Raw genomic sequence first — 53675 nt, forward strand, 5'->3', positions numbered from 1 at the left:
CGCCGCGCACGACCCCTGGTTTTCATTGCCGCCATTGCCGCTCTCTTTGCCCGCCAGCGTGGTGCAGCAGCGCCCGGATATCCGTGCGGCTTCGCAACGTGTGTTGGCCGCACAAGCGCAGTTGGGTGTGGCGCAAGCCGCGTTCTTCCCATCGTTCAGTTTTGCAGCCAATCTGGGCTATCGCAGCAGCGACTTGGCCAACATCTTCAGTGCATCTTCTTTGCTGTGGTCACTCGGCCCCAGCATGGCTTTGAACTTGGTTGACGGGGGTCAGCGCAAAGCGGTGCAAGCCGAGGCGCGAGCGGCCTTGGATGGGGCTGGTATCAGTTACCGACAAACCGTGTTGCAAGCTTTGCAAGAGGTGGAAGACAACCTGGTGGCGGCGCAACAGTTGCAACAACAAGCGCAGGCGCAAAGCCAAGCAGTGCAGGCCGCACAACGCAACCTCGCCATTGCACAAGCGCAGTACAGCGCTGGTACGGTGAGTTATTTGAATGTGGTTACCGCCCAAGCCAGTGCCTTGTCGGCCGAGCGCAATTTGTTGGATATTCAAAGCCGCCAAGTGTTGGCCAGCACCCAGCTCATGAAAAACCTGGCGGCACCGTGGCCGTTGGATGTCGCCGCACCCGCTGTCAACAAGTAGGTCGTTTTAAACGGCCATGGCCGCTTTGAGGGCCTGCACACGCGCCGCGTCTATATGCTGACCCACTTGCACACCTTTCAAGCCTTGTTGCATGGCGGCGTCTGACAGGGTGGCGGTGTCCACCGACAAGGCCGCTTGCATCAAGGCATGCAAACGTGTGGCTTGCGGATAAGCCCGGTCCTGCAGACCTGTTCTGCCTCGTGCATCGGCTTCACAGGCTTGCAAAGCCAAGGCAAAGCGTTCGGGTCGGCGCAGCGCATCACAGCGCAGCAGCAAGCGCAACACCGCTTCAGCACTCAGGCCCAAACTGCCGTGGATGTGGCCGTGTTCTTGCGCCACCACCTCGGCCAGTTCTTTGCAAGCTTGCGGCACGCGCAAACGTTCACACACAGCCCGCAAAAGTTTCACGCTGCGGCCTTCGTGGCCGATGTGCCGTGGCAAGGCCGTGGGGTGCGTGTTGCCCTTGCCCAGGTCGTGGCAGAGCGCAGCAAAACGCACCTCCAAACCTGCGTTCATGCGAGCGCATTCATCCAGGACCATTTCCACATGAATGCCCGTGTCCACCTCGGGGTGGTGTTCAATCGGTTGCGGCACACCATACAAACGATCCACCTCGGGCAGCAAACGTTGCAAAGCGCCGCAGTCGCGCAGCACCTGCAACATGCGCGATGGTTGCGCAGCCATCAAACCTTTGGCGAGTTCTTGCCACACGCGTTCGCGCACCAAGGCATCCACCTCACCGGCTTGCACCATGTCTTGCATCAAGATTTGGGTTTCAGGCGCCACACGAAACTGCGGAAAGCGGGCGGCCAACCGCGCCACGCGCAAGATGCGCACCGGGTCTTCGCGAAACGCATCGGTCACATGGCGAAAGATTTGCGCTTGCAAGTCCTGTTGGCCGTTGTAGGGGTCGATCAGGTTTTTATCGGCGTCACGCGCGATGGCATTGATCGTCAGGTCCCGCCGCGCCAAGTCTTGTTCCAAGCTCACGTCGGGCGCGGCATGCACCACAAAGCCTTTGTAGCCGGGCGCGGTTTTGCGCTCGGTGCGTGCCAGCGCGTACTCCTCGCGGGTCGTGGGGTGCAAGAACACGGGGAAGTCTTTGCCCACCGGCGTGAAGCCTTTGGCCACCATCTCTTCGGGCGTGCTGCCCACCACCACCCAATCGCGATCTGAGCCGTTGATGCCCAGCAGGGCATCGCGCACGGCACCACCGACCAAAAATAATTGCATGCTCATGGCGCGGGAAAAATGGCGGCCAAGGAGGTGGCGTGTGCCACACCGAGTTCGCGCAAACCGGGCAGGTGGCCACTGGCGACGTTGTCCGATTGCATGGACGCCAGGTTGTCACGGCTCATGAGGGGCGGACCCGGCATCAGTTCCATCAACAAAGCTTGCACATAAGCCACAGGGTGCGGCAAGCCAAACACCCAGCGGCGATGACCAGCCCAAGCACCCGCTTGTTCCACCAGTTGTTGCAGCGTGAACACCTGCGGCCCTACCAATTCATACACCTGTCCGATGCTGTGGCGTTGATTCAAACTCTGCACAATGGCCTGTGCCACGTCTTGCACCCACACCGGTTGAAAGCGCGTGGCCGCACCAGCCAAGGGCACCACCGGCGCGATGGCTTGCAGCTTGGCAAACAAATTCATGAAGGCATCGTCTTCGCCAAAGATGACGCTGGGGCGCAGCACCGTGAGCTGCAGGCCATGCACCACACCGGTTTGCAACGCGGCCTCGCCTTGCGCTTTGCTGCGCTGGTAGATGGAGGGGCCGTGCAAATCCGCACCCAAGGCGCTGACATGCACCAAGCGTTTCACGCCCTCGTCAATGCAGGCCTGCGCCAAGCTGCGGGCCAACACCACATGCACTTGTTCAAACGCGGCACGGTTGCCATGCAAAATGGCCACCAAATTCACCACCGCGTCATGGCCGCGCACCAGCGCAGCCAGCTGTTGCGGGTCGTGCACATCGGCTTGCACCACGCTCACCATGGGCAGCATTTGCACTGAACGCGCAGGCAAGCGCCGTGTCGGCACCGTCACGTTCACACCCGCGCGGTTCAGCGCTTCGCACACATGCCGTCCAACAAAACCAGAGCCACCTAATACAAGAACTGAAGTCATGCATGGACTGTAGCTTGAAAGCCATGTGCTTTGGCGTGGGCTGCCTTGCTTGCGTTGGGCGTCAAGCGCCGCGCAGGCACAGAGATAATGGCTTGATGAACCAACTCGATGCGCTCAAACAATGCACCACCGTCGTGGCCGATACCGGTGATTTCCAACAAATCAGCCAGTACCAGCCGCAAGACGCAACCACGAACCCATCCTTGATTTTGAAAGCCGTGCTCATGCCCGAGTACCGCGCTTTGTTGCAAGAGACCTTGCAACAACACCCGGGCGCAGCGGTGGACGAGCAAATGGACCACCTGCTGGTGCGCTTTGGTTGCAACATCTTGCAACACATCCCCGGGCGTGTGTCCACCGAAGTGGATGCGCGTTTGAGCTTTGACAAGGACGCTACCGTGGCCCGTGCGCGGCGCATCATGTCGCTGTACCAAGCGCAAGGCGTGGGCCCCGAGCGTGTGCTCATCAAAATTGCCGCCACCTGGGAAGGCATTCAAGCCGCTGCGGTGCTGGAACAAGAAGGCATCCACACCAACCTCACTTTGTTGTTCGCGTTCGCCCAAGCGGTGGCTTGCGGCCAAGCAGGCGTCACGCTCATCTCACCGTTTGTGGGCCGCATTTACGATTGGTTCAAAAAAGCCGCCGGCCCGCAGTGGGACGAGGCGGCCAACGCTGGGGCCAACGACCCTGGCGTGAAAAGCGTGCGCCACATTTACAACCACTTCAAAAAACACGGCATTGCCACCGAGGTGATGGGCGCGAGCTTTCGCAACGTGGGGCAGATCGTGGCGCTGGCTGGCTGTGATTTGCTCACCATCAGCCCCGAGTTGTTGGCGCAGTTGCAAGCCAGCAGCAGCCCGGTGCCGCCAGCCTTGAGCGCAGATGCTGCCCGCGCCATGGACTTGCCCAATGTGCATTTGAACGAGGCGCAATTTCGCTTGGCGCTGAATGAAGACGCCATGGCCAGCGACAAACTGGCCGAAGGCATTCGGGCGTTTTGTGCGGATGTGAAAAAGCTGGAAGTGTTGATGCAAGCTTGAAACCAGCGGCGCTTCTGGCTTGGCTGGGGTGGGGGTAGGCGCTGCGGTTCAGGCCAGTTGGTCTACCGCCATGCCTTTGTCAAACCGCACCGGCGGGTGCTTGACCCGGCGCGGTTCCTCGGGCTGGCCACCAAAGTAGGCGTGTGTTGCGCCCATGCGCCGGAAACCCGAAGGCTGCGCCCAGGCGCTGGCGGCTGCGGGCCGCAATTGCACTGGGAATGACCGGATTTCTTGTAACACGATAGAGCGCATTTGAAACACTGTTTAACTTGAAAGTGTTCAAATAATACTCAAAATTCAACCAAAACCACCACTTTATAGTCTTAATTTTGTGTAATTTGGCAAATTAACCACATACAAAGTATTCATTTCCAATAAAAAACCCCCGCAAATCGCTTCGCGGGGGTTTTAAATGTTGTGTTGTGAACTCATCCACAACGACGCAGCATGAGCGTGCAGAGCGAGGCGCAGACGCGCTGACAGTGGCATCGCCACGGCAAGCGTTTGCAACGCTGCTCTGTGCGCTCAGGCAAGGAGCGCTTACATGCCCATGCCGCCCATGCCGCCCATGCCACCCATGTCGCCACCGCCCATGCCACCCATGGGTGAATCATCTTTCGGTGCTTCAGCAATCATGGCTTCGGTGGTCAACATCAAAGAGGCCACAGACGCTGCGTTTTGCAGTGCAGTGCGTGTCACTTTGGTGGGGTCCAAGATGCCCATTTCGATCATGTCGCCATAGGTGTCGTTGGCGGCATTGAAACCGAAGTTGCCTTTGCCAGCCAGGATGGCGTTGACCACCACTGAGGGCTCGCCACCAGCGTTGTAAACGATCTCGCGCAAAGGCGCTTCGATGGCTTTCAACACCAGCTTGATGCCAGCGTCTTGGTCAGGGTTGTCACCTTTGATGGTGCCAGCAGCTTGACGGGCACGCAACAGCGCCACACCACCACCGGCCACGATGCCTTCTTCCACCGCAGCGCGGGTGGCGTGCAATGCATCTTCCACGCGGGCTTTTTTCTCTTTCATTTCCACTTCAGTGGCTGCGCCCACTTTGATGACGGCCACACCGCCAGCCAACTTGGCCACGCGTTCTTGCAACTTCTCGCGGTCGTAGTCGGAGGTGGCTTCTTCGATTTGAATGCGCACTTGTTTGACACGGGCTTCGATGTCGGCAGCGGCACCAGCGCCATCAATGATGGTGGTGTTTTCTTTGCCCACTTCGATGCGCTTGGCAGAACCCAAGTCAGCCAAAGTGACTTTCTCAAGGGTCAGGCCAACTTCTTCAGCGATCACTTTGCCGCCGGTCAGGATGGCGATGTCTTCCAACATGGCTTTGCGACGGTCACCAAAGCCAGGGGCTTTGACGGCAACCACTTTCAAGATGCCACGGATGGTGTTGACCACCAAAGTGGCCAGCGCTTCGCCGTCGACTTCTTCGGCAATGATGAGCAATGGACGACCGGCTTTAGCCACGGCTTCCAAGGTGGGCAGCAGTTCGCGGATGTTGCTGATCTTTTTGTCAAACAACAGCACGAAGGGGTTGTCCAGCAACGCCACTTGTTTGTCGGGGTTGTTGATGAAGTAGGGTGACAAGTAGCCACGGTCAAACTGCATGCCTTCAACCACGTCGAGTTCGTTTTGCAAAGACTTGCCGTCTTCCACAGTGATCACGCCTTCTTTGCCGACTTTGTCCATGGCGTTGGCGATGATTTCGCCGATGCTGTGGTCGCTGTTGGCAGAGATGGAGCCGACTTGGGCGATTTCTTTGCTGGTGGTGGTCGCTTTGGAAGCTTTTTGCAGCTCAACGATCAGGGCGGTGACCGCCTTGTCGATGCCGCGCTTCAGGTCCATGGGGTTCATGCCGGCGGCCACGTATTTCATGCCTTCGTGCACGATGGCTTGGGCCAACACGGTGGCGGTGGTGGTGCCGTCGCCTGCGTTGTCAGAGGTTTTGGAAGCGACTTCCTTGACCATCTGCGCACCCATGTTTTGCAGTTTGTCTTTGAGTTCGATTTCTTTGGCCACGGACACACCGTCTTTGGTCACGGTGGGGGCGCCGAATGAGCGCTCGAGCACCACGTTGCGGCCTTTGGGACCGAGGGTCACTTTGACCGCGTTGGCCAAAATGTTCACGCCTTCAACCATGCGTGCGCGGGCTTCGCCGCCGAAGATTACGTCTTTTGCTGCCATGTTAGGACTCCAGAAAATTCAATTAAATATAGAAACGTGAAGAGAGGAAAGCTTTGCAGAACAGGCGCTGGTAGGCGCCGCCGCTTTATTTCTCTACAACAGCGAACAGGTCTTCTTCTTTCATGACCAGCAATTCGTCGCCGTCCACTTTGACGGTTTGGCCGCTGTACTTGCCGAACAACACGCGGTCGCCGACTTTCACGCCCAAAGGCTTGACGTCGCCTTTGTCATTGGCTTTGCCGGGGCCGACGGCCAGGATTTCACCTTGATCGGGCTTTTCAGCGGCGTTGTCGGGGATGACGATGCCGGAAGCGGTTTTGGTTTCGCTTTCGATGCGTTTGACGATCACGCGATCGTGCAAAGGACGAAGTTTCATGGGTTCTCCTGATGGAAACGTTGAATAAGAAATGCACCAAAGTGCTTTTAACGACACAAGGTTTGGAGCTGTTAGCACTCGCAGACCGTGACTGCTAATGATAAGGGTAAAAGCCGGGGTTTCAAGGACGGGAGGTTAAAAAACCTGTTTGTCGATGCCAGTTGGCTTGTCAAGACTGCCTGTCATAATTTAAACATAAGTTTCTGTAAGTATATGATTTTATTGAATATTTTAAATTGAGCAGTCAATCTGACGATGCACGAACAAGCGGTGACGCCACTTCAACATTAAGCCGAAATCAAAAATTTCAGACGCATGGCTCGCACTGATCTCCCCTGCAACCTGCCAGCCTCAACGCGCTTGACCGCATCGATGACCCGGCTGTCGCTCAATGTTGAACTCTTGATATAGAGCCTCTTCCATTGGAAAAAATGCTGCTTTTCAGACCTTTGGTTCTCAGGGACGATGACCGCCCCCAGCGAGGCCTTGCTGACGCATTCGAGCGCTCGCGCAACCAGTTCAAACTGCTGATGCCCAGCGCTGTCAGCTAAATAGTTCAGCGTGCGTACCGCTGCGCACGAACACAACCAAGCTGGTTTTGCCAGCGTTATCGAGTCTGTAAATCAACAGGAAATCGCCGCCAATATGACATTCGCGGTGCCCAACCCAATCCCCTGTCAAGGGGTGGTCTAGCCATTCAGGCATTAGAGGGCCGTTGTTGGAAATGAGGTGGAGCAGCGCCTCCTTGAGGCGATTCATGTCATACCTGCCGGAGTGCGACAGGCGTTGCCAGTCTTTCAGGAACTCTCGGGTGAAGTCCGAAGCACGTGGCAGGTTTGCCCGCTTACTTGAGGCTGGTTTTTTCGAGGCCATTCAATAACTCGTCAGCGGTTGCGAAGCGGGCGCGGCGGCTTTGAATGATTTGATTGGCTTCAAGGATGGCCAAACGACTGGCGCTGTTGGGGGCCCTGAGTGAGAAGGGTAATTCTTTGTCGGCAACAACTCGCGTGAGAAATACGCGCACAGCTTCTGAGATGCTCAGGCCCATGGCGTTCAGCGTTTCTGTCGCTTGGTCTTTGATGTCTTGATCTATGCGCACGTGAACCATTGTGGTGGTGGCTGCCATGGTGTACTCCTTTTGCTATGAATTGAGATACATTGTATTTCGAAAGGCGTTGGCGTGAAACCATCGCGAATGAGCTTTTTCAAACGACCTGGCAGAGGGGCTGGCATGAGCCAGACTACGGAAAATTCAAGACGTCACTTGAATCGACCGTCGATTCAAATCCACTTGAATGTTGAATGAGAACGGTCAGATTTTAAACATAAGTTTCTGTAAGTGTTTGATTTTATTGAATATTTTCAATTGAGCAGTCAATCTGACGATGCACGAAGAAGCGGCGACGCCACTTCAACAGTCAGCGGAAATCAAGAATTTCAAACGCAGGGCTGGCATGGATCTGCACTTGATTCATCTATTGATCGTGCTTTGCAATTCCAAGCACTGTGTGATGACCTCAGCAAAGCTTGGTTGATGCGTTGAAAGCAGCCCATCTTCAAGCATGGCAACGTAGTCTTTCTCAAGGGCTGCTAAGCCCTGCCAACCGGGACGATCTGAATATCAGTGCTGATGGCGGCCTTGTAGTCAATCGAGTTTTTGTTGACATCTTTTTCTGCAAAGAACATGGACTTATGTTTGGCTACTGCATATGCAAGTTCACGGTTAGCGATCGCAGCTTGGGCATGCCCCGAGTTGGCCATGGCAGCCAGGTCGAACCAATGCCGTGAATATCGCTCACCACGCAATCGACCCTGGCGGCAGTACACATGCGCTGCTGTGGCTTTTTCCCAGAAAGTACGTTCAGCATCCATCACCAAAGGCTGTGCCGTTGGGAACACAATTTCATTGATTGTCGGTGCCATGTCACAGGTGACGGCATGACGCTGGTGAGGCTCACCTGTGGCACGCCCACCAAACTCAAGCTGAATGGTGGATGCCGTATAGCCGGTGCCTACCTTGATGGGCTTGTAGGCCAAGATCAGCTTTTCATTTTCATTGCCAGCAAGTGACAAATTGGCCTGCACCCCATCTCGTTGCAAGGCTGAAAGCAGAATCGGAACCACTTCGCTCTCAATCCATTGCGGCAATCGTTCACGAACCCGGGCGGTGATTTTTTTGGCTTGACTGGTTGAGGCAGGTATCGGATTGCCGTCGCGCAAAAGTTCTGGAACCACCTCGCGGATGTCGTAGGTCAGGTCGATGTCTTCTGAGAAACGGTCGATGATTTTGTAGACCTTGGACAAAGAGGTGCCACCTTTGAAAGTCAATTTTTCCGCAAGCGCTGACTCGTAAATGGCAGACAGTGTCCATACCACCCAGATGTCTTTTTCCAGAAGGTGAGGAGGGCGGCCGGTCTGAGCTGACGCAACTTCGAAAGCTTCAGCTTGATCTTCGCGGCTGAGAGTGAGCCATGAATCAGCCAATCGCCACCTCGCTCACTGCTTTTGCCATCCAACTCGGCAATCTCGCGCGAGCCTGACGCATGGCCTCCCATTCCTGACTGGACAGCTTGCTTCTGAGAACTTCCAGGATCTTGGGGGCTTGTTCAGGACCAAACCAGATGAGCGCACGAATGGCTTGGCCTGCCGGGCGTTTGCCCAGCAGCATCTGCCAGCGGTTGCCGTGCTTGAGCTCGATCTCTCGATTTCCCAGTTTCAGTCGACGAGAAGGACCAGAAGTCAGGTAGACCTCTCTGGTGGGGACCTGCGTGGTCAGCCCCAAAGAATTGGCTTCGGCAGCCCCGCTGGCCACCACCGTCTCTCCACTGGTGGACTCCATCGCCTCCATCACGGATTGGGCGGAGGGAGGGCGAGCGCCAAACCGACCCTGAATGGGCAGGGCATAGGCTCCTCGGCCAACTCTGAGCAACTTTCCTTCGCGAGCCATGCGAGAGAGGGTCTGATCAATCGCAGCACGAGAACCTAGGTGCAAGAACTCCTTGGGCGAAAGCAGTCCTCCCTCGGGAAGGGATTGCGCTTGCGAGAGGATTGAGTGGGCGAGTTGGCTCATGACCGGTCTTTAATTGTCAGAAGTGTACTGCTATTTCTGACAAAAAGGTAGCCTGATTTCAATACAGAACCAAATAAGCGAGGTCATCTGACGCTCAACAGTCAGCGGAAATCAAGAATTTCAAACGCAGGGCTGGCATGGATCTGCACTTGAAATGCAGAAAAATAAAGGACAAAATCACCTTGTAGCAACATAACTACATTTACGAGGAGTCCAGCCATGGCTATTTCCACAATGTCGGGCCGCGAATTCAACCAAGCGGTCAGCGAAGCCAAAAAAGCCGCCAACTTGGGCCCGGTGTTCATCACCGACCGGGGCCGTCCTGCCCATGTCCTGATGAGCATGGCGCATTACCAGCAGCTCACAGGCGGTCAGCCCAAGATCGGTGAATTGCTGTCAATGCCCGGTGTGGCGGCGTTGGCCTTGGACACGCCCAAGCTGAGTGATGTGGCGCAAGCAGCGGATTTTTCCTGATGTACTTGCTCGATACCAACGTTGTTTCAGAACTTCGCAAAGTCGGCGCGGGCCGCGCCGACCCCAAGGTGGCGCAGTGGGCAGAAAGCGTGGAAACGGCAAGTTTGTTTGTGTCTGTCATCACCATCCAAGAACTGGAGATCGGCATTCAACTGGCCATGCGCCGCGACAGCACCCAAGGTGAGCTGCTTCGACAATGGATGAACCAACATGTGCTGCCCGCCTTTGAGGGACGCGTGTTGTCGGTAGATCTGGCGGTGGTGCAGCGAAGCGCAGCCTTGCATGTGCCCAACCCGCGGCCAGTGCGAGACGGGTTGATCGCTGCGACGGCGCTGGTCCATGGACTCACTGTGGTGACGCGAAATCTGGCAGATTTTCAGCCCTGCGGAGTGACGCTGATCAACCCTTGGGGATGAACCCCCAAAGCGAAAACCTTGCAAATACAAAACGAGTGTGGGAAAAGTCAGCCCTTGCATGATGCGAGGCGGCCCCTTTCATGAAGAAGCGGTGACGCCAAATTTCAATCCCGTGGCCTTCAAAACAGCGCTCAGGGTTTTGATGGTCGGGTTGCCACGAGAAGACAGTGTTCGATACAGCGTCTCCCTTGATAAATTGGCCTTGTCTGCCGTCAAAGCCATGCCGCCACGGGCTTCCACAACTTTGCGAAGTGCAGTGAGGTATGTTTTGGCGTCATCATCTTCACTGGCGGCATTCAGATAGTCAGCCGCAAAATCAGCGTTTTTGAGCTGCTCCAACAGCCATTCATCGTGTTTGATGTTTGTATTCATTGTGGATTCCTAGCTTTCCAATCTTTCCATCGACCTATGGCTCTGACTATGTCTGCTTGCTGGTTTCGTTTGTCACCCCCATCGCACAGCAAAATCAATTTTTTGTTGGCGATGGCGTAATAAACCCTGTAACCCGGACCCCAGTCGATACGCTGTTCCCAAACCCCATCTCCAACCGGTTTGCAATCGCCGAAGTTTCCATTGTGAAGTCGAATCAATCTTGCGGCTATGCGTGCTTTGGCTTGACGATCTTGTAAACCGTCAAGCCAATGGACAAAGAGATCTTGTCCAAGGTTGTTTTGAAAATGGAGCAGTTCAAACATTTTAAATTGTAGCTTGAAAGCTACTCTAAATCTGTGGAGACCAATTCCTGTTTGCGCTCAAAGCTATCAATCATGGCTACTAAGGTTTTGGCGGTTTTTTGGCACGGCGGCAGCCTGCGAATGGGCTGGAGTTGGTCGTCTGGCGCCGGGCCTGCGAAGCGGCGCACTTTCTTGCCATTTTTAGTCCAGGTGAGGCGCTTGGCCGAGGTCACCAGCCAGCAATTGCATGGGTCCTCCTGTCGATCGAACCGCATTGGACCGTATCTGGGGCTCAGGTGGTGAGCCTTCAGGCTGCCAAAAAATCCAGCAAGCCGGCCACACATCTTCAAAATCACTCAGCCCGTGGTCCGAGCCTTGAATGATGTGCTGCTGCGCATGGGCATAACGCGCGGCCATTTCCTGCCAATCCAACACCTCATCGCCGGTGGCGATCACGGCCAACAAGCGCTTGGCGTCTGCGCCCTCGGCGGTTGCGTCAAGCCACTTCAACCCCGCACCCACATACAAGGCCTTCAGCTCATCAATGAACGCTGGGTCAAAGTAAATACTGTCTTCGGGGTTGTGCCAACTGGGGTGCTCGCCGATGTGGTTCGCCAAGTCACGCGCGGGATGCACGGCGGGGTTGAGCAGCACGCCCGTGCAGCCCAACTGGGCGGCCAGCCACGTGGCATAAAAACCGCCCAACGATGAGCCCATCACCGCCATGGTGTGGCGCGGCCAGTCGTGGACCCGTTGCATCATCAAGGCGGCACTCTGTTGGGGGGAGGCTGGCAACTGCGGGCAGCACCACACCACCTCGGGATGATGCTGGGCCAACCAAGCGCCGACAAACCGCGCCTTGGCCGATTGCGGGCTGGAGCGAAAGCCATGCAAATACAAAACGTGCGTGGGAAAAGTCATCCCTTGCATGATACGAGCCAACCCCTTGAAACATCAGCAAGTTGCCCTACTTATGAATGATCCAGACGCCTTCGGGGTCTGGGTACTTCATCAACTTCGCTTACTCAAGGAACTCTCAAAATGGCTTATGCATTTGGACGCAATTTACTGTTGAACTCCGTTGGATTCGAACGCCTCATCGATGCGTTTGAAAAAATCGACTCCCCTGACAACGCGGGCCGCGCCCAGGCTTATCCGCCTTACAACATCGTCAAGTTGTCGGATCACCTCTACACCATCGAAGTGGCTGTGGCTGGTTTCAAGCAAGATGAAATTGACATCACCGCCGAGGGCAACAAGCTCAGCATCGTCGGCAAGGTGAAGAATGACAACCCCGGTCAGTTCCTGCACAAAGGGATTGCCACACGCGACTTCACACACCAATTCACCTTGGCTGAAACCGTGGTGGTGCGCGAAGCCGACATGGTGAATGGCATGCTGGTCATCAAACTGGAAAACGTCATTCCCGAAGAAAAGCTGCCACGCAAAATCATGATCGGCGCTACGGCCAAGCTGGTGGTGGACGAACGCCAAGCGGCTTGAACAACGGCTTCGCTGGCACGGCCAAGCCAGTGAACGAACGCCAAGCGGCTTGAACAACTGCTGCTTGACAGCTCAAGGGCTGTCAAGCGCGTACATCTTGGCCAGTTGTTCAACCGCGCGTTGCACACTTTGGCGCAGCGACTTCGGCCCCAACACTTCCACATCCGCACCAAAGCGCAAGATGTCGCCCAACAACTCGCGCTCATCCGAGTAGGGGAACTCCAGGGTGTAGCTGCCATCCTCGTTGGGGGTGCCTTTTTGTTCGGGGTGCCATTCCTCGGCCTGCACCCAGCGGGCGCGTACCGCGCTGAATGTCAGCTTGGCCCAATTGTGGGCCTCGCCACCAAAAATCCCATAGCCCGACTGCATGACGATGCGAATGTCTTTTTGGCTCAACTCTTTGGCGGCCTCGGGCAGGATGTCGCATTGCATGATCGCGTCCACCGAAAAATTCAGCAGCTTGTTGCGCAAGTGGCACCACGCGTCCACATACCAGTTGTCGCGGTAATGCACCAGTTGTTGCGGCGAAATATCGCGCTCGGTGGTTTCACCACGTTGGCGGTTGAAGTGGTGCACATGCACTTTTTTGCGCTCCAGCGTGGCCTGCGCCAGTGCTTGAAAACACTTCAAGCCCAAACGCCGTTTGCCTGCATGCACGGCCCGCACCCGCTTGGTGAGGGACGCGATGTCCAAGCCCTCCGAGGCCAGCAAATCGGCCATGCGCTCTTGCAGCGGTTGCAGCTTGGGGCCCAGCAGACCAGGCTCGAGTTCGGTGATCATGTTTTGAATGGTCAGCAGGGCCAACAGTTCTTTTTGGCTGAACACCAAGCCGGGCAGCTCGTAGGCCGCCTCTTCGTTGTGCAGCTTGTAAACATTTTCGAAACGGTCGTAAATGATGTCGTAGTTGTAGAAGTCGCGCATCTTCTCGAGGTCGCGCTTGAAGGTGGCTTCTGAAATTTCAAGCTCGGCCAAGATGGCCTGCTTGGAGACAGCGCGTTTTCGTTTGAAAAGCGCCTTGTATTGGTAAACGCGGTCAAACTGCGCCATGTTTTTTATTCCCTTTTTTGACAAGTGTAGTCAGCAGCACGAAGGCGCTGGCCCCCGTATTGGTCCCCATTCAGCGTGAGCTTGTGAGGGGTGTGAGGATGAGCTAGCCGAGGCTCATGCTGCGAGCCCTGCACCTGGCAATGCATACAGCAACATGTCAACGAGTTTAGAAATATGGCTTGACTTGAAAAACATCACGAATAGCCTTAAATAAACTACACTGTAATTATGAGCAATATTCGATTCGAATGGGATGCCAACAAAGCCGCAGCGAATCAGCGAAAACATGGCGTGACATTCGATGAGGCGCGTACCGTTTTCTTTGATGAGAACGCTAAATTAATCAATGATCCCGACCACTCTGATGACGAAGGCAGATTTGTGATGCTTGGATTAAGTAGCAATTTCAGGTTCGTCTTGGTGTGCCATTGTTATCGTGAGCAGGGCAACGTGATCAGAATCATTTCAGCTCGTAAAGCCTCAACCCAAGAATCCAAGCAGTACAGATGAAGGAGCAACATGAGAAAAGAATACGACTTCAGCAACGCACGGAAAAATCCCTATGCGTCCCAATTAAAAAAACAGATCACCATTCGCTTGGATGAGGATTCAATTGGCTATTTCAAAGGCATTTCAGAGCAAGTTGGCATTCCGTATCAAAGCCTGATCAACCTTTACTTGCGTGATTGCGCAGCGCACAACCGCAAATTGAATTTGCGTTGGAAATAAGCACTTACCTCTTTTTTCAAATTGCTGAGGAGAACCAAATTGCATCCCTTGGCATTCCTGCCATTGGCACAGGCGTGTTCAAGTTTCCACCTCAGCTGGCTGCCACCATCAATGCCAGGGTCACGCGGCAGGCGTTGGCCCAAACTAACTGCATCAAGTTGGTTCGGTTTTGCGTGGTGAGCGAAGAGTTGAAGCAGTTGTATGAGTCCGCGCTGACCTAGAGGCGCTTATTGAATCAAAGTCATTCCAGCATGTTTGGCTGCACTGACATCAAACGTCAAGGTTTCTGTGCAACCTGCATCAATGGCGCTGCGGTGAATCAAACAATCGGCGAAATCGGCTTTCCCGGCTTTGAATAAGCTCAGGGCACGTGCGATTTGCTCGGGGCGTTCAAGCACAAAGGTCTTTGCACGCATCATGATTTCAATGGCTTGAGTGACTTGTGCGTTGCTGAGGTCATAGCAACTGGTCAGAACCCAGTACAGCTCAACCACGCTGATGTTGGAGACAAAGCCAGGGTTGCTGGCATCCAATGATTCGATGAGTTTGGTGGCTTTGAGGGCTTGCTTGGCGTCATCTTGCATGATGTAGCGAACCAAGACATTGGTGTCCAAGCCTTTCATTTGGCAGATGCCCCGCGTTTGGCGATGGCTTGGTTCATGGCTTTAATTGAAATGGTTTTTTTCGGAATTCCAAACAAACCTTTGAGCTCTGTGACGTCACTGGTGTTGGCTATCAATTCAAACCTGCCTGGTGCAATTTGAACAAACTCCACCCTGTCCCCGGTGTCAAGTTGGAGTTCGTTTCGCACAGCAATCGGTATGGTGATTTGGCCTTTTGAGGTGAGTGTGGCGGTGGACATGGTTTGCTCCTTATTCCTTACTTCATTGTAAGGAGACTTCCGCCGTCAGGCAATAGCAAACCACAAGGTCCGAATGCTGTGGGCTGTTCCCGCAATTTCACCAGCTATGCAAGGTGGATCACCTGGTAACGGAAAATCATAAGCCGCTAAATGTTCTCTGCCAGCAACTCCGCCACCCCGTCACTCAACGCCACCTCAACCCGCAACTGCCCCCGAGTCATCCCCACAAACAACTTCCGCGCATTCGCCGGCTTCAGTTCCTCAAAACCTTCAAGGGCGCTGCACGTTTCAATGAGCCCTTCAATCGTGCTGCCGCCCCAGCTGATGGCCGATGTCTTTGGGCTTGTCCTGGCCATAGATTTTCAGCAGCAGACCTTGGCTGCTGAACACGCCACCCGCAGCCTCTCCAGCAACGCCAGCTCGTGTGCGAACCCACCTTGCTTGGTGGGCGCGGGGAGGAGGCGGGGTGGATGAGGGCCATGGGGGAGTGAACACAGCATGGCGGTGACGCTGTCTTCAACAGGCAGGAAGCCTGATTCAAATTCTTGGTGCAATAGTGGTTGAATCATGGTTAAATAATGGTTATTGAAGAATCAAATGACCATGAACACCCCTAAATCATTGGCTGCAAGCCGTTTTTCCCTGTTTGACACCGTGCCCCCCGATGTCATGGGTTTTGGCATGGGTGCTTCATTCAGCGCCAAAGCGGTTCAGTCTTTCTTGGGCCTCAACAAAGACGAGGTTTCCCGCTTGGCTGCCGTCTCGCCCAAGTCGGTTCGATTTGATGACGCCATGCCCGAGCCCGTGCGTCGCCGCCTGCAAGAAATTGGCTTCACCATCAACTTGGTAGCCAAGGTCTTTGAAGGCAACGCAGACAAAACCACGGCCTGGTTTCAGTCACGCAATCCACTACTGGGCGATGTCGCTCCCAAGGACATGATCCGCTTGGGGCGTTTTGAACGCTTGCGCAAGTTCATTTTGCAAACTTTGCAAGCAACACCCATCCCTGCTGTCGCCACTTCAGCCCATCAGCTTGACGACGCCACAGCCAAGGCGGTTGCGCTATTTCGCCAGTACCTTGCCAAGGACTTTCCCATCAAAGACCTGATTGTGTTTGGCAGCCGAGCCAGAGGAGACCACCGACCCGACAGCGATGCAGATGTGGCGGTGTTGCTGGAGGGCGCACCACAACGCTTTTTAAACACCAAGCTGAAAATGTCTGACGCCGCTTACGACATCTTGCTTGAAACAGGCATCAACATTTCACCGCTGCCGGTGTGGATGGATGAGTGGGCGCACCCACAGGCTTATGTCAATCCAACGTTATTGGCCAATATTGCGCGTGAGGGTGTTCGAGTTTGATGCAAGCCAAGTCACCCTCGTTGCTCATGGGCAAAGCAACCCAGGCCGTTCAGTCAGCTCGTCTGTTGCTAGAGCGTGGTGACGTGGATGGCGCTTGCAACCGCGCTTACTACGCCATGTTCGATGCAGCGCAGGCAGCATTGCTTGTGGCCGGTGTGCCAACCCCCGAAACCATGGGCAAAACTCATCGCGGCCTGATCAACGCCTTCAGCGCCTACCTGGTCAAAGACGGACCGGTCAGCAAAGAACTGGGACGGCAACTCAAGAGAGCTGAAGAGATGCGCTTGGTGGCCGATTACAACGGCGAGTCGGTCACACCAGCTGATGCGGCAATGTTAGTGCGGCATGCCGAGTTGTTCCTGACATCCATGCATGACTTGTTTTTCAGTCGTCCCTAAACGCCTGATGGTTCCGGGTAATTCAATTCAATCGGAACCGATCTGCGGCAAGTCACTCCCCATCAATGCGCCAACTTCAAGCCATTGATCTTCATCAGCAAATAAATGTTTTGCAGCTCGGCCTTTTCACAGTCCGGCGCACCCACCCAGCGTGACAACGCAGACGCGGGCACATGAATCTTCTTGCCTTGCAACGCCACTTCCACGCGGAAATAACAAGGGTTGAATTCCGTGAATGAAATCACTTTGCCCCACTGGCCCACCGGCCAGGGCTTGCGAATCACCACCACCTCGTCGCCTGGTCGCGCCAAGCAATGCAGGTTGTCTTCATAGGCTTGGTGGATTTCATCGTTGGATGTTTTCGCGCTGGCCCGTGCGAATTCGTTGGCAAATTGAATAAATTGTTCTGCTTTCATACCTAGAGAATCGGTATGGAAGTGGGTTTCCTTTAGTGCAAGCTACCCGGGTGCCCTTCAGGACTGCACAAAGCTCCGATGCTGCTGGGTTTTCGCAGCAATCGCATCTTTTGCTCGGGTATGAGCCTACTTCAGCAGCTGCATCACCGCCGCATGGTCGCCTTGTTGCGCCATGTCCCATGCTGTGAGACCGCGGTCATCTTTCAACGATTTGTTGGCACCTTGGTCCAGCAGCCGCTTCACAGCCTCGGTGTGCCCTTGGCCTGCCGCCCACATCAGCGGTGTCAAGCCGTCCACATAGGCGGCATTCACTTGCGCACCGGCCGCCAGCAGTTTCTCCACAACCCGGGTGTGTCCCATGCCAGCGGCATACACCAAGGCCGATTTGCGCAAACGATCCACCTCTTCCAGCTTGGCACCTTTTTCTATCAGCAATTGAACCATGTCGGCGTTGCCCGCATAGCTGGCGGCCACCAAGGGCGTGACCTTTTCCAAAGAAGGCAAATTCACATCCGCACCAGCGTTGACCATCAATTGAACAATGTCCATGCGGTTTTTTTCAATTGCCAAAAACAGGGTGGTTTTTCCCAAGCGATTGCGCGAGTTGGGTGCTGCGCCCCGCTCTAAGCTTTTTTTCACCCCTTCTGCATCGCCTTGGCGAGCCGCCACCAGCAACTGGGCATGGATGGTTAAAAGGCTATCGGTTTGTGCTGTGGCCACCGATGCCCAACACAGGAATAAACCGAAACAAATAGTAAGCAGTCGAGAGAAAGCACTCAGGGTAAACATCATGATGGGGCTCCGAAAGTTGAAGGCTTAGGCTGTGGAAGTCTTAAGGGATTTCCCTTGGCCGTGGTTTCTTTGTCGTGCAGATCGAAACCGCGTGGTTAAGATGATGCATGGGAAATTTTCCTTTATTTAATCTTGATGCTGGGAAAGCGCAAGGTTATCTTAAGAAAAATTCCCAGAAATCCGACCATGTCACTCGCTGCAACAAGGATTGAAACGAGCACAAACCTGGTTTTTCAAACAATGGCCGAAAGGCCGAAGGAGCAAACATGCACAAGATTGGAATCTCATTGTCCAAAACCATCGCCTGCTTGGCGGTGGGATTTTTGGTCGGAGGTGTGGCTCAAGCGCAGGTTGGAAAAAGCATCTCGGTGCAGCAATCGCAACTGACTGCGGCTGACAAAGATGTCAACAACAACCTGCACTCCAATGGAAGCTACGCGCAAACTCGTTACAACCTGAACAAGCAAATCAACGCTGACAACGTCAGCAAGTTGCGTCCTGCTTTCACGTTCCAAACTGAAGTGCTCGAGTCCATGCAAACCGCACCCATCGTCATTGATGGTGTCATGTACATCACCACTTCTTACAACCATGTGTACGCCATCGACGCGGTCACTGGCAAACAGTTCTGGCATTACAAACACAAAATGGGTCCCGTCACCACCTACTGCTGCGGTCCTAACAACCGTGGCGTGGCCATCATGGGCGACCGCGTGTTCATGGGCACCTTGGATGCCAAGCTCGTCGCTTTGGACGCCAAGACAGGCAAGTTGATTTGGGACACCCAGATTGCAGACCCCGAGTTGGGCTACTCCGAAACCATGGCACCTGTGGCTGTCAATGGTCGTGTCTTGATCGGTACCAACGGTGGCGAATACGGCATCCGCGGTTTCGTGAAATCCTATGATGCCAAAGACGGCAAATTGCAGTGGACCTTCCACACCATCCCCGAAAAAGGCCATGAAGGTGTGTGGGCTGTGAACGATTCCACCGGACGCAACATGCTGCGTGACATCAAGGCGGAAAAAGAGCAGTTGGCCAAGCAAGGCGGCGACTTCTACAAAACCTTGGGTGGTGGCGTTTGGATGGCACCTGCTGTCGATTTGGAAACCAATTCCATCTTCTTCGTGGTGGGCAATCCTTCCCCTGACCTCTACGGCGCTGAGCGTCCTGGCGACAACCTCTACACCGACTCGATCGTTTCCTTGGACCTCAACACAGGCAAGTACAAGTGGCACCACCAGTACATCGCCCATGACGTGTGGGACTTGGACGCTGTGTCGCCTGTCATCTTGACAGAAGCCAAAGGCAAAGACGGCAAGATGACCAAAGTGGCCATCCACGCTGGCAAAACCGGCCATGTCTATGTGCATGACCGTGCCAACGGCAACCTGATCCGCTTCTCTGAAGCCATGGTTCCCCAAGACGGTTTGTGGACATTGCCCACCAAAGAAGGCGCCAAGATGATGTTGGGTGCCAACGGTGGCGTGGAATGGAGCCCCATGGCTTTCAATCCCGAAACCCGCATGGCCTATGCAGCCAACTTGCTGCAACCCATGACTTACCACGTTGAGCCTTCAAAGTACCCCGGCGGCAAGCTGTGGTTGGGCGGTGCATTCAAAACCATCCCCAGCGAAAAGCAATCCGGTCGTTTGTCAGCTGTCAACATCGACACCGGCAAAGTGGCTTGGAAATTTGAAACCGACGAGCCTCTGATTGGTGGCGTGTTGGCAACCGCTGGTGGCCTGGTCTTCAACGGCGAAGCCAATGGTTTGTTCCGCGCCTTCGATGCCAAGAATGGCAAGAAATTGTGGGAATACCAAACGGGTGCTGGCGTGAACGCACCTGCCGTGTCTTATGCGGTGGGTGGCAAGCAGTACATTGCCGTCGCAGCGGGTGGCAACAACCAAATTGACGCCAAGCGCGGCAATTCGGTGGTGGTGTTCGCACTGCCTTGAACCAACTGAACTGACCTTTCGTACAGGCCTGAGGTGCACTTGAATGCACCCAGGCCTTTTTTGCATTTATTGTTCAAAGACTATGAAAAACTTCTCTACGCTCCTCATCTCCTTGCTTGCATGGCTGTGCTCCCCCGTTTGGTCGCAAGCGGACATGCCCGCCAAAGCCGGTGTTTGCATCGGTTGCCATGGCCCCAATGGGAACTCCAGCATGCCAGGTGTGCCCAGCCTGGCTGCTCAAAATTCGCGCTATATTTATCTGCAATTGCGGGACTATCAAGAAGGCCGCCGTCAAAATGACTTGATGACGCCCATGGTGGCGGGTTTGAGCAAAGACGACATGCGTGAAATTGGCAACTACTATGCCAAGCAAAAGCTCACCAGCAAAGGCTTCAAGCCCGATGCTGACAAAGCCAAGCTGGGCAAAGCCAAAGCCGATGAAACCTTGTGCGCTATGTGTCACCTGGGCGAGTTTGTCGGTCAAAATGATGTGCCCAAAGTCGCCGGTCAAAACTTTGATTACGTTGTGAAAACCATGCATGATTTCAAAACCAAGACCCGCACCAACGACGCTGGCAACATGACCAGTGTGGCCAGCACCTTGAGTGACACCGACATTGAAAATTTGGCGCATTACATATCAGGACTGAATTGAACCCATGAACACCACCACCCCAGACAGGCGCGTCTACCGCGACCCCAAACGCTGGGCTTGGTGGTTTTCTTTGTTGGTGCCTTTCTCCATTGGCTTGGGGCCCTTGCTGATGCAATGGACCGAGCAGGTCTCCATGCTGTGGTGGCCTTTTGTGTTTATATATGTCGCCGTGCCGCTGGTCGATGCCCTGCTGGGCGAAGACCGCAGCAACCCGCCCGAGTGGGCTGTGCCGCAACTCGAAGCCGACCCGTTCTACCGCTACCTCACCTATGCCTTGGTGCCCGTGCTCTGGGGTTCGTTTGTGTTTGCAGCTTGGTTTGTGGCCACGCGTGAATTGGTCTGGCATGCCCAACTCGCCATGGTCCTGAATGCAGGCCTTGTGGGTGGCTTTGCCATCAACCTCGGCCACGAGTTGGGCCACAAACACAACCGCTTGGAAAAAACCTTGGCCTTGTTGGCGCTGGCACCCAGCGGCTATGGCCATTTCAGCGCCGAGCACAACCGCGGTCACCACACCGAAGTGGCCACGCCCGAAGACACGGCATCGGCACGCATGGGCGAATCCATTTGGCAATTTTTTTGGCGCGAAATGCCCGGCGGCGCTCGGCGGGCTTGGTACTTTGAGTCTCAGCGTTTGCAAGACAAGGGCTTGTCCACCTGGAGCCTGCGCAACCAAATTTTGCAAGGCTTGATCATCACCTCGGTGCTGTGGCTCGCACTGGTGCTTTGGCTGGGTCTGCAGGTGTTGCCCTTCTTGCTGGCCGTGGCCGCCTGGACCAATTTCCAACTCACCTCGGCCAACTATGTCGAGCACTATGGCTTGCTGCGTGTGAAGCAAGCAGATGGCCAATACGAACGCTGCCAGCCCTGCCATTCATGGAACAGCAACCACGTCCTGTCCAACTGGATTTTGTTTCACTTGCAGCGCCACGCGGACCACCATGCACATGCCAGCAGGCGCTATCAAGCATTGCGGCATTTCGAAGATGCGCCGCAGTTGCCCAGTGGCTACAGCGGGATGTTTTTGCTGGCCTATGTGCCCAGCTTGTGGTTTGCAGTGATGAACCCGCGCTTGCTTGCTGCGGTGGGGCGAGACCCCAACCGCATCAATTTCGATCCGGCACAGCGACAAGCCCTGTGCCAGCGCTACGCGCTTACTTGACGCCTGCAGCTGCTTTCAAGGCCGCAGCGCGGTCGGTGCGCTCCCAAGTGAACTCGGGCTCGTCGCGGCCAAAGTGACCATAGGCTGCAGTCTTCTCGTAGATGGGGCGCAACAGGTCCAGCATTTGAATAATGCCTTTGGGGCGAAGGTCAAAGTGCTCGGCCACCAAGGCAGCGATTTTGTCGTCAGAAATAACACCGGTGCCATGCGTGTTGACCGTGATGTTCATCGGTTTGGCCACACCAATCGCATACGCCACTTGCACTTGGCACTGCGTGGCCAAGCCTGCCGCCACCACGTTTTTCGCCACATAACGAGCGGCATAAGCGGCTGAGCGGTCTACCTTGGACGGGTCTTTGCCCGAGAAGGCGCCACCTCCATGGGGGCAGGCACCGCCGTAGGTGTCGACAATGATTTTGCGACCGGTGAGGCCGCAATCGCCTTGTGGGCCACCCACGACAAAACGACCGGTGGGGTTGATCAGGTAACGCGTGTCTTTCAACCATTCTTTGGGCAACACCGGTTTGATCAGCTCTTCAATGATGGCTTCATTGAACGAGGCTTTCATCTTGGTGGAGGTTTCAGATTGGTCGGGGCTGTGTTGGGTGGACAGCACCACGGTGTCGATGCTGTGCGGTTTGCCGTCCACATAGCGCATGGTCACCTGGCTTTTCGCGTCAGGACGCAAGAAAGGCAAGCGGCCATCGCGGCGCAACTGCGCTTGGCGCTCGACCAAACGGTGCGCATAGTAAATGGGAGCGGGCATCAGCTCGGGGGTCTCTTGGCAAGCGTAGCCAAACATCAGGCCTTGGTCACCCGCACCAATGTTCAAGTGGTCATCGGAGGCATGGTCCACGCCTTGTGCGATGTCATTCGATTGCTTGTCATAGCAGACCATGACCGCACAACCTTTGTAGTCGATGCCGTACTCGGTGTTGTCATAGCCGATGCGCTTGATGGTGTCACGCGCGACTTGGATGTAGTCCACGTGCGCGTTGGTGGTGATTTCACCGGCCAATACCACCAGACCGGTGTTGGTCAGGGTTTCGGCAGCGACGCGGCTGCGGGGGTCTTGTTTGAAGATGGCATCGAGAATTGCGTCTGAAATTTGGTCCGCCACTTTGTCGGGGTGGCCTTCAGAAACAGATTCGGATGTGAAAAGAAAGTCGTTCGCCATGTCAATACTCCAGATGAAAAGGTGGACGCGTTGCCAACCTCGGGAGTTCGGCGAACGCTTTAGCAGATGGCTGGAAAACAGCCGACTCTTTCGAGTTTGTCGCCCTGCAAGTTGCTTCATTAACTCAGCGACAATCGGTATTCTAATCAAAAGCGACGGTGTTTTTTTGAAGCCTGGTTCGCCAAACGCAATTGCTTATTCCATGACTGGCTTGTTTCGATTCTTGGCTTTTTTGCCGCTGCCCTGGATGCACCGCGTCGGTGCCGTGCTGGGCTGGTTGGTGTGGTGGCTTTCGCCCACCTACCGCAGGCATTTCAAAGAACAGTCCGCACAAGCCGGTTACAGCTGGCCCCAAGTGCGCGGCGCAGTGGCCGCTGCCGGTTGCCAAACCCTGGAGTCGTTTCGTGTCTGGTTCGGTGCCCCCATGCCCATGCATTGGGACGGTGTGCACCACATCGAAGAAGCCTATGCGCAAGGCCATGGTGTCTTGTTTCTCACACCGCACTTGGGTTGTTTTGAAATCACCGCGCCATCCGGTGCCGCGCATTTTGGCCCCAGCCGTGGCCCCATCACTGTCCTTTACCGACCAGCACGCCAAGCATGGTTGCGTGAACTTCTCAGCCATGCACGTGAACGCGACTTCATGAAAGCCGTGCCCACCAACATGGACGGTGTGCGACAACTTTTGAAAGCTTTGCGACGCGGCGAGGCCGTGGGTTTGTTGCCAGACCAAGTACCGCCAGAAGGCTTGGGTGTTTGGTCTGAGATGTGGGGCCGCGAGGCCTACACCATGACCTTGGGCGCCAAACTGGCCTTGCAAACCAAGGCTGCCGTGGTGTTGGCCTGGGGCGAACGATTGCCTGAGGGTCAAGGCTATTGCGTTCACGTGGAACCGCTTGGCCATGCGTTGAGCCCAGACTTGCATGAAGCCGTGGCTCAACTCAACCACGCCATGGAACGACTCATTCGCCAATGCCCCACGCAATACCTGTGGGGCTACGCCCGTTTCAAACAACCGCGCAAAGAGGTGTTCGCATGAACCCCTTGGTCGGCCTCATGCGCTTGTTGGCTTTGCTACCTTTGTCTTGGTTGCGTGGATTGGGTTGGCTGTTGGGGCAGATCTTGTTTCGCACCTCGGCAAGACGCGGTCGGGTGGTGGCCACCAACATTGCTTTGTGTTTCCCAGAACTGCAACCCCAACAGCAGCGTGCCTTGAGGCAACAGCATTTCGTGTACTTTGCCCAGTCCTTTCTCGACCGGGCCTGGTTGTGGCATGCCCCCGAAAAGTGGGTGGCACAACGGTTTCAATTCGAAGGCCATTTCCACAACTTTCAAGACCCTTCTCCACTGATTGTGTTGGCCCCGCATTTCGTCGGCTTGGACGCCGGTGGCTTGGCCATGACCTTGCTGCAACAAGCCCACATGTCCTTCGTCTATGTGCCGCTGAAAAACAAAAGCGCAGAGGCATGGATGACCGAGGGGCGCAAACGTTCTGGCCGTGTCCTCACCATCGCCCGCCGCGAAGGCCCCATGCCGATGATCAAATCCCTCAAAGACGGCTGGCGTTTGCACTTCTCCCCTGACATGGACTTTGGCATCAACGGATCCGTCTGGTCGGCGTTTTTTGGTGTGAAAGCAGCCACGCCGTCATCGCTGTCGCGCATCGCCAAATTGGGACGTGCTCGCGTGTGTACCGTGGTGACACGCATGACACCGCAGGGCTACACCTTGGAGATGGGGCCGGTGTGGGAAGACTTTCCAACACAAGATGTGGATGCCGACACCCAGCGCATGAACAACGACATTGAAGCCTGGGTGCGACAGACCCCGGCGCAGTACTACTGGGTGCACAAACGTTTCAAAACCCGCCCACCAGGCGAGCCTTCTCTATACCAAGCAGGTGCAACGCTCAACGAGCCAGATTGACCAGCGCTTGCAAATGCGCCTCTGATTGCATGGAAGGTGACGTGGCTTGGGTCCTTGGTTGCTGCCACGCCCGCGCAACTTTGTCGGCAATGGCTTGTGCATCCATCGCTTGTTCGCACACTTGCGGGGCCGCCAAATCGCTGTAGCTCTCGGCGAAATGCCAGACATGGGGACCATGCACCACTTGGCAGGACAAGGCCAACGCTTCATGGGGATTGTGTCCCCCAATGCTGGCCCAAGAGCCGCCCAGCATGGCGATCGGGGCCAACCGATACCACAGGCCCATGTCTCCCATCGAGTCGGCGATGTAGACCGTTTCAACAACTGGCAACCCATCGGATTGACTGCGCAGCAAACAGCCTTCAGTGCAAAGCTGGGCAATTTCTGGGCCGCGATGTGCATCGCGCGGGGCGATCAACAACAACGCGGATGGATGTTGCTGGCGCAGGATGTGATGCACTTGAAGAGCCAAGGCTTCCTCTGACGGGTGACTGGAAGCCAACAACCACACCGGTCGGTTCAACAGCATTTCTTGCCATTGGATCAACTCAGCATCATCACAACGCAGTGGTGCCGACATGGCTTTGATGGTGCCTGTGACCACCACCTTGTCGGCAGGCGCACCCAGCTCAATCAGACCTCGTCGGGCTTCCTCGTTTTGCGCCCACAGGCTGCCAAAGCCCGGCAACAGCGCTTGGTAAAGCCATCGCCCCCAACGTCGCCTGGCCAAGGCGGCGGGGCCGAGTCTGGCATTGACCAACGCGTGCGGAATCTTTTGTTGTGCGGTGGCATGCACCAAGGCGGGCCATAAATCCATTTCACACCAAACCGCCAGCGATGGTTGCCAGTGGTCTAGAAAACGACGCACGGTGTCGGGCGTGTCCACCGGCGAAAACTGGTGGATGAAACCAGGTAACAAACCTGTTTTGTGCAAGGCATCGCCGGAGGTTCGCGCGGTGGTGGTGATTAAAAAATGCGCTTGTGGCCAAATCTTGCGGATGTTTTGAAACAAACCGTAAAGCGCCATCGCCTCACCCACACCCACCGCATGGCCCCATACCAATGGCCCAGCGGGTCGAGGCGGCGGTGACACCACCCATTTCTGCAAAATACTTTGCGGGGTTTCTTTGCCGCGTTCAAGCCGCTTCTTCAACACCCACCGCCACACAGGCTGCAAGACCCGAGACAACCACACATAGGCAAGCAGCGCCAAGCGGGCTTTCATGCTGCTGTCGCCTTGAGCCAAGGCAGCAAAACCGCCAAGTGTTTATCGGTGGAGCCTGCATGGGCCTGGTAAAAATGGTCCGCACCTGCCATGGCTTGGGCGTAGGCGAGTTGGTCGCACAGCAGTGCCAGCATGGCTGCCGCTAATGCATCAGCCGTCATGTGCTGCTGCAACACGCCGCAAGCCAAAGCCTCCACACCGGGGTATTCGATGCCCCACATGCTGGGCCCCACCATCACTGGTTTTTTCAAGGCCAGGGGTTCGATGATGTTGTGCCCACCGGTGGGTACAAAAGAACCACCGACCACCACCAGTTGCGACAACGACAGGTAAAAAAACATTTCCCCCAGCGAGTCGCCAAGCAACACATCGACCTCGTTCATCCTCAACAACCGGTCGTGGGCTTGCAATTGCGCATCTAAAACCTGGCTGCGGCGCACAACCCGTTGACCCGCAGATGCCAACAGCGCGGCAACTTCATCAAAACGTTGGGGACTGCGCGGCACATAGACGACCAAGGGCTGGGGCTGGTGGGCCTCTTTCAAACCCGCTTGCAGCAAGCGAATGGCTTGCAAAAACGACGCATCTTCGCCCACCACTGCACTGGTAAAGCACACCACCGAACGCGCTGGGCTGGCATCCGAGCGCAAGCCCCATGCACTCAGCAATGTTTGCGCGGCTTCAAGCTGGGCGGGTGGAATGGGCAAATCAAAACGCGTTTCGCCAACCACCACAACCTGACCGCAGCCCACGGAGCGAAAGCGCTCAGCGTGAGTTTCAGATTTGCAGAGCACCAAATCGTAGGTTTGAAACAGCGCTGATCTGAACCCGCCCCAAGCCAGATCACGTTGCAAGCTGTTTTTCGGGTACTGCGCATTGGCCAAGCAAAGGGGGATGCCATGTTGATGAACGGTTTTCATCAGCACTGGCCAGGTGTCGATTTCAGTCATCATGACCATGCGCGGTTTAACAGCGCTGATGAACTGGCGCACCACCGAGCGCCACTCGAATGGCGCATAAGCCACTTGCAATCGGCTCGTGCTGATGGCTTGCTGGAACAACACCTCGGCCGCCGTGCGTCCCGCAGGGGTGAGCGTGGTCAGCATGATCGGGTAGCCAGCATCCAACAGGCCCTGCACCAATGGCGCAGCACCGCGCAGTTCACCCAATGACGCTGAATGGACCCAAATGGGTTTGACAAGTGTGGTGCTGGTTTGCCCCCAGCGCTCATGCCAATGTTGGCGGTACAAAGGTTCGCGTTGCCCCCGACGCCACAAAAAAAGCAGCACCAATGGCATGAACACATGCCAGGCGGTTTCGTAAAGAACCATCAAAACGCGAAGCCGCCAAAGGGGTAGAAAACGTCTCAATGGCAGCCTCCGCCCAAGAATGAAAAAGATAGAAGGCGCATCATGAGAGGAAGAGAGTGGGGACAGTATAGTAAGGGCCTGAGACTGGTGAGCGGAATGCTTTGGGGCCCTTCTTGATTCATGGCTTCAGTGGATAACCACCCGCTCACGACCTATACAGCACATGAAAATTCTCGTCCTAGGCACTGGCTCCATTGGCAAAAGGCATATCGCCAATTTGCTCAGTGCTGGCGTGCAAGTGTCCGCCTACAGTTACCGGGCGTCCACCGATGGCTCAGACAACAACCCACTCGATTCACGCGTCCTGCGCGTTCAAGACTTGTCGGCGGCATTGAACGCCGATGCGGATGCCGTGGTGGTGGCCAATCGCACCGATCAGCACATGGACGTTGCCTTGCAGGCGGCCAGCCTGAAGAAGCATTTGTTTTTGGAAAAACCCCTGGCCGTGTCCTTGTCCGGCACAGATGAACTCATGCAGATGGTTGCGCAACATCAACTGGTGGTTGAAGCTGGCTTCATGTTGCGCTTTCATCCGAATTTGCTGTGGATCAAAGATTTTTTAGCCCGTGGTGATTTGGGCGACATCATGCACATGCGTGCGGCTGTTGGCCAATGGCTGCCTGATTGGCGCCCCGGCACCGATCACCGTCTGGGTTACGGTGCGTTCAAAGCCAAAGGTGGTGGCGTGACCTTGGACCTGATCCATGAACTCGACTTGGTTCACTGGTTGCTCGGTCCTGTGGAAGATGTCACGGCCATGACCCAGGTGGTGCCTTGTTTGGAGATCGAAACCGAAGGCATTGCGCAAATCGGCCTTCGCTTGGCCTCTGGGGTCTTGGCGCAAGTGCACTTGGACTATGTCAGGCCGGGCTATGGTCGAGAGATGGAAATCGTCGGACGTCACGGCGTTTTGCGCTGGGACTACCTGCAGGGCTTGGTGACATTGCAAAAGGCGGGCGGTTCATCGGAGGTGGTGCACCAAGTGCCTGCCCAGTTTGAGCGCAACACCATGTTTCAACAGCACATGGCGCATTTTTTAAAGCGCATCCAGCAATCCCAGCTGGCCGCTGCCTCCTCTTTGGAGGACGCGGTGGCTGTGTTAAAAGTGGCATTGGCTGCCCACGAATCGGCAGCCACACGCTGCTGTGTGCGACCGCAGGCCTTGCGCTCAGCGCCTGATTTGAAAATGAAAACCCTATGAACATCACTTGTGTGATTGGTGCGCGTGGTGGCTCCAAAGGTGTCGCTGGCAAAAACATCCGGCCACTGCTTGGCAAGCCCTTGATTGCTTGGAGCATCGAGCAAGCCTTGGCCTGCCCCGACATCCACCGAGTGGTCGTCTCGACCGACAGCCCGGCGATTGCAGAAGTTGCCGTGGCCCATGGGGCCTTGGTGCCTTTCATGCGGCCCGATGCCTTGGCCGATGACAAAGCTGGCAAGTGGGAGGTTTGGCAACATGCGCTGCAAGCTTGCGACCAGCATTTCCCAGCAGAACCCATAGACCTCTTTGTTGATTTGGATTGCACCTCGCCGCTGCGTGATGTGGCGGATATTTCCAAAGCGATTGCCCAGTTTCAACATGCAGATGTAGACGCTGTTTTTTCAGTCTGTGAGGCCCGCAAGAACCCCTACTTCAACATGCTGGAAGTGGTGGATGGCTACCAAAGAATTTGCAAACAACTGTCCAAGCCGATAGTGCGTCGACAAGACGCGCCCAAAGTGTTTGAGCATGTAGCTTCGATTTATGTGCTGTCTCCGGCGTATTTGCGCACTGGCACCGGTTTGTTGTCAGGGCGCACACAGGGCTATGACATTGGCGTGGACAAAAGCTTGGACATTGACAGCGAATTTGATTTTGAACTGATTGAATACCTGATGCGCAAGCGTTTAGACCAGTGACTTCAACAAGAGAGAAAAGACATGACGGATCGATTTGACTTGACAGGCAAAGTGGTTGTGGTGACCGGTGGCACAGGGCTGCTGGGTTCGGCCTATTGCCAAGCCTTGGCCGACCAAGGAGCGCAGGTGGTGATGGCCGATTTGGCCGCAGCAGATCCGGTGGCCAAAGCTGACAAAGTTCAAACGCCCACGGGCTTGAAAGCGCATGGCGTGGTGTGTGACGTTGGTCGCGAAGAAGATGTGGTGGGATTGTTTGCCAATGTCATGGCGAAGTTTGGGCGGGTGGATGCTGTCATGAACAACGCCGCTGCAACCGGTGAGCACTTGATGCGTCAGGGCGCTGTGTTTTCGCCTTTCGAAGACTACCCGCTTGCCGTTTGGGAAGAAGTGCTCAAGGTCAACCTCACCGGCGTGTTTTTGGTGGCCCGCGAAGGTGGCAAGGCCATGCTGAAATCCGGCGGTGGCAGTTTGGTGAATGTGTCCAGCACCTATGGGGTGGTGGGGCCCGACCATCGGATTTACGAGGGGATGAAGTTCGCTTCGTTCCCAGGCTACTCAGCCACCAAGGCTGGTGTGCACGGACTGACACGTTGGTTGGCCACCTATTGGGGTGACAAAGGGATTCGTGTCAACACCTTGGTGCCCGGTGGTGTCGAGAACAACCACGACCCAGAGTTTGTCAAACGTTATGCTGCACGAACGCCCTTGGGGCGCATGGCCAAGCGCGAAGACATGGTGGGCATGGTCATCTACCTGGTGTCAGATGCATCCGCCTATTCAACCGGTCAACAGTTTTTTGTCGATGGTGGATGGACCGCTGTCTAGCGAGTTCCAAGCCAACATTCAGCTTCATTCAACCCATCCAACGCATTTATGAAAATCGGACAACGTCACATTGGATTGAACCAAGCACCCTTGGTGATTGCCGAGATCGGCATCAACCACGGCGGCAGCTTGGACGTGGCCAAGGCCATGGTGAGCGCGGCCCATTTGGCCGGTTGTGAAATCGTCAAGCATCAAACCCATTTTGTGGATGATGAAATGACCGATGAGGCCAAAACGATTTTTCCACCCAATGCAGACAAATCCATCTGGCATGTGATGCAAGAGTGCGCCTTGGGCAAAGACGATGAAATCGCCCTGAAAAAACATGCTGAAGCGCTGGGCATGATTTACATCTCCACGCCTTTTTCAAGAGCTGCTGCAGACTTTCTCAACGAGATTGGCGTGGCCGCTTTCAAGATTGGCTCGGGTGAATGCAACCACTTGCCCCTGATTCGACACATTGCCCGCATGGGCAAACCGGTGATCATGAGCACGGGCATGCAAACCATCGAGAGCATGCGGCCTTCGGTGCAAATTTTGGAAGATGCGGGCATTGACTATGCGCTGCTGGAATGCACCAATTTGTATCCTTCACCGCCCGAGATTGTCAGCTTGCGCGGCATCACTGAACTGCGACAAGCGTTTCCCAATGCCGTGGTGGGCTTTTCCGATCACAGCATTGGCCCTGAAATGGCCTTGTCCGCCGTGGCTTTGGGTGCCTGCATTTTGGAGCGACATTTCACGGACACACGCTACCGCAAAGGCCCGGATATATCTTGCTCCATGGATCCGGCTGAATTGCGTTTCTTGATCGACCGATCCAAAGAAATCCACACGGCCTTGAACAACGCCAAAGTGCGCACGGCACCAGAAGAAGATGTTTACCGATTCGCACGTGGTTCGGTGGTGGCTGACAAAGATTTACCGGCGGGCCATGTCTTGAGTGAGTCTGACATTTGGGCACGCCGCCCCGGCTCTGGTGAGATTTCGGTGCAGTACTTTGACCGATTGATCGGCGCCCGCCTGACCCAGGCCGTCAAGCGCAACCAACAACTTCGATGGACTGATATAGACGGTGTGGAGCGACCTGCATGAGCGTGACGACTGCGCCCATCACCGGCAAAAAGCTGTTGTTTGTCACGGGCACACGGGCAGACTTTGGCAAGCTTGAGCCCTTGGCCAAGGCGGCGCAGTTGGCCGGATTTGAAATCACCTTTTTCATCACCGGCATGCACATGATGCAGCGCTATGGAGAAACACGCTTAGAGGTCAAGCGGTTTGCCGGTGCAGAGTTCATTGAATTTGTAAACCAGCGCGAAGGCGATGCCTTGGATTTCATCCTCGCCAAAACCATTTTGGGGTTCTCGGACTTCGTGCACGAGCGTCGACCAGACTTGGTGGTAATTCATGGTGACCGGGTGGAGGCCATGGCCGCCAGCATTGTGTGTGCCATGCGCTACATCCGTTCAGCGCACATCGAGGGCGGCGAGGTGTCCGGCACGATTGATGAAAGCATTCGCCATTGCAACACCAAGTTGTGCGCCACGCATTTTGTCAGCAGTGAAGACGCCAAAGCCCGGGTCTTGTCCCTTGGCGAAGCGCCCGAGCGGGTTTTCAACATCGGGTCGCCGGAGTTGGACACCCATGCACAACCTTCCGGCGTGAGCATTGAAGAAGTCAAAGCGCGTTATGCCATTCCCTTTGATGATTACGGCATCGTGATTTTTCACCCCGTGACGTCGGAAGTGGACAGCATGGGTGCCCAAGCTGCGTCCTTGTTTGCGTGCCTAGAGGCCAGCGGCAAAGATTTCGTTGTGATTGCACCCAACAACGACCCCGGCACGGACGACATCTTTGCCGTGATTGAAGCACTGCCCAAAGATCGTTTCCGCTTGATCCCGTCCATGCGCTTCAATTACTTCAGCGAACTCATGAAGAATGCAGCCGTGATGGTGGGTAACAGCAGCGCAGGTGTGCGTGAAGCGCCCTTTCTGGGCTTGCCCAGTTTGGATGTGGGGAGCAGGCAGAACAATCGGGCGCAGGCTGATTCGATTTTCGGATGCTCAGCTTTCGATCAGGAAAAAATCCAGCTTTTTCTGGCCAATCAATGGCATCACCGCTATAAGGTAGATGCATCATTTGGCAATGGCATGGCATCAGATCAATTCATTCAGGTGTTGAACATTGATAAATATTGGGAAATAAACATCCAAAAATGATCATCAATATATCAAGTTGGAATATCTTAATGGCTCACCTTTGTGGCTGGAGTGCCGTAGCCTTGCTATTTTCCGCCCCATTCTCTAGATCACTTTATATTTTATCGGGGTTGCTTTTTGTTATTTCATGGTTTGCCCAAAAAGATTTGTATGTGCGGCTAATAAAAATCAAATCTTTGCCTATTGCAAAACCTGCCCTAGTTTTAAGTTTTATGGTCCTCGTCTGGGCTACTTGGAGCTCTGCTCCATTTAAGGAAATTTTAAATAATCTCAAAGTATATTCTAAATTGATAATGTTACTGATGCTGGCTGTAACACTATCTGAAGACAAATGGCGAAAAAGAGCATGGTGGGGGTTGGTGGCTGGCATGACTTTGGTGCTGTTCTCCACTTTCGCGAATGTTTTTATTAATCTTCCATGGTCAATGACTCAAAACCAAGGATTGGGTGCAGATCATAGTGTTTTTGTGGAATATGTTTCTCAAAGCGTCATGACATCAGTTTTTATGGCCTTTACACTTCAGCATTGCATAACCTCAAACGAACTAAAAATGAAAGTGATATGGGGTCTTGCTACGTTATGTTGCTTCATTTCAATTATGTTTTTGTTGCAAGGTCGATCTGGTCTTGTGGCTTGTTCTGTTGTGTTCACAGTATTCGCATTGTTTTATACGCCAAAATCTCGCCGCTTATTTATAATGCTATTGCTTATATCGACCTTAACATTATTGGTTGTATCAAGTCCATTGATGCTAAGCAGAGTTTTACAAGCTTACAATGATGTTGTCCAGCATCGTTCTTTCGATGCCACCTCTTTGGGCCTAAGAGTTGACATGTGGTTATTTGCCTTAAAAAGTTTTTACAGTCACCCGTTCATTGGAACGGGAGTTGGTACCTATCCACAGTTAGCCGCAAGTCATTTCTCAACCTTGAGCGAATCCCAACTGATATATGCTGTTATTCACCCGCACAATCAGTATTTGTTTTTTGCGATGGAATATGGCGTACCAGGCTTGATTGGTTTTCTTTGGCTATTGTGGCAATTTTTTAAAACAGCTTATGTTTCCCACAATCCCGACAAAAGCATACTCATTGCAGTTACTTTGGTATTGGCTGTAGATTCAATTTATAATGTGCCGCTTTGGTATCGGGCTGAAAGTTATTTCTTTTATGCTGTATTGGCCTTGCTTGTTGCCAGCAATTTTAAATTGAAAGACAACGAGCAAGTCAAAGCTTTCGGGCAGAAAGCTTGATAAAATCATGCCCACCTTTTGTTCGATGTATTTGATTGATACTTTGCTTGTTTATTTTTTTATCAAGCAAATCATTTTTTGCTGCTAACTTTTCAATTTTTCTCGATTGCTTCACTGTTTCCAAAGAGTCGTCTGAATGAGAAGATACTTCAAATCCAATTTGCTGCATCAACCTTGTTAAGATAGCTTCACTAAAAATAGATAAATGACGGGGCGCTTCAAGCCCTCGCCAGTAGGGACCGAACTGAAGATGCACATCGCTTTGCGCATTTGGCGTCGAAAGAAGCAATAATCCTCCAGGTCGAAGCGAGCCATGTATGGCAGTGAGCAAATCAAGTGGGTCGTATACATGTTCAATAACATGCGAACATAAAATCAAATCAAAGCTTTGTTGATGAAGAATTAATTGTTGATAACTTCCTTCAGTAACATTTAAACCTGCGCGTTGGGCAGACTTGACGGCAATAGGATCAATCTCTATACCCGAGGATTGCCAGCCTAATTGATTTGCCAAGGAAACAATATTTCCAGAACCACATCCAACATCCATGAATCTACCAGCGGGTAAGGTCGCCAATATTTCTATACCAAAGGGTAAATTCAAACGGTGGGCTTTTTTTAGAGCCCATGTTTTCAATGCATTTTGCAAATTAAATCGAGGTGAAATGCTGCAACCTAGTCGCAAAGACAAGCGCTCATTCTTCCATCGCAATTTTAAGCCCTGAAAACCATCATTCAGTAAAGCAGGTTTATGCGTGTAATAGTTTGCATATGCTTTTCCAATGCTTTCTGGAGTTGGTCTAGGATTGAGATAAAGGCTTTGACATTCATTGCATGACCAGTATTTCCAAATGCCTGGTGCAGTTCCAAAACTCCAATCACGAACTGAATGATGTTTCATGCTTGCATGTTGGCTATGACAAACAGGACATGCGGGTATCAACTCCAAGTCAGCTTGAGGCCAATCTTCTAAAAATATGTTTTTTGTAAAATTGTTCATCGAAAAGATTTGTGAAATGAAGTACTGTGAAAAATTGATTTAATGTCAATATAACTCCCATTGATTAAAATCAAAATATATATTAGCGAATGACTTATTTTTGAAGATTTGGTTCAGGATATCGGGTTTTATCAACTATATCATCAACAAGAACTTGTGACCAATTAAAGTTTTCAATATCATAATTCTTTTTACACAGTATTTCACTATGGCAATAAAGCTCTTTTACTCTCTTATATCTGTGTGCTTGGTCAGAATGATGGGTGAAATAACCCCCCATCGGGTTACTCATCCCCTTTTCAATCAATTCAAAACCTAATGCATTGTTGAAGAGGGCTCTTAGTCCCATATCAGAAAATTGAAAAAAATTCCAAGGTCTTTCATGGGACCTAAAAGAAAAGTGAGTTTCAATGAAAACGTAACCACCTATTTTTAAACATTTTTGGATTTGTATTGCTACTTCCCAAGGTGCATATAAATGCTCAAAAACTGCCGAAGAAAAAATCAGGTCGAAACGCTGTGTACGGTCAAAGTAGGTACTTAATTTATGGGCATCGCCAACAATATCTACATTCTCTCCAGGATAAAAATCAAACCCAATATAATTGGCTTTATCAAACATAGATTTGTAATTTGAACCAGTAACATTACGCGAGCCAATTTCAAGTATTCTAAAACCTGGTTTATTAAAGTTATCTGATAAATAGCCAATCCATTATTCATGTGAAACATTTTTTGGAGGGCTAATGTCAACTTTTTTTAATTGAAATGGAAGAGTTGCGACGACTCCGAAAGCTCGTTTCAAAATAATAAATAAGGAATAAAAAATTTTTCTCATGCTATGCCTTCTATAAATATATTTTGTTCAGAATGGATTGCTTATTATAGACGTTCATTTTGCAAGCTAACTGACATTGAAGAGGTTGTTATATCGATTGAATAAAAAACAAAATAAATTTAATGATTTCAAAGCTATATAGAAAATATTGATGATAATAAATTTTTGATTTAAATTAACTCTTAATTGATTCTAATTTATTTTTTAATTCGTCAATTATTAAATAATTTAAATTTTTAGGTTCATTGTAGAGAATTTTTTCATAAATTTTCGCCATGGCAATCAAATTCGAATAATCCCCAGATTTCTTGATGTATGAAACACCAAAATGTTGGATGGCAACAATTGGCGCTGACGCCAAAATATTTTGTTTGTCAGTTAAATCAAAAATCAGGTTGATGGCATCAGTTTTCCAGTTTGAATCATCCCGAAAACTATGAATACAGTGTTTCTGCTTGAAAATAAGGCCGTCATCGACTGCACATAGACTTTTTAGAACATCGAATAATTCTGATGTTGTCATTCCTAAGATTAATTGATCAAGCATGGCTCGGCTAAACATTGCGTGAGATTGAATTTGGTTGTCATTCATGACCTTCGAAAAAAACCGCTCACCTTGCCTGATGGTTTTATATTTATTGCTGGTTATTTTATATTGGCTCCAAAATGCATGAAATGCGGGATTGGATAAAGCTGGTTCCTTAAGAAGCCAAAAAAAGGAACCCATAAATGGAGGCTTGAAACTGCGATTTTTAACAGATCTTGACTGGTCCACTTGCAATGCGCCAACAAAATCAGCCGGAGCATTTTCCATTTTATTGATTGTTTGGTCATCTTCAAAAATTGGAAACCAAATACTGTCGTTGATGATTATTAAAAATTCAGGGCTTATGTTCAAAGTATTTAGAAGCCAAATGCCGTCGCGGTATCCGCCAAAATCATATCCAAAATTTGGTCTGATTAATACTTTCCAAGAAGTTCTTTTCAAGTTGTCTAGGTCGACTGAAAGCAACGCAGAATTGCTAACTACCAAGGGCAAATATCCTTGACTAACAAAATGTTTGCATGTGTGGATGATTGATGGAGCAATGCCATTGGGTTGGAAAATCAAAAAAATAGCAATCTTATTTGTGTTGGATGATATTTCGCCATCCAGCACTGTCAATTTATTGATTCTATGTTTATCGTAATGCCATCGCAAAAAAGGTTCATAAAAAAACTCAATCAATGCTTTGACCTGTTGTTTGATTCGATTAACTTCGCGTTTAAATTTATAAATAAAATATTTCATGCAAGTAATTAGCTATATCTTAAAGACTGGAAGCATGAATTTGAATCAACCCCGCCACCCGCCCCGGTTGCTCATGCACCAACCAATGCGTGCCTTCTTCAATTTTGTGCAGCGTGAGTTGCGGCACATAAGCCTCTAAACCTTCAATCAGTCCAGGTGGCAAAGCGATGTCTTGCATGCCCCAAATCACCAGGGTGGGCACACCAATGTGTAGCATCTCGGCGGGCAAGCTGATGGCTTGGGCTGCGGGGTCTTCCGCACGCGGTGGTCGCAGGGGCGAGGCGCGGTAGTAATTCAGTGCGCCTGTCAGGCCCTGGTTCCACACCGCGCGGTACTTGTCTTTTTCAGTCGTGGTCAACCAAGCGTGTGGGCCGGTGTCGGCACCCATGTTGGTGAAAAACGCCCACAAACGGCGGTAGTCGTCTTCGGCCAACAGCGCTTCTGCGTCGGGTCGAATCAGGAAATTCATGTAAGCGCTCGAGGCTTGTTGCGCGGGGCTGCTTTGCAGTTCACGCAAAAACGTGCCGGGGTGGGGCGAGTTGATGATGACCAAGCGCTGCAACAGCTTGGGATGTTGGTTGGCAAAATTCCAGGCCACAGCACCGCCCCAGTCGTGTGCCACCAAGGCGGCCATCGGGCCCTCACAGCCCAAGGCGGTTTTCAGGGCCGCAATGTCTTGCACCAAATGCTTGGCCCGGTAGGCGCTCACGTCGGTGGGGCTGCTCGAACCGGCATAGCCGCGCAAATTCGGTGCCACACAAAAATAGCCGCCGTTCTCTGCTTGGCTGAAATGGGTCAGCAGCTCGTCCCACACAAACGCTGCTTCGGGAAAGCCATGCAAAAACAGCATCAAGGGCTGGCCGGGCGTGCCTGCCAAGCGGCAGTTCAGGCTGATGCCGTGGGGCAGGTCTAGGCGTTGTTCGCGGATCATGCGACTGCCTGTTCGGGGTGGGTCCAGTCCCACAGTTTCAAACTCACCTCTTCCACGCCTTTCTTTTTCAGCGCGGAAAACAAATGCGCCTCGCCGCCGCCCGACTGCAATTTGGCAATCGACAAGGCTTTGTCGCCCTCGGTGCGGTTGAGTTTGTCCGACTTGGTGAGCAGCATCATGAACTTCAGGCCTTCTTCCACCTTGGGGCGAATGACTTCGAGCAAGATTTCATCCAGCTCGGTCACGCCCAATCGCGGGTCGCAAAGCAGCACCACGCCTTTGAGGTTGTCGCGGGTCATCAAATAGTTGGCCATGACCCGTTGCCAACGCACCTTGTCCGCCTTGGGCACGGCGGCGTAGCCGTAGCCGGGCAGGTCGGCCAGCACCGCGTCGGTCTGGTTTTGCCGACCCAGCGCAAACAGGTTGATGTGCTGGGTACGGCCCGGGGTTTTGGAGGCATAGGCCAGCTGGCGCTGCTGGGTCAGGACATTGATACAGGTCGATTTACCCGCATTGGAGCGCCCCACAAAGGCAATTTCGGGCTGCTGGTAGGCCGGCAAATGGTGCAATTGGGCGGCCGTGGTCATGAAACGGGCGGTGTGCAGCCAGCCCACGGCTTGTTTAACGCGGTCTGCGTGCGCCGCATCAACAACGGGGAGGAGAATGGCCATAGGGTGATTCTTTGTTCGCACCCCGAATGGGCGCAGGGGTGCATTGTAGAATCATGGTCAAACCTTTAAACACCGGATTGCCATGACTTTGTTTGCCCGTTTGCTGTTGTCCGCCGCTTGTTTCGGCGTTTTTTCATTTGTTCAGGCTGCTCAACCGTCAGCCGCCCCCAAAGCCGACCCTGCCAAAGGCGCTGCCCTGTACAACGCCGCATGCGTGGCCTGTCATGGTCCCGATGGCAACTCTGGCACGCCCGCCTACCCGAAGTTGTCTCAACAACACCCCGAATACACCGCCAAGCAGTTGGCTGAATTCAAATCGGGCAAGCGTGCCAACGCCGTCATGTTGGGCTTTGCCACCGCCTTGAGCGACGACGACATGCGCAACATTGGCGCCTATTTGGGCAGCGCCAAGGCCAAGCCCGGCTTCGCCAAAGACAAAGAACTGGCCACCTTGGGTGAAAAAATCTACCGTGGCGGCATCGCCGACCGCCAAATCCCCGCTTGCGCCGGTTGCCACAGTCCCAATGGCGCAGGCATCCCAGCCCAATACCCTCGTTTGAGCGGCCAACATGCCGACTACACCGTGTCTCAACTCACCCAGTTCCGTGACGGCGTGCGCAAAAACAGTTTGCAAATGAACCAAGTGGCCGCCAAGTTGAATGACCGGGAAATCAAAGCGGTCGCTGACTACATCGCCGGTTTGAATTAAATTCACCCCGCACCATTGCAAAGGCTGGCCTGGTGCCAGCCTTTTTTCATTCCAGGAGCCCATGCATGTTGATCAAAACCTTTGAAGATGGCTTTGTCCATCCCGTACCCAGCGAAATCACGTCGCCAGAGGTCTACCAAAACCGCCGACAGTGGTTGCTCAGCGCCGGTTTGTCCGGGCTGGCAGCGGCAGGTCTTGAGGCACAAGCGCAAACCGCCCGCCCCGGCGAATTGCCACCCTTGCCAAGCAAGCCATCCCAAGTGGCAGCGGCCATGGCGACGGACACGCTCACACCCTACAAAGACGCCACCACCTACAACAACTTCTACGAGTTCGGCACCGACAAACTCGACCCAGTGCGCAATGTCAAAAATTTTGTCATTTCACCTTGGAGTGTCGAGATTGAAGGCATGGTGAAAAAACCGGGTCGCATCAACCTGGAAGACTTGCTCAAAGTCAGCGCCATGGAAGAGCGTATCTACCGCATGCGCTGTGTCGAAGGCTGGTCGATGGTGATGCCTTGGGTGGGTTATTCGCTGTCGGAACTGATCAAACGGGTGGAGCCCTTGGGCACCGCCAAATTCGTCGAGTTCGTCACGCTGGCCGACCCGAAAACCATGCCCTATGTGGGCTCGCGGGTGCTGAGTTGGCCCTATGTGGAAGGCTTGCGCATGGACGAGGCGATGCACCCGCTCACGCTGCTCACCTTTGGTTTGTATGGCGAGGTGTTGCCCAAACAAAATGGCGCACCCGTGCGCTTGAACGTGCCTTGGAAATACGGTTTTAAAAACGCCAAGAGCATTGTGAAAATCCGTTTCACCGACAAACAACCCGCCACCGCTTGGAACAAAGCCGCAGCGAATGAATACGGCTTTTATTCCAATGTGAATCCGAATGTGGACCATCCGCGTTGGAGCCAGGCCACCGAACGCCGCATTGGCGAAGACGGCTTGCTCACCAAGAAACGCAAAACCCTGATGTTCAATGGCTACGAAGCGCAAGTGGGCCAGTTGTACGCAGGCATGGATTTGGCCAAAAACTTCTGAGCATGAACTGGCGCAACGCCTTGTTGTCAGCCGGGGCCAAACCGGTGTTGGCACTGCTGCTGGCGCTGCCCATGGCGTGGTTGGTTTACGCAACATTCAACAACCTGTTGGGCCCCAATCCGGCCGAAGCCCTGAGCCGACAAACCGGTGACTGGACACTGCGCGGTCTGTGTCTGGTGTTGGCCATCACGCCATTCCGCGTGATGTTGCAAGCGCCGGGCTTGCTGCGCTTGCGCCGCACCGTGGGTGTGGCCACGTTCGTGTATGCCTGTGTGCACCTGCTGTGCTACGCCTGGTTCGACCAAGGTTTTGATCTCACAGACATTTGGCGCGACATCCTCAAGCGGCCCTTCATTTGGCTGGGTTTTTCAGCCTGGGTGTTGATGCTGCCGCTGGCCGCCACCTCATTCAACACCGCCATCCGCAGGCTGGGCGGTCGCCGTTGGCAAGCATTGCATCGGTTGGTCTATGCCGCCGCTTTGTTGTCGGTGCTGCATTTCTTTTGGATGCGCACTGGCAAAAACGACTTTGCTGAAGTCTGGGTCTATGCCGCCATCCTCGGCGGCTTGATGGCTTGGCGGGTCTGGTGGTGGCGACAGCGCTGAATGCCCCAGCGCTGATCAAGGCACCAGCTGCTCGCCCCGCATTTGGTCTTGCACACTCTCACGCTGGCGAATCAAATGCGCTTGTGCGCCGTCCACCAACACTTCAGCGGCGCGACCACGGGTGTTGTAATTGCTGGCCATGCTCATGCAATACGCGCCCGCCGACAGCACGGCCAACAAGTCACCGGCTTGCACGGACAGCGATCGGTCACGGCCAATCCAATCACCGCTTTCACACACGGGGCCGACCACGTCATACACCGCAGCCGAACCACTGCGCACCGAGAGCGGCACGATTTGATGGAAGGCCTCGTACATGGCGGGGCGCGGCAGGTCGTTCATGGCAGCGTCAATGATGCAAAAGTTTTTGGTTTCACCAGGCTTCAAAAACTGCACCTCGCTGAGGCACACGCCTGCATTGCCCACCAGCGAACGACCAGGCTCGATCATCAATTGCCGATCGCCAAAACCACGTTCGTCCAAACGCGCCAACAAACGCGCCCACAGCGCATCGGCCGCCGGTGGCGTGTCGCCGTTGTAATCAATGCCCAAGCCGCCGCCAAAGTCCAGATGGTGGATGGGAATGCCCGCGGCTTCAATCTGCACCACCAAATCCAGCACCTTGTCGACCGCATCCACATAGGGCTCGATGGTGGTGATTTGCGAACCGATGTGGCAGTCGATGCCCACCACTTTCAAGCCCGGCAAGGCGGCCGCATGTTGGTAGGCCTGCAGGGTGCGCTCATGGGCCACGCCAAACTTGTTGCCTTTGAGGCCAGTGGAAATATAGGGGTGTGTTTTGGGGTCCACGTTGGGGTTGACGCGCAAACTCACCGGGGCAGTTGTGCCGCAAGACAGCGCCACCTCATTGAGCACATCCAACTCGGCTTCGCTTTCCACGTTGAAGCATGAAATGCCAGCCTGCAAAGCTTGGCGCATCTCTGCGCGGGTTTTGCCCACACCCGAAAAAATCACATCTTGAGCCTGACCACCAGCAGCCAGAACGCGTTCAAGTTCACCACCCGACACAATGTCAAAGCCACAACCGGCTTGGGCGAACACTTGCAACACCGCCAGCGATGAGTTGGCTTTCATGGCGTAGTGCACTTTGGCGCGGCGTCCTTGAAAGCCGCGTTGGTACGCCGCAAGGGCCGACAACATGGCGGCTTTGGAATAGACAAACAAGGGCGTGCCGTGTTGGGCCGCCAAGTCTTGCAAACGCAAGTCTTCAAGGTGCAAGACGCTGTTGCGGTAGGCTAAAAAAGGAGAGCCGGGCAGGTTGGGGTTCATGGTGGCGGGGGGATCAACACTTGGGGGAACTGCGCCCGGTCTTTGGCATCCGGGTCGGTGGGAATGAACAAAGGACCCTTTTGACCACAGGCTTGCAGCATCAAGGCCATGCCGCATGCAAGGACTAACAGCCTGCCTAGAATCGGTTTTTTCATCGGAGAAATTGTAACGAGCCGCTTTGTGCACGCCGATGCCCAGCCAAGAACACCACCTCAACCTACTGATTGCATGACCGACCTTGAATTCTCCAACCACGCCGAAGCCTTGTTGCAAGCCTTGGAAGCCGCTTGCGACCGTTTGAACGACGATGCCGACAATGATATCGACAACCAACGTGTGGGCGGAATGATCACGCTCACCTTCGCCAACCGCAGTCAAATCATTGTGAACTTGCAGCGCCCCTTGCAAGAGGTGTGGTTGGCCGCCAAGAGCGGCGGTTACCACTACCGCTTTGACGGCCAACATTGGCAAGACACCAAGGGGCAGGGCGAGTTTTGGCAACAGCTCAGTGCTGACGCCACAGTGCAATCAGGTTTGCCCTTGGCGTTTCAAGGGGCCTGATTCACTCTTTGAACAAATCCAAGATTTTCTTTTTCTCAGGGTCTGCGGTGGGCGTTTCTGCCTCGGGCGGCTTGCCATCCACGCCCAAGCTGGTGACACCGCTGCTGTGGGTGTATTCATCGTAGAACCAATCATTGCCCTCAAACACCACACCAGCAGGCACAGGCATGCCAGACACGGGTACGTTTTTCAAAGCATGCTGCATGTAGGTGATCCACACCGGCAGGCTCAAACCACCGCCGGTTTCGCGGTCACCGAGTTTGCGCGGCGTGTCATAGCCAATCCATGTCACCGCCGTCAAGCTGTGGTTGTAGCCCGCAAACCAAGCGTCCATCGAGTCGTTGGTGGTGCCGGTTTTGCCATAAATATCGCTGCGCTTTAACACTTGCTGCGCTTTGGCCGCAGTGCCCGAAAGCGTGACTTCTTGCAACAAATGGCTCATCAAAAACGCGTTGCGCGGTTCGATGGCGCGGGAGCGTTCGTCCAACTCGATGGGGGTGTAGTTGGACAACACCTTGCCCATGGGGTCGGTCACTTTGGTGATCAGGTAGGGCTTGACCAGGTAGCCGCCGTTGGCAAACACCGAGTAGCCCAACGCGACTTGCAAAGGGGTGACCGAACCGGCGCCCAAAGCCATGGTCAAAAAGGGCGGGTGTTTGTCGGTGTCAAAGCCAAAGCGGCCAACCCAACTTTGCGCGGCTTGGGGTCCCACCGCTTGCAGAATGCGGATAGACACCATGTTTTTTGATTTGGCCAAAGCGGTCTTCAGGGGCATGACGCCCTCAAATTTACCGTCGTAGTTTTTCGGCTCCCACGCTTGGCTGCCTGTTTCGCTGGCATCAAAAAACAAAGGCGCATCATTGACCATGGTCGCGGGTGTGAGCCCTTTTTCCAAGGCGGCAGAATAAATGAATGGTTTGAAGCTTGATCCAGGTTGACGCCATGCCTGCGTCACGTGGTTGAACTTGTTCTTGTCGAAATCAAAACCGCCGACCAAAGCGCGAATCGCACCATCATTCGGATCCATGGCCACAAATGCACCCTCAACTTCAGGCAGTTGCGTCAAGGCCCAATCGCCTTTGGGGGTTTGGGCCACCCGCACCACAGCGCCGGGTCGAATTTTGATGTTGGGAGGCGCTTTGTCGGCCAAACCCGATTGAACCGGCTTCAATCCATCGCCAGTGATTTCCAGCATTTCGCTGTTTTGCCGCATGACGCGCACTTTTTTGGGCGCCACTTCAAGCACCACGGCCGCCAGCAAATCGCCTTTGTCGCCTGCCTCAATCAGCGCATCGTCAATGGCATCCTCCAGCTCACGCGGCTGCGTGGGCAAGGTGATGAACTTCTCGGGGCCGCGGTAAATCTGGCGCAACTCGTAGTCCAAGATGCCGCGACGCAGTGCTTGGTAAGCCACTTCTTGGTCGGCAGCCTTGATGGTGGTGTGCACGCTCAAGCCACGGGTGTAAATGTCAGGACCGTATTGGGCAAACATGAGTTGCCGTGCCATCTCTGCCACGTACTCGGCATGCGTGCTGGTGTAACTGGTCAGGCTGCGGATCTTCAACTCTTCCGTTTTGGCAGCCTGCGCCTCTTCCTCGGTAATGAAGCCGTTCTCCAGCATGCGCTCGATGATGTAGAGCTGGCGTGAACGCGCACGCTTGGGGTTGTTGATCGGGTTGAAAGCGGAAGGGGCCTTGGGCAAGCCTGCCAGCATGGCCGCTTCCGCAATGCTCAAGGACTGGATCGGTTTACCAAAATAAGTTTCAGCCGCAGCCGCGAAACCATAGGCCCGGTGGCCTAAAAAAATTTGATTCAAGTAAATTTCAAAAATCTGGTCTTTGCTGAGCAGATGTTCAAGCTTGTAGGTCAGCAGCAGTTCGTAAATTTTGCGGGTGAAGGTTTTCTCGGACGTGAGGTACACGTTGCGGGCCACTTGCATGGTGATGGTGGACGCACCTTGACTTTTGGCGTTGCCGACATTGGCCAAGCTGGCGCGAGCCAAGCCGATGTAATCGACACCACCGTGTCTGTAAAAGCGGGCATCTTCGATGGACAAGACCGCGTTTTTCACCACTGCAGGAATGTCCTTGAAGGGCACGAGCTTGCGCCGCTCTTCGCCAAACTCACCAATCACTTTGCCCTCGACCGAGAACACCCGCATCGACAACTTGGGCCGGTAATCAGCCAATTCGGAAATGTCGGGCAACTGGGGGTAGGCCATGGCCAAAGCCACACTCACCAGCAGCATGATGGCAACCGCACCTGCGGCAGACAAACCCAGAAACCAGACAAAAAAGCTTGCCAGAACCCGCCATAAATTATTGGCAGGGGTGGGTGAAGCGTCTGCTTTGCGTTGCTCAGCAGCGGGGGTTCGAGGGGGCATGGACAGGGACCGGCGTGAAAGCCGCGTAGATCAGATGAAGTGGATTGTAAAAAAAACGCCAGTGCAGCTTAACCCGCCAAGTAGAACCGAGATTTACAACCTGCGCCATGGTTCAACACATCAAGGAGAAACACATGACAAGGCTGTGGGGTTGGCGCGTGCCCAAGCGCGGATTGGGCTTGTTGATGACGGACAACGGCGTGGCCATGGCGCAAAGCCCATCCTCAACCGGAGAAAGCGGCCAGCACTGCGCCTGGCATTGGCAGGGTTGTTCTTTTGAGCCACCCGGAACTGGGGTTGCCTGGCCGCCTGCCGGTCTGGTGCGTCAAGCCTTGGCGACAAGTGGTTTTCAAGCACAAGCCACGGCTTTGGCCGTGCCAGAAGCCGAGCTTCAACGCTTCAGCTTGACGCTGGACGCTGGGCTCAGTGCACGGCAAATGCACCAGGCCATTGCCGCACAACTCACCGGCCTGCTGACGCTTCCCCTGACTGACGCGGTCTGGGACTTTGAAATCAGCGTTCACAAAGCCACCGCCAGCCCGCTACCCGGCAACCAACCGGCGTGGTTGCAAGCTGCCATGCAAACCCAATCCACACTCAGCGCCGATGTGTTGGTCATCACCCGGGCATGGGTCAACACTTGCGAACAATGGTGTCGGGCGGCGGGCTTGCAATTGGTCCGGCTTGAGCCACCGTGGCAAGCCAGTTCCCGCTGGCAGTTGTTCTCGCAACAACACAACAACCCGGCTGCCGAGACATTGGCAGACGTCTTGAGCATTCAACAACAGGCTGTGTTGGGTGGCTTGGCATTGGGTGCGGTGACGCCATGAGTGGCCTGAACTTGATGCCTTGGCGCGAGCGCCGCCGTCAATCAGCCTTGCGCCGCTGGGGCTGGGGAACGGCTTTGATGCTGAGCCTGAGCACCAGTTTGGTGGCCTTCATGGACCAGCATTTGCAATCTTGGCAGCAACAACATGCCCAGCAACAACTTCAATGGACACAAGAACAAGCGCACCTGAAAACACGTTTGGCCGATGCGCCGCTGTGGCAAGGTCGGCTTCGTCAAGCGCAGCAATTGAAGGCCGAGGGCTTGCAGTGGCAGCAGCAGCAACAGCAGGCTTGGCGGGTTTTGACCCGCATCTTGGCTTTGCCACCGCAGGGGGTGCAAATGACGCAGCTGACCTGGCAAGACAAACAAGTGCGTATTCGTGGTTGGGCCGTCAGTGCAGCGCATGTCCAAGCGTGGCAAGACGCGTTGCAGCTGCAACGTGTGGAGTGGCATGAAGCGCAGTGGCGGCATGTCGATGGCTTGGCCATGCGTCAACACGCATTTGTTTTAGAGGGCCGACTCGAGGTCTTGGGTGCAGGCTCATGAACACACGCGGTTGGCGTTCACCTTGGCCGCAATGGCGCACCCATTGGCATGTCTGGCACGCCTGGCCATTGGCGGCCCAGGCCTTGTTGCTGAGTCTTGTCGGCCTGTGTCTGAGCGCAGTGGGCAGTGGACTTTGGTCCGCGCAAGCCTGGCAAGAATGGTGGCATGCGGCCGAGTTGGCAAGCGAACAAGCACAGCATCGTGCACAGTTGCATCAGCAATTGCAGCAGATGCAAAGGGTGCAAACCCAATTGCAAACGCAAGCCCATCCCTTCGGCGGGCCTTGGCCTGCGTGGCAGCCTGTGCCCAACATGGATGAACGCGACACCCAATCCCGCATGTTGAAGCTGGCGCAACAGCACGGTCTGCAGCTGCAAGGCGTCAATGAAGAGGGTGGTCAATGGCGCGGCTCCTTGTCCCAATTGCTGGCGGCCTGTCAAAAGCTGGCGGTGCATTTGCCGCAGCAACGTCTGCTGTCATTGGACCTCCAACGCTTGGAAGAACCCGCCACCGCTGAATCCACCGAGCCATCGTCTGGCTTGCCAAGCACCAGCCGTCCACCGCCTGTGCTGTTGCAAATGCATTGGCAGTGGACCCGCGACGCAGACAAGACGTCGGCCGTGCGACCAAGCGCCAAGGGGGCCACAGCTGGCCACCTGAAAACCGCGGTCACCATCGCGCGGGCTCGGGATGGGGCCCCAGTGCGCCACAACTTGTTTGCAGTCAATGGCTTGGCCATGGCGTTGCCCCCGGCGGTGTCGCAGCACTGGCCAAGCCTGGGTTTACAGGGGCAGCCGGTGCATGAAATGCAATGGATGGGCATGTTGTCCAAAGCCGGTCAGCCCCAAGCCTTGGTGATGCACGGCGGCTTGATTCACAGATTGCAGTTGGGGCAGTCCATGGGGCAAGATTGGGGTCAGGTCGTGCACATCGCCCCAGACCATCTGGTGTTGCGTGAATGGCGTGTCAGTCCTGTGGGGCGATGGCAGCCCCAGACCACGCGCTTTCCAAGCGGCGGTTCACCATGACAGCCCAGCCGTGTGGTTTTCTCCAGACCGTGGCCTCGAGCCAGGCTCATCTCAAACGATGGTGCCTGGGGCTGGTGTGTTGCAGCTGTGTGTGGGCGTCAGCACATGCCACACAGGTGTTCAGCGGGGCGCCCATCAGCATGCAGTTTCAAAAAATTGACTTGCGTGCAGCCCTGCAACTGTTGGCCGATTTCAGTGGCGTCAACCTGGTCTTGGCCGACAACGTGAGTGGCAGCCTGAGCCTGCGCTTGCAAGACGTGCCTTGGGACCAAGCGCTGCACACCATCTTGCAAAGCAAAGGCTTGGGCCAGCAGCGAGAAGGGGATGTGATTTGGGTGGCGCCGCTGGCCGAGTTGGGGGCGCGTGACAAAGTGGCCTTGGAGGCCAAAGCGGCGGTTCAAGTGTTGGAGCCTTTGCGAACCCAAGCCTTCAGCTTGAACTATGCCAAAGCGGTCGACATGATCGGTCCCTTGCTCAGTGGCCCAGCCTTGCCCCCGGCAGGGATGGCTGCACCGAGACTGCTGAGTCAGCGGGGCAGCGCCATGGTCGATGAGCGCACCAATCAGTTGTTTGTCACCGATGTCCCCGAGCGTTTGGCGCAAGTGGCCTTGTTGATTCAACGCATCGATGTGCCGCAACGCCAAGTCTTGATCGAAGCCCGTATCGTGGAAGCGTCAGACAACTTTGCAACGTCATTGGGTGTGCGCTTGATGACCAACAGTGGTGCTGCGAATCTGAACTTGCCAGCCAGTGGCTTTCAAGGCGCCGATGCCGCCAATGTGGCGCTGTCGCTTTTCAACGCCAGCCACAGCCGCCGATTGGGGATAGAACTCTCCGCCTTGGAAGCCGAGGGTTTAGGACGCGTGGTGGCCAGCCCCAAGCTGGTCACTGCCGATCAATCCAAGGCCGTCATCGAGCAGGGCACCGAGTTGCCCTACCAACTCGCAGGCGCCAATGGCGCAGTGTCCATCGCCTTTCGCAAAGCCAATTTGCGTCTAGAGGTGACCCCTCAAATCACACCCGACGGCAGCATCACCATGAATTTGCAAGTGCACAAAGACAGCGTCGGGCAAAGCACGCCTGCAGGGTTTGCCATTGACACCAAGCATGTCAGCACCCAGGTGCGGGTCGAGGATGGTGGCACGGTCATGATTGGCGGCATTTACGAAACCTCTGAGAACAGCAACCGTGCCGGTGTGCCGGGCTTGCGCGAAATGCCCGGTTTCTCATGGTTGTTTGGCAACCGCACACGCCGCCACAGCAAGCAAGAGTTGTTGATATTCCTAAGCCCTAAAATGCTTCAGCAAGGTGCCCCTGCGCCTTGAGAAAGCATCTATCGTGTTGGCATTGGTAGGCATGCCCGGCAGCGGCAAATCCACAGTTGGCAGACAGCTCGCCCGCAAATTGGGCGTGGGCTTTGTCGACACCGACCAGGTCATTGAATTGCGCATCGGTTGCAGCATCCGCGATTTTTTCGAGCGTGAAGGCGAAGTGGCATTCCGCGACATTGAAGCCCAGGTGCTGGATGACATGACAAAAACGCCGTGCGGCGTCATGGCCACTGGCGGGGGTGCTGTTTTGCGCGAAGCCAACCGCGACTTGTTGCGCGAACGCACCAAGGTGATTTATTTGCGCGTGCAGCCCGATGAATTGTTTCGCCGACTGCGCCACGACACCCAACGACCTTTGCTGCAAGTGGACGACCCCAAGACCAAGTTGGTCGACTTGTTCGAGCAGCGTGACCCGTTCTACCAAGCCGCAGCCCACTTCGTCATTGAAACCAGCCGCCCCCGCATTCCCACCATGGTCACCATGATCATGAGCCAAATTGAACTCGCGGGCCTGCTGCCCATGGAGACCCCGACCGCATGAGCCTCGTTCCCCACAACCCCCAAGCTGGCCTGGTGCACATTGGTCTGGGTGACCGCAGTTATGACATCCGCATCGCGCCTGGACTCATGGCCAACCCTGATGCTTGGCGAGACTTGCCCAAAGCGGCGGCGGCCTTGATCGTCACCAACGACACCGTGGCGCCGCTGTATTTGGCGCAACTGCAAGCCGCCTTGAAGCCGCATTACGCCAAAGTGCATGTATGCACATTGCCCGATGGCGAGGCCTACAAAACCTGGGAAAGTTTGCAGCTGATTTTTGACGTGCTGCTGGGTCAAGCCTGCGACCGCAAAACCGTGTTGTTTGCCTTGGGCGGCGGTGTGGTCGGAGACATCACTGGTTTTGCTGCTGCTTGCTACATGCGCGGCGTGCCCTTTGTGCAAGTGCCCACAACCTTGCTGTCGCAAGTCGATTCATCCGTGGGTGGCAAAACCGCCATCAACCACCCGCTGGGCAAAAACATGGTGGGCGCGTTCTACCAACCCGAACGGGTGCTGTGTGATTTGTCTTCCTTGAACACACTGCCGCCGCGCGAACTCAGCGCCGGTTTGGCCGAGGTCATCAAATACGGCCCGATTGCAGACATGGCCTTCCTCGATTGGATCGAGCAGCACTTGAATGACTTGCTGGCGCGGGATCCGCAAGCCTTGGCGCAGGCGGTGCAACGCAGTTGCGAGATCAAAGCTTGGGTGGTCGGGCAAGACGAACGCGAAGGCGGCATCCGCGCCATTTTGAATTTCGGCCACACCTTTGGCCACGCCATCGAGGCCGGTTTGGGTTTTGGGGTCTGGTTGCACGGTGAAGCCGTGGGCTGCGGCATGGTCATGGCCGCCCACTTGTCGCAGCGTTTGGGCTTGGTCGATGCCGCTTTCACCCAGCGCCTCACCGCTGTGATTGCCCGCGCTGGCCTGCCCACCGTCGGCCCAGACCTTGGTGCAGAGGCCTACTTGCACCACATGCGCGTAGACAAGAAAGCCGAGGCGGGTGACATTCGATTTGTCTTGATCGACAAGCTAGGCAGTGCGGTGGTGCGCGGCGCCCCTGACGCTTTGGTGCGTGAGGTGCTGCAGGTTTGTTGCGCCGCATGACCGACGTGCGCCCACATGAAGCCGCAGCTTTGTATTTGCACGCGGCGCCTGCTTCAGACTCCACATCCCTTGGCTTGGCCCCTTTTGCTTGCCACCCTGCATCCTCACGCGGCAGACGCCACCCAGAAGCCGAAGCACCTACACGCAACGCGTTTCAGCGGGACCGCGACCGCATCGTGCACTCCACCGCGTTTCGCCGCTTGGTCTACAAAACCCAGGTGTTCTTGAACCACGAAGGTGATTTGTTTCGCACCCGGCTCACGCACAGTTTGGAAGTGGCGCAACTTGGCCGCTCTTTGGCACGTGCCTTGGGGCTGCATGAAGACCTGGTGGAAGCCATTGCTTTGGCGCATGACTTGGGGCACACCCCCTTTGGTCATGCGGGCCAAGATGCTTTGAATGAATGCATGACGCCCTATGGCGGCTTCGAGCACAACCTGCAAAGCCTGCGTGTGGTCGATGGTTTGGAAGAACGCTATCCGCAGTTTGATGGCCTGAATTTGTGCTTTGAAACCCGCGAAGGCATTTTGAAACACTGCTCGATGCGCCATGCGCAAATGTTGGAGGCACTGGAGCCCGGTGGTGTAGGTGCGCGTTTTTTGCACAAAGGCCAGCCCAGCTTGGAAGCGCAGTTGTGCAACTTGGCAGATGAGATGGCCTACAACGCCCACGATATTGACGATGGTGTGCGCTCCGGGCTCATCACCCTTGAGCAGTTGCAAGACGTGCCCCTGTTCGAGCACTACCGACAACAAGTGCAAGCCGAATTCAGCCATCTTCCCGGCCGTCGTTTGCTGTACGAAAGCATTCGCCGCATGTTGAGCTACCAGGTGTATGACGTGTTGCGCAGCACCCAAGCGGCTTTGCAACACCACGCGCCTGCGTCGGTGAATGATGTGCGAACACTACCGCCCTTGGTGCAATTCAGCGCAGAGATGAAAGCCGCTTCAGCCTCGTTGAAGCGCTTTTTGCTGCATCAGTTGTACCGCCATCCCCAGGTGTTGCAAACCACCGAATGGGCCAAGCAAGTGGTGAGCGAATTGTTTGAGGCGTATGTGGCCGACCCGCAGGCCATGCCCGACAGCCATGCCCAACGTGACAACCTGCCGCGTGCCGTGGCCGATTACATCGCTGGCATGACCGACCGTTTTGCCAGTCGCGAACACGCCCGATTGACCGGCAAGACCGCGCCCATATGAACGACGAACAAGTCATTCAAGACACCCAAGCCTGGTTGAACAAGGCCGTGATTGGCCTGAACCTGTGCCCGTTTGCCAAAGCGGTGGTGGTGAAAAACCTGGTGCGTTATGTGGTGTGCCAAGACCCAGACCCCGAGGCGGTGTTGAAGGTGCTGGCGCAAGAACTCACGCATTTGACCCAGGCCGACCCCGAGGCCTTGGACACCACGCTGCTGATCGCGCCGCAACTCTTACCCGAGTTTCTGGATTTCAACGAGTTCTTGTTCGACTGCGATGCGGTCTTGCAGTCACTGGATTTGGAAGGTGTTTTGCAAATCGCCGACTTTCACCCACGCTACCAATTTGCGGGGGTTGAGGCCGACGACATCAGCAACTTCACCAACCGCGCCCCTTACCCCACGCTGCATTTGCTGCGCGAAGACAGCATCGACAAGGCGGTGGCGGCGTTTCCAGAAGCGGCCCATATTTACGATAAAAACATCCTCACCTTGCAGGCCATGGGGCATGAGGGGTGGGCAGCATTGAACTTGCGCAAGGCGTCTGAATGAAAAAACAACAAGTGAACAAAGCAGACAAGCCTTTGGACTTGGACTTGCGCCCGGGTCAGTCCATCGAACTCCTCAAAGCCCTGCACATCCTCACCCGCGAGGGCAAGCTCAACCAAGATTCACGGCGCAAACTCAAGCAGGTTTATCACCTGTTTCAGTTCATCGAAAAGCCCTTGTTGGCCATGTTGGCTGAAAAAAAAGAAGGTCAAGCTTTGGTGTTGGCCGACCACGGTGCGGGCAAATCCTATTTGGGCTTCATCATCCACGACTTGTTTTTCAAGCCGCAAGAAGCGGCCTTGGGTCATACCGTAGGGCAGGTGATTGGCATTGAAACCCGCGCCGAGTTGGTGGCGGCATCGCAGCAATTGGCGCAGCAATTGGGTTTTGCCAAGAGCATGAAATTCATCAACGAAAGCGTCAGCCAAGCCACGCAAGACCAGACCTTGCCCGAGCGTGTGGACATGGTGACCGCGCTGCATGCCTGCGACACCGCCACCGACGACGCCATCGCCTTTGGTCTGGCCAAGCAGGCGCAGTACATGGCCTTGGTGCCGTGTTGCCAAGCCGAGGTGGCCAGCCATTTGCGCCAACACAAAGCGCTGAATTTGTCGCGCACACCCTTGGCCGAGTTGTGGCGGCACCCGCTGCACACCCGCGAGATCGGCAGTCAACTCACCAATGTGTTGCGCTGCCTGTACCTGGAAGCTATGGGCTACCAAGTGACCGTGACCGAGTTGGTCGGCTGGGAGCACAGCATGAAAAACGAACTCATCTTGGCGCAGTTCACTGGCCAGAAGAAGAAAAGTGCCGCAGACCGCTTGCACGCTTTGTTGGTCGAGTTTGGTTTGGAAAACTTGAAATCGCGTTTCAGTTTTGCAAACTGAAAATTTTTGTGGGCATTCAGCTCGTGGTTCGTGTTTAGTATTCAACCCTGTTCCTTGGGTTGACCTGCATGAACATCCTCATCACCGGCGCCTTTGGCAACATTGGCAGAAGCACCCTCAGGGCCTTGGCCGGTCGCGGTCACCTTGTGCGTTGTTTCGATTTGCCCAGCCGAACCAACCAACGCTTGGCTGCCAAGCACGCGGTCGATTGCGAGGTGGTGTGGGGTGACATTCGCCAGTTTGAAGATGTGCAACGCGCAGTGCACAACCAAGAGTTGGTCTTGCATTTGGCCGCCATCATTCCCGAGTTGTCCCACACCGGCAACAAGAGCGAACAAGAACCGATCTTGGCGCATGCGGTGAATGTGGGCGGCATGCGCAACCTGATCGAAGCCGTGCAGCGCATGGCACAACCGGCGCGTATTGTGTTCACCTCCACCTTGCATGTGTATGGCCGCACCCAGCATTTGCCGCCACCGCGCACCACAGCTTGCACAGTCAATCCGGTGGAAACCTATGCCAAGCAGAAAGTGATGTGCGAACAA

General features: G+C 54.7%; 64 protein-coding genes (2 of these 64 only partly in view). 36 read left to right on the top strand and 28 right to left on the bottom strand.

What is annotated here, in order from left to right:
* Positions 1–643, top strand: the 3' portion of a protein-coding gene (locus AC8GFP_RS04455; protein WP_506610671.1) for an efflux transporter outer membrane subunit. The gene continues 752 nt to the left of window position 1, outside the view; the window shows 643 of its 1395 coding nt (coding positions 753–1395); its start codon lies off the left edge, out of view; it ends in the stop codon at positions 641–643.
* A 6-nt stretch (positions 644–649) separates the two neighbouring features.
* Here AC8GFP_RS04455 and AC8GFP_RS04460 read toward each other — a convergent pair whose 3' ends face one another.
* Entirely contained in the window at positions 650–1876 is a 1227-nt protein-coding gene (locus tag AC8GFP_RS04460) for a multifunctional CCA addition/repair protein (RefSeq protein WP_506611402.1), read from the bottom strand.
* Between the two features lie 2 nt (positions 1877–1878).
* Entirely contained in the window at positions 1879–2772 is an 894-nt protein-coding gene (locus tag AC8GFP_RS04465) for a complex I NDUFA9 subunit family protein (protein ID WP_506610673.1), read from the bottom strand.
* Positions 2773–2867: 95 nt separating this feature from the next.
* Between AC8GFP_RS04465 and tal the strand changes: the two genes are divergently transcribed.
* Positions 2868–3812, top strand: a complete 945-nt coding sequence (tal, locus tag AC8GFP_RS04470; protein ID WP_506610675.1) for a transaldolase — start codon at positions 2868–2870, stop codon at positions 3810–3812.
* A 48-nt stretch (positions 3813–3860) separates the two neighbouring features.
* Here tal and AC8GFP_RS04475 read toward each other — a convergent pair whose 3' ends face one another.
* The 5 genes from AC8GFP_RS04475 to AC8GFP_RS04495 all read right to left on the bottom strand — a co-directional run bounded on the left by AC8GFP_RS04475 (position 3861) and on the right by AC8GFP_RS04495 (position 7507).
* Positions 3861–4064 (bottom strand): hypothetical protein, encoded by a 204-nt coding sequence (locus tag AC8GFP_RS04475; protein WP_506610677.1) that lies wholly within the window; start codon positions 4062–4064, stop codon positions 3861–3863.
* A 288-nt stretch (positions 4065–4352) separates the two neighbouring features.
* On the bottom strand, positions 4353–6005 hold the full coding sequence (groL, locus tag AC8GFP_RS04480; RefSeq protein ID WP_506610679.1) for a chaperonin GroEL: 1653 nt from the start codon (positions 6003–6005) through the stop codon (positions 4353–4355).
* A gap of 85 nt (positions 6006–6090) precedes the next feature.
* Positions 6091–6381 (bottom strand): co-chaperone GroES, encoded by a 291-nt coding sequence (gene groES, locus AC8GFP_RS04485; protein ID WP_506610681.1) that lies wholly within the window; start codon positions 6379–6381, stop codon positions 6091–6093.
* Positions 6382–6924: 543 nt separating this feature from the next.
* The gene (locus AC8GFP_RS04490) at positions 6925–7254 is read right to left on the bottom strand and encodes a type II toxin-antitoxin system YafQ family toxin (RefSeq protein ID WP_506610683.1); all 330 of its coding nucleotides are present in this window, start codon (positions 7252–7254) and stop codon (positions 6925–6927) included.
* Positions 7226–7507 (bottom strand): type II toxin-antitoxin system RelB/DinJ family antitoxin, encoded by a 282-nt coding sequence (locus AC8GFP_RS04495; protein ID WP_506610685.1) that lies wholly within the window; start codon positions 7505–7507, stop codon positions 7226–7228. The genes AC8GFP_RS04490 and AC8GFP_RS04495 overlap by 29 nt, the downstream gene beginning before the upstream one ends.
* A 213-nt stretch (positions 7508–7720) precedes the next feature.
* Between AC8GFP_RS04495 and AC8GFP_RS04500 the strand changes: the two genes are divergently transcribed.
* Entirely contained in the window at positions 7721–7924 is a 204-nt protein-coding gene (locus AC8GFP_RS04500) for a hypothetical protein (protein WP_506610687.1), read from the top strand.
* 47 nt (positions 7925–7971) lie between these two features.
* Here the strand turns inward: AC8GFP_RS04500 and AC8GFP_RS04505 are convergent, their stop codons facing one another.
* Both AC8GFP_RS04505 and AC8GFP_RS04510 read right to left on the bottom strand, forming a co-directional pair.
* Positions 7972–8865 carry a nucleotidyl transferase AbiEii/AbiGii toxin family protein gene (locus tag AC8GFP_RS04505; RefSeq protein WP_506610689.1) on the bottom strand — a complete coding sequence of 298 codons (894 nt, stop codon included), beginning with the start codon at positions 8863–8865 and terminating at the stop codon, positions 7972–7974.
* Positions 8858–9451 (bottom strand): DUF6088 family protein, encoded by a 594-nt coding sequence (locus tag AC8GFP_RS04510; RefSeq protein ID WP_506610691.1) that lies wholly within the window; start codon positions 9449–9451, stop codon positions 8858–8860. The genes AC8GFP_RS04505 and AC8GFP_RS04510 overlap by 8 nt, the downstream gene beginning before the upstream one ends.
* Before the next feature lie 219 nt (positions 9452–9670).
* On the opposite strand from AC8GFP_RS04510, the gene AC8GFP_RS04515 reads away from it, so the two are divergent.
* Positions 9671–9925 carry a type II toxin-antitoxin system prevent-host-death family antitoxin gene (locus tag AC8GFP_RS04515; protein WP_506610693.1) on the top strand — a complete coding sequence of 85 codons (255 nt, stop codon included), beginning with the start codon at positions 9671–9673 and terminating at the stop codon, positions 9923–9925.
* Entirely contained in the window at positions 9922–10341 is a 420-nt protein-coding gene (locus tag AC8GFP_RS04520) for a type II toxin-antitoxin system VapC family toxin (RefSeq protein ID WP_506611404.1), read from the top strand. Before AC8GFP_RS04515 ends, AC8GFP_RS04520 begins: the two co-directional genes overlap by 4 nt.
* Positions 10342–10419: 78 nt before the next feature.
* Here AC8GFP_RS04520 and AC8GFP_RS04525 read toward each other — a convergent pair whose 3' ends face one another.
* The 3 genes from AC8GFP_RS04525 to AC8GFP_RS04535 form a co-directional block, all read right to left on the bottom strand.
* The gene (locus AC8GFP_RS04525; RefSeq protein ID WP_506610695.1) at positions 10420–10713 is read right to left on the bottom strand and encodes an addiction module antidote protein; all 294 of its coding nucleotides are present in this window, start codon (positions 10711–10713) and stop codon (positions 10420–10422) included.
* Positions 10710–11036, bottom strand: a complete 327-nt coding sequence (locus AC8GFP_RS04530) for a type II toxin-antitoxin system RelE/ParE family toxin (RefSeq protein ID WP_506610697.1) — start codon at positions 11034–11036, stop codon at positions 10710–10712. Before AC8GFP_RS04530 ends, AC8GFP_RS04525 begins: the two co-directional genes overlap by 4 nt.
* Positions 11037–11216: 180 nt before the next feature.
* On the bottom strand, positions 11217–11936 hold the full coding sequence (locus AC8GFP_RS04535) for a YqiA/YcfP family alpha/beta fold hydrolase (protein WP_506610699.1): 720 nt from the start codon (positions 11934–11936) through the stop codon (positions 11217–11219).
* Between the two features lie 120 nt (positions 11937–12056).
* Between AC8GFP_RS04535 and AC8GFP_RS04540 the strand changes: the two genes are divergently transcribed.
* Positions 12057–12518: an Hsp20 family protein gene (locus tag AC8GFP_RS04540; RefSeq protein WP_506610701.1), complete on the top strand. Its 462-nt coding sequence runs from the start codon at positions 12057–12059 to the stop codon at positions 12516–12518.
* A 72-nt stretch (positions 12519–12590) separates the two neighbouring features.
* On the opposite strand, the gene AC8GFP_RS04545 is transcribed toward AC8GFP_RS04540, so the two are convergent.
* Positions 12591–13565: a helix-turn-helix transcriptional regulator gene (locus tag AC8GFP_RS04545; protein WP_506610703.1), complete on the bottom strand. Its 975-nt coding sequence runs from the start codon at positions 13563–13565 to the stop codon at positions 12591–12593.
* A gap of 228 nt (positions 13566–13793) precedes the next feature.
* On the opposite strand from AC8GFP_RS04545, the gene AC8GFP_RS04550 reads away from it, so the two are divergent.
* The 3 genes from AC8GFP_RS04550 to AC8GFP_RS04560 are packed head-to-tail and all read left to right on the top strand — an operon-like array spanning position 13794 to position 14515.
* Entirely contained in the window at positions 13794–14075 is a 282-nt protein-coding gene (locus tag AC8GFP_RS04550; protein ID WP_506610705.1) for a BrnT family toxin, read from the top strand.
* Positions 14076–14084: 9 nt separating this feature from the next.
* Positions 14085–14294, top strand: a complete 210-nt coding sequence (locus AC8GFP_RS04555; protein ID WP_506610707.1) for a BrnA antitoxin family protein — start codon at positions 14085–14087, stop codon at positions 14292–14294.
* Entirely contained in the window at positions 14285–14515 is a 231-nt protein-coding gene (locus AC8GFP_RS04560; RefSeq protein ID WP_506610709.1) for a macro domain-containing protein, read from the top strand. The genes AC8GFP_RS04555 and AC8GFP_RS04560 overlap by 10 nt, the downstream gene beginning before the upstream one ends.
* A 6-nt stretch (positions 14516–14521) precedes the next feature.
* On the opposite strand, the gene AC8GFP_RS04565 is transcribed toward AC8GFP_RS04560, so the two are convergent.
* Positions 14522–14917 carry a type II toxin-antitoxin system VapC family toxin gene (locus AC8GFP_RS04565; RefSeq protein ID WP_506610711.1) on the bottom strand — a complete coding sequence of 132 codons (396 nt, stop codon included), beginning with the start codon at positions 14915–14917 and terminating at the stop codon, positions 14522–14524.
* Positions 14914–15156, bottom strand: coding sequence for an AbrB/MazE/SpoVT family DNA-binding domain-containing protein (locus AC8GFP_RS04570; RefSeq protein WP_506610713.1), 243 nt, complete (start codon positions 15154–15156; stop codon positions 14914–14916). Before AC8GFP_RS04570 ends, AC8GFP_RS04565 begins: the two co-directional genes overlap by 4 nt.
* A gap of 603 nt (positions 15157–15759) precedes the next feature.
* On the opposite strand from AC8GFP_RS04570, the gene AC8GFP_RS04575 reads away from it, so the two are divergent.
* Complete coding sequence (locus AC8GFP_RS04575; protein WP_506610715.1) at positions 15760–16518, top strand: nucleotidyltransferase domain-containing protein; 759 nt, start codon at positions 15760–15762, stop codon at positions 16516–16518.
* Complete coding sequence (locus AC8GFP_RS04580; protein WP_506610717.1) at positions 16518–16916, top strand: HEPN domain-containing protein; 399 nt, start codon at positions 16518–16520, stop codon at positions 16914–16916. The genes AC8GFP_RS04575 and AC8GFP_RS04580 overlap by 1 nt, the downstream gene beginning before the upstream one ends.
* A 62-nt stretch (positions 16917–16978) precedes the next feature.
* On the opposite strand, the gene AC8GFP_RS04585 is transcribed toward AC8GFP_RS04580, so the two are convergent.
* On the bottom strand, positions 16979–17332 hold the full coding sequence (locus AC8GFP_RS04585; RefSeq protein WP_506610719.1) for a hypothetical protein: 354 nt from the start codon (positions 17330–17332) through the stop codon (positions 16979–16981).
* A 126-nt stretch (positions 17333–17458) separates the two neighbouring features.
* Complete coding sequence (locus AC8GFP_RS04590) at positions 17459–18124, bottom strand: ankyrin repeat domain-containing protein (RefSeq protein WP_506610721.1); 666 nt, start codon at positions 18122–18124, stop codon at positions 17459–17461.
* A 266-nt stretch (positions 18125–18390) separates the two neighbouring features.
* Between AC8GFP_RS04590 and AC8GFP_RS04595 the strand changes: the two genes are divergently transcribed.
* The 3 genes from AC8GFP_RS04595 to AC8GFP_RS04605 all read left to right on the top strand — a co-directional run bounded on the left by AC8GFP_RS04595 (position 18391) and on the right by AC8GFP_RS04605 (position 21899).
* Entirely contained in the window at positions 18391–20082 is a 1692-nt protein-coding gene (locus AC8GFP_RS04595) for a pyrroloquinoline quinone-dependent dehydrogenase (RefSeq protein ID WP_506610723.1), read from the top strand.
* 82 nt (positions 20083–20164) lie between these two features.
* On the top strand, positions 20165–20737 hold the full coding sequence (locus tag AC8GFP_RS04600; RefSeq protein ID WP_506610725.1) for a c-type cytochrome: 573 nt from the start codon (positions 20165–20167) through the stop codon (positions 20735–20737).
* A 4-nt stretch (positions 20738–20741) separates the two neighbouring features.
* Entirely contained in the window at positions 20742–21899 is a 1158-nt protein-coding gene (locus AC8GFP_RS04605) for an alkane 1-monooxygenase (RefSeq protein ID WP_506610727.1), read from the top strand.
* Here the strand turns inward: AC8GFP_RS04605 and metK are convergent.
* Complete coding sequence (metK, locus tag AC8GFP_RS04610) at positions 21892–23076, bottom strand: methionine adenosyltransferase (RefSeq protein WP_506610729.1); 1185 nt, start codon at positions 23074–23076, stop codon at positions 21892–21894. The two genes, AC8GFP_RS04605 and metK, sit on opposite strands and share 8 nt — an antisense overlap.
* 202 nt (positions 23077–23278) lie before the next feature.
* Here metK and AC8GFP_RS04615 point away from each other — a divergent pair, with 202 nt between their 5' ends.
* Positions 23279–24115 (top strand): lysophospholipid acyltransferase family protein, encoded by an 837-nt coding sequence (locus AC8GFP_RS04615; RefSeq protein WP_506610731.1) that lies wholly within the window; start codon positions 23279–23281, stop codon positions 24113–24115.
* Positions 24112–25002: a lysophospholipid acyltransferase family protein gene (locus tag AC8GFP_RS04620; protein WP_506610733.1), complete on the top strand. Its 891-nt coding sequence runs from the start codon at positions 24112–24114 to the stop codon at positions 25000–25002. The genes AC8GFP_RS04615 and AC8GFP_RS04620 overlap by 4 nt, the downstream gene beginning before the upstream one ends.
* On the opposite strand, the gene AC8GFP_RS04625 is transcribed toward AC8GFP_RS04620, so the two are convergent.
* Positions 24986–26227, bottom strand: a complete 1242-nt coding sequence (locus tag AC8GFP_RS04625; protein WP_506610735.1) for a 3-deoxy-D-manno-octulosonic acid transferase — start codon at positions 26225–26227, stop codon at positions 24986–24988. The two genes, AC8GFP_RS04620 and AC8GFP_RS04625, sit on opposite strands and share 17 nt — an antisense overlap.
* Entirely contained in the window at positions 26224–27558 is a 1335-nt protein-coding gene (locus tag AC8GFP_RS04630) for a 3-deoxy-D-manno-octulosonic acid transferase (RefSeq protein WP_506610737.1), read from the bottom strand. Before AC8GFP_RS04630 ends, AC8GFP_RS04625 begins: the two co-directional genes overlap by 4 nt.
* A 202-nt stretch (positions 27559–27760) precedes the next feature.
* On the opposite strand from AC8GFP_RS04630, the gene AC8GFP_RS04635 reads away from it, so the two are divergent.
* Genes AC8GFP_RS04635 through AC8GFP_RS04660 form a run of 6 tightly spaced genes read left to right on the top strand, consistent with a single transcriptional unit; the run spans position 27761 to position 33793 of the window.
* Entirely contained in the window at positions 27761–28798 is a 1038-nt protein-coding gene (locus AC8GFP_RS04635; protein WP_506610739.1) for a Gfo/Idh/MocA family protein, read from the top strand.
* Positions 28795–29496, top strand: coding sequence for an acylneuraminate cytidylyltransferase family protein (locus tag AC8GFP_RS04640; protein WP_506610741.1), 702 nt, complete (start codon positions 28795–28797; stop codon positions 29494–29496). The genes AC8GFP_RS04635 and AC8GFP_RS04640 overlap by 4 nt, the downstream gene beginning before the upstream one ends.
* Before the next feature lie 21 nt (positions 29497–29517).
* A complete protein-coding gene (locus AC8GFP_RS04645; RefSeq protein WP_506610743.1) occupies positions 29518–30321 on the top strand; it encodes an SDR family oxidoreductase in 804 nt (267 codons plus the stop codon).
* 48 nt (positions 30322–30369) lie between these two features.
* Positions 30370–31416 carry an N-acetylneuraminate synthase family protein gene (locus AC8GFP_RS04650; RefSeq protein ID WP_506610745.1) on the top strand — a complete coding sequence of 349 codons (1047 nt, stop codon included), beginning with the start codon at positions 30370–30372 and terminating at the stop codon, positions 31414–31416.
* Complete coding sequence (gene neuC, locus AC8GFP_RS04655; protein ID WP_506610748.1) at positions 31413–32540, top strand: UDP-N-acetylglucosamine 2-epimerase; 1128 nt, start codon at positions 31413–31415, stop codon at positions 32538–32540. Before AC8GFP_RS04650 ends, neuC begins: the two co-directional genes overlap by 4 nt.
* Complete coding sequence (locus tag AC8GFP_RS04660; RefSeq protein WP_506610750.1) at positions 32537–33793, top strand: O-antigen ligase family protein; 1257 nt, start codon at positions 32537–32539, stop codon at positions 33791–33793. Before neuC ends, AC8GFP_RS04660 begins: the two co-directional genes overlap by 4 nt.
* On the opposite strand, the gene AC8GFP_RS04665 is transcribed toward AC8GFP_RS04660, so the two are convergent.
* The 5 genes from AC8GFP_RS04665 to yihA form a co-directional block, all read right to left on the bottom strand.
* Positions 33768–34793: a class I SAM-dependent methyltransferase gene (locus AC8GFP_RS04665; RefSeq protein WP_506610752.1), complete on the bottom strand. Its 1026-nt coding sequence runs from the start codon at positions 34791–34793 to the stop codon at positions 33768–33770. The genes AC8GFP_RS04660 and AC8GFP_RS04665 overlap by 26 nt on opposite strands.
* Positions 34794–34887: 94 nt before the next feature.
* Positions 34888–35505: a class I SAM-dependent methyltransferase gene (locus AC8GFP_RS04670; protein WP_506611406.1), complete on the bottom strand. Its 618-nt coding sequence runs from the start codon at positions 35503–35505 to the stop codon at positions 34888–34890.
* A gap of 301 nt (positions 35506–35806) precedes the next feature.
* Positions 35807–36922, bottom strand: coding sequence for a rhamnan synthesis F family protein (locus tag AC8GFP_RS04675; protein WP_506610754.1), 1116 nt, complete (start codon positions 36920–36922; stop codon positions 35807–35809).
* Positions 36923–36941: 19 nt separating this feature from the next.
* Complete coding sequence (locus AC8GFP_RS04680) at positions 36942–37853, bottom strand: alpha/beta fold hydrolase (protein WP_506610756.1); 912 nt, start codon at positions 37851–37853, stop codon at positions 36942–36944.
* The gene (gene yihA, locus AC8GFP_RS04685; RefSeq protein WP_506610758.1) at positions 37850–38524 is read right to left on the bottom strand and encodes a ribosome biogenesis GTP-binding protein YihA/YsxC; all 675 of its coding nucleotides are present in this window, start codon (positions 38522–38524) and stop codon (positions 37850–37852) included. The genes AC8GFP_RS04680 and yihA overlap by 4 nt, the downstream gene beginning before the upstream one ends.
* An 82-nt stretch (positions 38525–38606) precedes the next feature.
* On the opposite strand from yihA, the gene AC8GFP_RS04690 reads away from it, so the two are divergent.
* The 3 genes from AC8GFP_RS04690 (at position 38607) to msrQ (ending at position 40884) form a co-directional block, all read left to right on the top strand.
* Positions 38607–39233 (top strand): c-type cytochrome, encoded by a 627-nt coding sequence (locus AC8GFP_RS04690; protein WP_506610760.1) that lies wholly within the window; start codon positions 38607–38609, stop codon positions 39231–39233.
* 65 nt (positions 39234–39298) lie between these two features.
* Complete coding sequence (msrP, locus tag AC8GFP_RS04695; protein ID WP_506610763.1) at positions 39299–40279, top strand: protein-methionine-sulfoxide reductase catalytic subunit MsrP; 981 nt, start codon at positions 39299–39301, stop codon at positions 40277–40279.
* A gap of 2 nt (positions 40280–40281) precedes the next feature.
* The gene (gene msrQ / locus AC8GFP_RS04700) at positions 40282–40884 is read left to right on the top strand and encodes a protein-methionine-sulfoxide reductase heme-binding subunit MsrQ (protein WP_506610765.1); all 603 of its coding nucleotides are present in this window, start codon (positions 40282–40284) and stop codon (positions 40882–40884) included.
* Positions 40885–40899: 15 nt separating this feature from the next.
* On the opposite strand, the gene lysA is transcribed toward msrQ, so the two are convergent.
* Positions 40900–42174 (bottom strand): diaminopimelate decarboxylase, encoded by a 1275-nt coding sequence (gene lysA, locus AC8GFP_RS04705; RefSeq protein WP_506610767.1) that lies wholly within the window; start codon positions 42172–42174, stop codon positions 40900–40902.
* A complete protein-coding gene (gene lptM, locus AC8GFP_RS04710; RefSeq protein ID WP_506610768.1) occupies positions 42171–42329 on the bottom strand; it encodes an LPS translocon maturation chaperone LptM in 159 nt (52 codons plus the stop codon). The genes lysA and lptM overlap by 4 nt, the downstream gene beginning before the upstream one ends.
* A gap of 73 nt (positions 42330–42402) precedes the next feature.
* On the opposite strand from lptM, the gene cyaY reads away from it, so the two are divergent.
* Entirely contained in the window at positions 42403–42735 is a 333-nt protein-coding gene (gene cyaY / locus AC8GFP_RS04715; RefSeq protein WP_506610770.1) for an iron donor protein CyaY, read from the top strand.
* 1 nt (position 42736) lies between these two features.
* Here the strand turns inward: cyaY and AC8GFP_RS04720 are convergent, their stop codons facing one another.
* Positions 42737–45118 (bottom strand): penicillin-binding protein 1A, encoded by a 2382-nt coding sequence (locus tag AC8GFP_RS04720; RefSeq protein WP_506610772.1) that lies wholly within the window; start codon positions 45116–45118, stop codon positions 42737–42739.
* Positions 45119–45252: 134 nt separating this feature from the next.
* Between AC8GFP_RS04720 and AC8GFP_RS04725 the strand changes: the two genes are divergently transcribed.
* The 10 genes from AC8GFP_RS04725 to AC8GFP_RS04770 all read left to right on the top strand — a co-directional run.
* The gene (locus AC8GFP_RS04725; RefSeq protein ID WP_506610774.1) at positions 45253–45948 is read left to right on the top strand and encodes a hypothetical protein; all 696 of its coding nucleotides are present in this window, start codon (positions 45253–45255) and stop codon (positions 45946–45948) included.
* Entirely contained in the window at positions 45945–46493 is a 549-nt protein-coding gene (locus AC8GFP_RS04730; RefSeq protein WP_506610776.1) for a PilN family protein, read from the top strand. The genes AC8GFP_RS04725 and AC8GFP_RS04730 overlap by 4 nt, the downstream gene beginning before the upstream one ends.
* Positions 46490–47521, top strand: coding sequence for a pilus assembly protein PilP (locus AC8GFP_RS04735; RefSeq protein ID WP_506610778.1), 1032 nt, complete (start codon positions 46490–46492; stop codon positions 47519–47521). Before AC8GFP_RS04730 ends, AC8GFP_RS04735 begins: the two co-directional genes overlap by 4 nt.
* Positions 47522–47661: 140 nt before the next feature.
* A complete protein-coding gene (locus AC8GFP_RS04740) occupies positions 47662–48846 on the top strand; it encodes a type IV pilus secretin PilQ (protein WP_506610780.1) in 1185 nt (394 codons plus the stop codon).
* Positions 48847–48856: 10 nt separating this feature from the next.
* On the top strand, positions 48857–49393 hold the full coding sequence (locus tag AC8GFP_RS04745; protein ID WP_506611408.1) for a shikimate kinase: 537 nt from the start codon (positions 48857–48859) through the stop codon (positions 49391–49393).
* Positions 49390–50499: a 3-dehydroquinate synthase gene (gene aroB / locus AC8GFP_RS04750; RefSeq protein ID WP_506610782.1), complete on the top strand. Its 1110-nt coding sequence runs from the start codon at positions 49390–49392 to the stop codon at positions 50497–50499. Before AC8GFP_RS04745 ends, aroB begins: the two co-directional genes overlap by 4 nt.
* Complete coding sequence (locus AC8GFP_RS04755; RefSeq protein ID WP_506610784.1) at positions 50496–51698, top strand: deoxyguanosinetriphosphate triphosphohydrolase; 1203 nt, start codon at positions 50496–50498, stop codon at positions 51696–51698. The genes aroB and AC8GFP_RS04755 overlap by 4 nt, the downstream gene beginning before the upstream one ends.
* Positions 51695–52246, top strand: a complete 552-nt coding sequence (locus AC8GFP_RS04760) for a DUF1415 domain-containing protein (protein WP_506610786.1) — start codon at positions 51695–51697, stop codon at positions 52244–52246. Before AC8GFP_RS04755 ends, AC8GFP_RS04760 begins: the two co-directional genes overlap by 4 nt.
* Complete coding sequence (locus AC8GFP_RS04765; RefSeq protein ID WP_506610788.1) at positions 52243–53130, top strand: class I SAM-dependent methyltransferase; 888 nt, start codon at positions 52243–52245, stop codon at positions 53128–53130. Before AC8GFP_RS04760 ends, AC8GFP_RS04765 begins: the two co-directional genes overlap by 4 nt.
* Before the next feature lie 68 nt (positions 53131–53198).
* On the top strand, positions 53199–53675 hold the beginning of the coding sequence (locus AC8GFP_RS04770; protein WP_506610790.1) for an NAD-dependent epimerase/dehydratase family protein. Its footprint extends 477 nt past the window's final position; the window shows 477 of its 954 coding nt (coding positions 1–477); the start codon lies at positions 53199–53201; its stop codon lies beyond the right edge, outside the window.

It is taken from the genome of Limnohabitans simekii (SeqCode) (genome assembly GCF_965234735.1).
In the GTDB taxonomy this organism is placed as follows: Bacteria; Pseudomonadota; Gammaproteobacteria; order Burkholderiales; family Burkholderiaceae_C; genus Limnohabitans; species Limnohabitans simekii.

Bases quoted from the DNA above. Each gene is read 5' to 3' on its own strand.
- AC8GFP_RS04460 (WP_506611402.1), bottom strand. From the start codon at position 1,876: ATGCAATTATTTTTGGTCGGTGGTGCCGTGCGCGATGCCCTGCTGGGC.
- AC8GFP_RS04465 (WP_506610673.1), bottom strand. From the start codon at position 2,772: ATGACTTCAGTTCTTGTATTAGGTGGCTCTGGTTTTGTTGGACGGCAT.
- tal (WP_506610675.1), top strand. From the start codon at position 2,868: ATGAACCAACTCGATGCGCTCAAACAATGCACCACCGTCGTGGCCGAT.
- AC8GFP_RS04475 (WP_506610677.1), bottom strand. From the start codon at position 4,064: ATGCGCTCTATCGTGTTACAAGAAATCCGGTCATTCCCAGTGCAATTG.
- groL (WP_506610679.1), bottom strand. From the start codon at position 6,005: ATGGCAGCAAAAGACGTAATCTTCGGCGGCGAAGCCCGCGCACGCATG.
- groES (WP_506610681.1), bottom strand. From the start codon at position 6,381: ATGAAACTTCGTCCTTTGCACGATCGCGTGATCGTCAAACGCATCGAA.
- AC8GFP_RS04490 (WP_506610683.1), bottom strand. From the start codon at position 7,254: ATGGCCTCGAAAAAACCAGCCTCAAGTAAGCGGGCAAACCTGCCACGT.
- AC8GFP_RS04495 (WP_506610685.1), bottom strand. From the start codon at position 7,507: ATGGCAGCCACCACCACAATGGTTCACGTGCGCATAGATCAAGACATC.
- AC8GFP_RS04510 (WP_506610691.1), bottom strand. From the start codon at position 9,451: ATGAGCCAACTCGCCCACTCAATCCTCTCGCAAGCGCAATCCCTTCCC.
- AC8GFP_RS04515 (WP_506610693.1), top strand. From the start codon at position 9,671: ATGGCTATTTCCACAATGTCGGGCCGCGAATTCAACCAAGCGGTCAGC.
- AC8GFP_RS04525 (WP_506610695.1), bottom strand. From the start codon at position 10,713: ATGAATACAAACATCAAACACGATGAATGGCTGTTGGAGCAGCTCAAA.
- AC8GFP_RS04530 (WP_506610697.1), bottom strand. From the start codon at position 11,036: ATGTTTGAACTGCTCCATTTTCAAAACAACCTTGGACAAGATCTCTTT.
- AC8GFP_RS04535 (WP_506610699.1), bottom strand. From the start codon at position 11,936: ATGACTTTTCCCACGCACGTTTTGTATTTGCATGGCTTTCGCTCCAGC.
- AC8GFP_RS04540 (WP_506610701.1), top strand. From the start codon at position 12,057: ATGGCTTATGCATTTGGACGCAATTTACTGTTGAACTCCGTTGGATTC.
- AC8GFP_RS04545 (WP_506610703.1), bottom strand. From the start codon at position 13,565: ATGGCGCAGTTTGACCGCGTTTACCAATACAAGGCGCTTTTCAAACGA.
- AC8GFP_RS04550 (WP_506610705.1), top strand. From the start codon at position 13,794: ATGAGCAATATTCGATTCGAATGGGATGCCAACAAAGCCGCAGCGAAT.
- AC8GFP_RS04555 (WP_506610707.1), top strand. From the start codon at position 14,085: ATGAGAAAAGAATACGACTTCAGCAACGCACGGAAAAATCCCTATGCG.
- AC8GFP_RS04565 (WP_506610711.1), bottom strand. From the start codon at position 14,917: ATGAAAGGCTTGGACACCAATGTCTTGGTTCGCTACATCATGCAAGAT.
- AC8GFP_RS04570 (WP_506610713.1), bottom strand. From the start codon at position 15,156: ATGTCCACCGCCACACTCACCTCAAAAGGCCAAATCACCATACCGATT.
- AC8GFP_RS04575 (WP_506610715.1), top strand. From the start codon at position 15,760: ATGAACACCCCTAAATCATTGGCTGCAAGCCGTTTTTCCCTGTTTGAC.
- AC8GFP_RS04580 (WP_506610717.1), top strand. From the start codon at position 16,518: ATGCAAGCCAAGTCACCCTCGTTGCTCATGGGCAAAGCAACCCAGGCC.
- AC8GFP_RS04585 (WP_506610719.1), bottom strand. From the start codon at position 17,332: ATGAAAGCAGAACAATTTATTCAATTTGCCAACGAATTCGCACGGGCC.
- AC8GFP_RS04590 (WP_506610721.1), bottom strand. From the start codon at position 18,124: ATGATGTTTACCCTGAGTGCTTTCTCTCGACTGCTTACTATTTGTTTC.
- AC8GFP_RS04595 (WP_506610723.1), top strand. From the start codon at position 18,391: ATGCACAAGATTGGAATCTCATTGTCCAAAACCATCGCCTGCTTGGCG.
- AC8GFP_RS04600 (WP_506610725.1), top strand. From the start codon at position 20,165: ATGAAAAACTTCTCTACGCTCCTCATCTCCTTGCTTGCATGGCTGTGC.
- AC8GFP_RS04605 (WP_506610727.1), top strand. From the start codon at position 20,742: ATGAACACCACCACCCCAGACAGGCGCGTCTACCGCGACCCCAAACGC.
- metK (WP_506610729.1), bottom strand. From the start codon at position 23,076: ATGGCGAACGACTTTCTTTTCACATCCGAATCTGTTTCTGAAGGCCAC.
- AC8GFP_RS04615 (WP_506610731.1), top strand. From the start codon at position 23,279: ATGACTGGCTTGTTTCGATTCTTGGCTTTTTTGCCGCTGCCCTGGATG.
- AC8GFP_RS04620 (WP_506610733.1), top strand. From the start codon at position 24,112: ATGAACCCCTTGGTCGGCCTCATGCGCTTGTTGGCTTTGCTACCTTTG.
- AC8GFP_RS04625 (WP_506610735.1), bottom strand. From the start codon at position 26,227: ATGAAAGCCCGCTTGGCGCTGCTTGCCTATGTGTGGTTGTCTCGGGTC.
- AC8GFP_RS04630 (WP_506610737.1), bottom strand. From the start codon at position 27,558: ATGGTTCTTTACGAAACCGCCTGGCATGTGTTCATGCCATTGGTGCTG.
- AC8GFP_RS04635 (WP_506610739.1), top strand. From the start codon at position 27,761: ATGAAAATTCTCGTCCTAGGCACTGGCTCCATTGGCAAAAGGCATATC.
- AC8GFP_RS04640 (WP_506610741.1), top strand. From the start codon at position 28,795: ATGAACATCACTTGTGTGATTGGTGCGCGTGGTGGCTCCAAAGGTGTC.
- AC8GFP_RS04645 (WP_506610743.1), top strand. From the start codon at position 29,518: ATGACGGATCGATTTGACTTGACAGGCAAAGTGGTTGTGGTGACCGGT.
- AC8GFP_RS04650 (WP_506610745.1), top strand. From the start codon at position 30,370: ATGAAAATCGGACAACGTCACATTGGATTGAACCAAGCACCCTTGGTG.
- neuC (WP_506610748.1), top strand. From the start codon at position 31,413: ATGAGCGTGACGACTGCGCCCATCACCGGCAAAAAGCTGTTGTTTGTC.
- AC8GFP_RS04660 (WP_506610750.1), top strand. From the start codon at position 32,537: ATGATCATCAATATATCAAGTTGGAATATCTTAATGGCTCACCTTTGT.
- AC8GFP_RS04665 (WP_506610752.1), bottom strand. From the start codon at position 34,793: ATGAACAATTTTACAAAAAACATATTTTTAGAAGATTGGCCTCAAGCT.
- AC8GFP_RS04675 (WP_506610754.1), bottom strand. From the start codon at position 36,922: ATGAAATATTTTATTTATAAATTTAAACGCGAAGTTAATCGAATCAAA.
- AC8GFP_RS04680 (WP_506610756.1), bottom strand. From the start codon at position 37,853: ATGATCCGCGAACAACGCCTAGACCTGCCCCACGGCATCAGCCTGAAC.
- yihA (WP_506610758.1), bottom strand. From the start codon at position 38,524: ATGGCCATTCTCCTCCCCGTTGTTGATGCGGCGCACGCAGACCGCGTT.
- AC8GFP_RS04690 (WP_506610760.1), top strand. From the start codon at position 38,607: ATGACTTTGTTTGCCCGTTTGCTGTTGTCCGCCGCTTGTTTCGGCGTT.
- msrP (WP_506610763.1), top strand. From the start codon at position 39,299: ATGTTGATCAAAACCTTTGAAGATGGCTTTGTCCATCCCGTACCCAGC.
- msrQ (WP_506610765.1), top strand. From the start codon at position 40,282: ATGAACTGGCGCAACGCCTTGTTGTCAGCCGGGGCCAAACCGGTGTTG.
- lysA (WP_506610767.1), bottom strand. From the start codon at position 42,174: ATGAACCCCAACCTGCCCGGCTCTCCTTTTTTAGCCTACCGCAACAGC.
- lptM (WP_506610768.1), bottom strand. From the start codon at position 42,329: ATGAAAAAACCGATTCTAGGCAGGCTGTTAGTCCTTGCATGCGGCATG.
- cyaY (WP_506610770.1), top strand. From the start codon at position 42,403: ATGACCGACCTTGAATTCTCCAACCACGCCGAAGCCTTGTTGCAAGCC.
- AC8GFP_RS04720 (WP_506610772.1), bottom strand. From the start codon at position 45,118: ATGCCCCCTCGAACCCCCGCTGCTGAGCAACGCAAAGCAGACGCTTCA.
- AC8GFP_RS04725 (WP_506610774.1), top strand. From the start codon at position 45,253: ATGACAAGGCTGTGGGGTTGGCGCGTGCCCAAGCGCGGATTGGGCTTG.
- AC8GFP_RS04730 (WP_506610776.1), top strand. From the start codon at position 45,945: ATGAGTGGCCTGAACTTGATGCCTTGGCGCGAGCGCCGCCGTCAATCA.
- AC8GFP_RS04735 (WP_506610778.1), top strand. From the start codon at position 46,490: ATGAACACACGCGGTTGGCGTTCACCTTGGCCGCAATGGCGCACCCAT.
- AC8GFP_RS04740 (WP_506610780.1), top strand. From the start codon at position 47,662: ATGCAGTTTCAAAAAATTGACTTGCGTGCAGCCCTGCAACTGTTGGCC.
- aroB (WP_506610782.1), top strand. From the start codon at position 49,390: ATGAGCCTCGTTCCCCACAACCCCCAAGCTGGCCTGGTGCACATTGGT.
- AC8GFP_RS04755 (WP_506610784.1), top strand. From the start codon at position 50,496: ATGACCGACGTGCGCCCACATGAAGCCGCAGCTTTGTATTTGCACGCG.
- AC8GFP_RS04760 (WP_506610786.1), top strand. From the start codon at position 51,695: ATGAACGACGAACAAGTCATTCAAGACACCCAAGCCTGGTTGAACAAG.
- AC8GFP_RS04765 (WP_506610788.1), top strand. From the start codon at position 52,243: ATGAAAAAACAACAAGTGAACAAAGCAGACAAGCCTTTGGACTTGGAC.